We start from the raw sequence: 56,197 nt of genomic DNA, 5'->3' as shown, positions 1-56,197 counted from the left end.
GTACCCCCTGCTGGACGCGTCTGCATGTCCTGCACGACGGGCCATTCAACTCGACCGTGCCCGGCACCACACCGACTTCGGCGAAATCGATGCCACGGGAAATTCGCTTGTCGTCCCGGGGGCCGTTTTTTACGCTGGGGGTACACGAGAAGGGAGGTGGTTCGGGACATGATTTCAGTCCGGACGCGTGAGGTGACTGCGGGCTAGCGCCCGTCGTCGCGCACAGCGCAACGCCGGCTTCGCCGGCCAATCCCAAGCAGTCACCCGATCCGTGGGCCGCCGAGTCGTCCGCTCGGCACCGCCGCGCCGCCAGGCGCGGCGGTAACCGGCCCACGGATCGTCTGCGTTTGTCGTACCGCTACGGGCAGAGCCGCTCGACGCGCCAGCCCGGCCCCTCGGCGGCTCGCACATACCGGAGCCGGTCGTGCAGCCGGTTCTCCCGGCCCTGCCAGAACTCCACGGTCTCGGCCGTCACCCGGAAGCCGCCCCACCCCGTGGGCACCGGCACCGGCTCGCCCTCCGGGTAGCGCGCCGCCAGCCGCTCGTACACCTCGTCGATCTCGCCGCGCGAGGAGACCACCGTCGACTGCGCGCTGGCCAGGGCGCCGAGCTGCGAGCCGTGCGGACGGGAGCGGAAATAGGCGGCCGTCTCCTCGGGTCCGACCCGCTCGGCGGTGCCCGTGACGATGACCTGGCGGGCGACGGGATGCCAGGGGAAGAGCAGCGAGATGTTCGGGTTGGCCGCCAGTTCGACGGCCTTGCGGGAGCCGTAGTTGGTGTAGAAGACGAAGCCGCGCTCGTCGTAGCTCTTCATCAGCACGGTCCTCGAGCTGGGCCGCCCGGCGGCGTCCGCGGTGGAGACGACCATCGCGTTCGGCTCGTGCAGCCCGGCGGCGACCGTCTCCGCGAACCACCGCGCGAACTGCCCGTACGGACTGTCGGCGAGGTCCGTCTCCAGCAGACCGCCGAAACGGTACTGCGCGCGCATCGCGGCGGGGTCGAGATCATCGGCGTGGGACACGCGGACATCTTGCAACACGGGCCGCCCACAGGGATACGGCGCGCGGGGGCGGAAGACGCGACCGAAGCCGCTCATCCTCCCCCGTACCGGGGTTCCCTAACCCTGCGGCGGACGAAACCCGCACTGTGCCGGACATCACCCTTCCCCGCATCTGGGGAACCCACCAAAATCACTTCGCAGGAAGCTGTGGCGCCCACACACCACCGGCTATCGTGTCCGGCCTGAGCGGACCCCGGCTTCCCCTCGAAGCCCGGTGCGCCGGCCGGGCGGGTACCGGGCGAAGAACCGGGCGTCGAGCCGGGTGAAGAACAGCCGCACGGGGCATGACCGGGTTGACCGAAACGGACCGCGAGCCGCGCCGAGCAGCCGCGTAACCGCTTCGGGGCCGCCAACAGCAGCCGTAGAAGCAGTCACGGCCACCACCGTGGCCGGCAGCCGCTTGTCACACATCATGAGGAGCCGCCTGATGTCCGACTTCGTACCCGGACTCGAGGGAGTCGTCGCGTTCGAGACGGAGATCGCCGAACCCGACAAGGAAGGCGGCTCTCTCCGCTACCGAGGCGTCGACATCGAGGACTTGGTGGGCCAGGTCTCCTTCGGGAACGTCTGGGGCCTGCTGGTCGACGGCGCGTTCAACCCCGGGCTGCCGCCCGCCGAACCCTTCCCGATCCCCGTCCACTCCGGTGACATCCGGGTCGACGTCCAGTCGGCACTCGCGATGCTCGCGCCCGTCTGGGGCCTGAAGCCGCTCCTCGACATCGACGAGGCCACGGCGCGCGACAACCTCGCCCGGGCCGCGGTGATGGCGCTGTCGTACGTCGCCCAGTCGGCGCGCGGCCAGGGCCTGCCGATGGTGCCGCAGAAGGAGATCGACAAGGCGGAGACCGTCGTCGAGCGCTTCATGAAGCGCTGGCGCGGCGAGCCGGATCCCAAGCACGTCAAGGCCGTCGACGCCTACTGGACCTCCGCCGCGGAACACGGCATGAACGCCTCCACGTTCACCGCCCGCGTCATCGCCTCGACGGGCGCGGACGTGGCCGCGGCCCTGTCGGGCGCGGTCGGCGCGATGTCCGGCCCGCTGCACGGCGGCGCGCCGTCCCGTGTCCTCGGCATGATCGAGGAGATCGAACGCACGGGCGATGCCACGGCGTACGTCAAGCAGGCCCTGGACCGCGGCGAGCGCCTCATGGGCTTCGGCCATCGCGTCTACCGCGCAGAGGACCCCCGCGCCCGCGTCCTGCGCCGCACGGCCAAGGAGCTCGCCGCACCGCGCTTCGAGGTCGCGGAGGCCCTGGAGAAGGCCGCTCTGGAAGAGCTCCACAACCGCCGCCCCGACCGGGTCCTGGCCACGAACGTCGAATTCTGGGCGGCCATCGTCCTGGACTTCGCGGAGGTCCCGGCGCACATGTTCACGTCGATGTTCACCTGCGCCCGCACGGCGGGCTGGAGCGCCCACATCCTCGAACAGAAGCGCACGGGCCGCCTGGTCCGCCCGTCGGCCCGTTACGTGGGGCCGGGGACCCGGGACCCGCGCGAGGTCGCGGGCTACGAGGACATCAAGGGCTGACGCCCGACGGATTCGCTACGGCCCGCTCCCCGGCCCGGGGGCGGGCCATTCGCGTCAGCGCAGGACTCCGTCCAGGACCCGCGCCCACTGCTCCACCACCCGATCCCGCCGCGCCGAGTCGTCCGTCAGCAGATTGGCGAGCCCCAGTCCCCGCGCCATGTCCAGCAGGCCCTGCACCGTCTCGCGCACCCCCGGGCGGCCCTCGTCCGCCCCCAGCAGCTCCACCGCCATCCGGTGCGACTCCCGCCCGACGCGCGCCTCCAGATCCGTCACCCGGGGCCGCAACTGCTCCTCGTGCGCGGCCGCCGCCCACAGTTGCAGCGCCGCGCGGAACAACGGGCCGGTGTAGAGGCCCACCAGCGCGGTGACCACCGCCCGCGTACGGTCCGGGCCACGCGGCATCAGCGTCCGCAGCGCCGCCGAACGCTCCTCCGCGACGTACTCCACCGCCGCCGTGAACAGGTCCTCACGGGTGGGGAAATGATGCTGCGCCGCGCCCCGCGACACCCCGGCCCGCTCGGCGACCACCGCCACCGTCGACCCCGCCCAGCCGTACTCCGCCAGGCACGCGATGGCGGCCTCCAGCAGACGCTGCCGGGTGGCCCGGCTGCGGTCCTGCTTGGGCGTGCTCACCGTGCCCATTGGGGTTCCCGCCGCTCCAGGAACGCCGTCATGCCCTCCCGCGCCTCCGCCGACGCGAAGAGCCGCGCCGACTGCCCGGCCAGCGCCTGGGTATCGCGGTCGAAGGCCCGCAGCACCTCGGCCGTCACCAGCCGCTTGGACTCGGCGAGCCCCTGCGGCGAGGCCCGGCGCAGCCCGTCGAGCACCGGTACGAGCACCTCGTCCGGGTCCCCGGCCAGGGTGATCAGCCCGATCCGGGCCGCCTCCCCGGCATCGAACCGCTCGCCCGTCAGGTAGTACCGGGCGGCGGCCCGCGCGTCCAGGCGCGGCAGCAACGGCAGCGAGATGACGGCGGGCGCGAGCCCCAGCCGCGCTTCGGTGAACGCGAACGACGCACCCTCCCCCGCCACCGCGATGTCGCACGCCCCCAACAGCCCGAGCCCCCCGGCCCGCACATGTCCCGTGACCCGGGCGACGACCGGCTTCGGCAGCTCCACCACCGCACGCAACAGCCGCGCGAGCCCGAGCGGGGCCGTCGTGTCCGACCCGGCCTCGCTGAGGTCCGCGCCCGCGCAGAAGGTGTTGCCGGTGTGCGTCAGAAGCACGGCACGGGTGTCCGCGTCCTCGGCCGCCCACGCGAGACCCGCGTGCAGTTCGCCCACGAGCCGGGCCGAGAGAGCGTTCCGGTTGTGCGGGGAATCCAGCGTCAGGGTGGTGATGCCGTGCTCGTGCGAGCGGCGAACCAACATCCTCGAAACACCTTTCCTCAGTACGACTTGGGCAGGCCGAGCGTCTGATGCGAGACGTAGTTGAGAATCATCTCCCGGCTGACCGGTGCCACTCGCGCCACCCTCGCCGCGGTGATCAGCGAGGCCAGCCCGTACTCCGACGTCAGCCCGTTGCCCCCGAGGGTGTGCACCGCCTGGTCCACGGCGTGGACGGCGGCCTCCCCGGCGGCGTACTTCGCCATGTTGGCGGCCTCGCCCGCACCGGCGTCGTCACCCGCGTCGTACAACGAGGCGGCCTTCTGCGTCATCAACCGCGCCAGCTCCAACTCGATGTGCGCCTGCGCCAGCGGGTGCGCGATCGCCTGGTGTGCGCCGATCGGCCGGTCCCACACCTCACGGGTACGGGCGTAGTCGACGGCCCTCGCCACCGCGTACCGGCCCATCCCGATCGCGAACGCGGCCGTCATGACCCGCTCGGGATTGAGCCCGGCGAACAACTGCAACAGACCCGCGTCCTCGTCACCGACAAGCGCGTCGGCGGGCAGCCGCACATCGTCCAGCACCAGCTCGAACTGCTTCTCAGGAGCGGCGAGTTCCATGGATATCCGCCGCCGCGAGAACCCGGGCGCGTCACGCCCGACGATGAACAGACAAGGCTTGAGCCTGCCCGTCCGGGCGTCCTCGGTCCGCCCGACGACGAGGGTCGCATCAGCGATGTCCACACCGGAGACGAACACCTTACGACCGGTGAGAACCCAGTCGCGGCCGTCCCGACGGGCGGTCGTGGTCAGCCGGTGGGAGTTCGACCCGGCGTCCGGCTCGGTGATCCCGAAGGCCATCTTCGCCGTACCGGCCGCGAGCCCCGGCAGCCAGGCGCACTTCTGCGCGTCCGTACCGAACCGGGCGATCACCGTCCCGCAGATGGCGGGCGAGACGACCATCATCAACAACGGGCACCCGGCGGCACCCAGCTCCTCCAGCACGATGGCGAGTTCGGTGATGCCGCCGCCCCCACCCCCGTATTCCTCGGGCAGATTCACCCCGAGATAGCCGAGCTTGCCGGCCTCCGCCCAGAGCTCGTCGGTGTGTATGCCGTCGCGTACGACGGAGGCGAAGTACTCCCGCCCGTACCGCCCGCCCAGGGCGGCGACGGCGGCGCGCAGATCGCGGTGTTCCTCGGCCTCGACGGTGGCATGGCTCATGGCGTGGTCTCCTCGGTGGTGACGACGGCGAGCAGGGCTCCGACCTCGACCTGACGACCGGGGACGGCGTGCAGAGCGGTGAGCGTGCCATCGGCGGGCGAGACGACGCGATGCTCCATCTTCATCGCCTCCAACCACAGCAACGGCTGCCCGGCCTGTACGGGCTTCCCCACCGCGAGCCCGTCCGCGACCCGCACGACGGTGCCGGGCATGGGGGCGAGCAGTGACCCGGGTTGGGCACGCGCAGCGGTTTCGGGGAACCGGGGAAGGGCGGTGAGGGAATGCGATCCGAGGGAGGAATCAACATAGACGCTCCTCGGGGAGTAGGTGACCACCTCGAAGTCCCGCCGAACGCCATCCACTTCAAGAACGACACCATCAGTAGTGGCGGCCACCAGCCGAACCCCGTCAAACCCGTCCGCGACGAGGCCGTCGCGCCCCAGCCGATACCGGATCTCGACCTCGTCGTCACCGGCGCGATAGCGCTTGACCTGGGGCTGGGAGGGCACGTTGCGCCAGCCGCCGATGCGGTTCGGTACGGACGTCTCTCCCGCCCACCCGCCCTTGTTGTCCGGGGGTTGCACCCCCGGGCCCCCCGGACGCCGCGCGGCCGCGTCGGCAAGGGCAGCAGCCAGGGCGGCAAGCCGCACAGCGCCTCCCTCGTCGGCACAGGTCAGCTCGTCGAGATGCCGCTCGTAGAACCCGGTGTCCATCTCCCCCGCCAGGAACTCCGGGTGCCGGAGGGACCGTACGAGAAGGGAGCGGTTGGTCACCGGCCCATGGATGCGGGCCCGCTCAAGCTCGTAGGCGAGGCGCCGCACGGCCTCGTCCCGCGTCGGGGCCCAAGCGATGACCTTGGCGAGCATGGCGTCGTAATGAACACCGACAACATCACCGTCATCGACACCGGAATCGATGCGCAGCCCGGCAGCCGGGACACCACGGGAGGTGACGGGGTCGCAGGGGTGGGGGTCCGGGACGCTGACGTGTATTTGCGGGCCCAAGTTCGGGTTACCAGAAGGATGCTGGGTTCCGGGCCCGTAAATATACGGTCCCGGATCCCCGCCCCGGAGGCCCCGGCGCCGTACCCCGAACGCACCGGCCCCCGCCTCCGCACCCACCGACAGCCGGTGCACCACACCCGCCCATGGCCGCCACGACCGCGCCGGATCCTCCGCGTACAGCCGAGCAGACACCGCATGCCCCACCGGCGACGGCGGCGCGCCCAACGCCGCCCCCTCCGCCACCCGGATCTGGAGCGCCACCAGGTCCACCCCGTACACGCACTCCGTCACCGGGTGCTCCACCTGTAGCCGGGTGTTCATCTCCAGAAACCACGCACGCTCACCCGACACCAGAAACTCAACCGTCCCGGCCCCCCGGTAACCGACGGCCGAGGCCGCCGCGACAGCGGCCGACCGCAACGTCTCCCGCAACCCGACGGACAGCCCAGGCGCAGGCGCCTCCTCCACCACCTTCTGGTGCCGACGCTGAAGCGAACAGTCACGCGTCCCCAATGCCCACACCGTCCCGTACGCGTCGGCGAGGATCTGCACCTCCACATGCCGCCCGCCCTCGACGTACGGCTCGACGAACACAGAACCATCCCCGAAGGCAGCAGCAGCCTCGGCCCGAGCGGAGTCCAACTCCGCACGCAGAGCGCCGAGTTCACGAACGACCCGCATCCCCCGCCCACCCCCACCGGCGGCAGCCTTCACCATCACCGGCAGATCGGCGGCAGCGACCGAAGACGGATCCACGGACGTCAGCAAAGGCACCCCCGCCGCCGCCATCAGCTCCTTCGCCCGTGTCTTCGACGCCATCGCCGAGATCGCCGACGGCGACGGCCCGATCCACACCAACCCCGCGTCGGTCACCGCCGCCGCGAACCCCGCGTCCTCGGACAGGAAGCCGTACCCGGGGTGGACCGCGTCGGCCCCCGCCGCGAGCGCGGCCCGGATCACCAGCTCGCCCCGCAGATACGTATCGGCCGGCGCCGATCCCGGCAGCCGGACGGCGGCGTCCGCCTCACGGACGTGCGCCGCGGAGGCGTCGGCGTCGGCGTACACGGCCACCGTGCCGATGCCGAGCGTTCGGCAGGTACGGAAGACACGTCGGGCGATCTCGCCACGGTTGGCGACAAGCACAGAGCGGATCACGGGCACGAAACCTCACATCCGGAAGACGCCGAAGCCACCGCGCGCACCTTCGACGGGCGCCGTGTGGATCGCGGACAGACACAGCCCCAGCACGGTCCGCGTGTCACGCGGGTCGATGACCCCGTCGTCGTACAGCCGGCCGGACAGGAACATCGGCAGGGACTCCGACTCGATCTGCGCCTCGACCACGGCCCGCAGCCCCGCGTCGGCCTCCTCGTCGTACGGCTGCCCCTTCGCGGCGGCGGACGCGCGCGCGACGATCGACAGCACCCCGGCGAGCTGCTGGGGACCCATGACGGCGGACTTGGCGCTGGGCCACGCGAAGAGGAAGCGCGGGTCGTAGGCCCGCCCGCACATCCCGTAGTGCCCGGCCCCGTAGGAAGCGCCCATGAGGACGGACAGGTGCGGCACGCGCGAGTTCGACACCGCGTTGATCATCATCGCGCCGTGCTTGATGATGCCGCCCTGCTCGTAGTCGCGGCCGACCATGTAGCCGGTGGTGTTGTGAAGGAAGACCAGCGGAATGTCCCGCTGATTGGCGAGCTGGATGAACTGCGCGGCCTTCTGTGACTCCGCGCTGAAGATGACACCCTGGGCGTTGGCCAGCACGCCCACCGGGTAGCCGTGCAGCCGGGCCCACCCCGTCACCAGACTGGGCCCGTACAGAGGCTTGAACTCGTCGAAGTCCGAGCCGTCCACGATCCGGGCGACGACCGAGCGGGGATCGAAGGGGACCTTCAGATCACCGGACACGATCCCGAGAAGCTCGTCCTCGTCATACCTGGGAGGCTCAACAAAAGGGGCCGAATCGGGGTGGGCCTTACGCCAGTTCAGCCGCGCCACCACCCGCCGCGCCTGCCGCAGCGCGTCGGCTTCGTCGACGGCGAAGTAGTCGGCGAGGCCCGACACGCGCGCGTGCATGTCCGCGCCGCCGAGCGATTCGTCGTCGGACTCCTCGCCGGTCGCCATCTTCACCAGCGGCGGCCCGCCGAGGAAGACCTTCGCCCGGTCCTTGACCATGATCACGTGGTCGGACATCCCGGGGACGTACGCACCGCCCGCCGTCGAGTTCCCGAAGACCACCGCGACGGTCGGGATCCCGGCGGCGGACAGCCGCGTCAGGTCGCGGAACAGTGCGCCGCCGGGGATGAAGATCTCTTTCTGGCTGGGCAGGTCCGCGCCGCCGGACTCGACGAGGTTGACGCACGGGAGCCGGTTGGCGTAGGCGATCTCGTTGGCGCGCAGGGCCTTCTTCAGCGTCCAGGGGTTGCTGGCGCCGCCCCGCACGGTCGGGTCGTTGGCCGTGACGACGCACTCGACGCCTTCGATGACGCCGAGGCCGGTGACGAGGGACGCACCGACGGCGTAGTCACTGCCCCAGGCGGCGAGGGGGGACAGTTCCAGGAAGGGTGTGTCGGGGTCGAGGAGAAGCTCGATGCGTTCGCGTGCGAGGAGCTTGCCGCGCGCTCGGTGCCGGGCGATGTACTTCTCGCCGCCACCGGCGACGGCGCGGGCGTGCGCGGCGTCGAGCTCGGCCAGTTTGGCCAGCATCATCGCGCGGTTGGCCGTGTACTCGGGGCTCGACGGGTCGAGCCCGGACGCCAGCAGGGTCACAGCAGCACCTCCGGTATCTCCAGATGGCGGGAGCGCAGCCATTCGCCCACCGCTTTGGCCTGCGGGTCGAAGCGCGCCTGGGAGGCGACGCCGTCGCCGAGCAGCCCGTCGACGGTGAAGTTGAGCGCACGGAGGTTCGGCAGGAGATGCCGTTCGACGGCGAACCCACCCACCTCCGGCAGAAGTTCGACGAATCGCGCCACAGTCAGCTCGTGCGCGAGCCACCGCCAGGCCTCGTCGGTGCGCACCCACACCCCGACGTTCGCGCTGCCGCCCTTGTCCCCGCTGCGGGCCCCGGCGACGAGCCCGAGGGGGGCACGGCGGGTGGGGCCGACGGGAAGAGGAGGAGGAAGCGCCGGTTCAACCTGCACGGAACCAGGGGCCGCGCCCGGCGACGGCGGCAGAACGGGCACACACGTGCCGTCCGGGAGAACAGCGGTGTGCGGCACGTCGCCCGCGTCCACGTACGCCGCCTCGAAGACACCGTAGGGCGCCCCCTTGCCGGGCGGCGCGGTGACGTGGAAGCCGGGGTAGCCGGAGAGGGTCAGTTCCACGGCGGCGGCGCCGACGGTCCGGCCCACGGCCTCCTGATCCCGGTCGCGCACGACGAGCCGCAGCAGCGCGCTCGCCTCCTCCTGTACGGGCACGTCGGCCCGGTCCGTACGGGCGAGGGTCCACCGGACCTCGGCGGGCCGGGCCTTCGCGAAGACGGCCTCGAACTGGTCTTGCACCAACCGCGCCTTGGCTTCGATATCGAGGCCGGTCAGCACGAACACGACCTCGTTGCGGAAGCCGCCGATCCGGGTCAGCCCGGCCTTGAGCGTCGGCGGCGGGGCCTCGCCGCGCACCCCGGAGATCCGCACCCGGTCCGGGCCGTCGGGGGCCAGCCGGGCGGTGTCCAGCCGGGCCGTCACGTCGGGGCCGAGGTAGCGGGGGCCGGACGTCTCGTACAGCAGCTGCTCGGTGACCGTGCCGACCGTGACGGCACCGCCGGTGCCGGGGTGCTTGGTGATGACGGCCGAGCCGTCGGCGTGGATCTCGGCGAGGGGGAAGCCGGGGTGGCGGACGTCGTGCTCGCGGAAGAAGGAGTAGTTGCCGCCGGTGGCCTGCGCGCCGCACTCGAGCACGTGCCCGGCGACGACCGCGCCCGCGAGGGGGTCGAGGTCGGCGGCGGTCCACCCGAAGTGGGCGGTGGCGGGCCCGGTGACCAGTGCGGCGTCGGTGACCCGGCCGGTCACGACGACGTCGGCACCAGCGGTCAGACACGCGGCGATCCCGGCACCGCCCAGATAGGCGTTGGCGGTGAGCACGCCCGTTCCCCAGTCGCGCACCCCCAGCAGATCGTCACCGGTGACGTGCGCGACCCGCACGGGCACGCCGACGCGTTCCGCCAGCTCGCCGATCCGCCGGGCGAGGCCGGCGGGGTTGAGCCCGCCCGCGTTGGTGACGATCTTGACGCCCCGGTCGGCGGCCAGCCCGAGACCTTCCTCCAACTGCGCGAGGAAGGTCTTCGCGTACCCGAGGCCGGGGTCCTTCAGCCGGTCGCGGCCGAGGATGAGCATGGTGAGTTCGGCGAGGTAGTCACCGGTCAGCACATCGAGGGGGCCGCCGGTCAGCATCTCGCGCAGGGCGTCGAAGCGGTCGCCGTAGAAGCCGGAGGCATTGCCGACGAGGAGGGGGCGCGGCACGGTCATCGGCCGCCTCCCTCGGGCGCGCGGTCGGCGGGCGCGCGACCTCCGGGCTCGCCTCCCCCGGGCTCGCGGCCGAGGGCCTCGCGGCCCGCGCCCGGCGGGCCGGCGAAGGCCTGGGCGATGTCCAGCCACCGGTCCGCGTCGGGGCCGGTCACCCGGAGGGCGAGGTCGGCGCGGTGGGCGCGCTGGGTGGCCAGCAGACAGAAGTCCAGGGCGGGCCCGGTGACACGCTGGGCCGCGTCGTTCGGCCCGTACGTCCACAGGGTCCGCCCGTCGGGGGCGAGGAGTTCGACGCGGAACTCCTCCGTCGGCAGCGGGAGTCCGCGCACCGCGTACGCGTAGTCCCGGGCCCGCACCCCCATCCGCGCCACGTGCCGCAGCCGGTCCGTCGGGAGGCGCCGGGCGCCCAGCGCGTCGGCGACGTCCTGGCCGTGCGCCCACGTCTCCATCAGACGGCCGGTGGCCATGGAGGTGGTGCTCATGGCCGTCCCGTACCAGGGCAGCTTGGCCGCCGTCGGCATCGCCGCCAGTGTCCGGGCCAGCTCGGCGCGCCCGGCGCGCCACCGGGCCAGCAGCTCGCCGGGCGGTGCCGCTGCCCCGGCCCGCGCGGCCTCGTCGACGAAGGTCTCCGGCGCCGCGAGGGCCTTCTCGGCCTCCCGAGCGAAGCCCTTCGGGTCGGCGGCGGACTGTGCGGCTCGCTCATCGGTCCACGCCAGGTGGGCGATCTGGTGCGCGACGGTCCAACCGGGGGCGGGGGTCGCCCGCCGCCAGTCCTCGGCGGTCAGCCCGACCACCAGCGCGTCCAGCTCCTCGCCTTCCGCCCGCAGGTCCGCGAGTACGTCCGCGAGCACTTCCGCCTGGTCGACCACACCGTGCTCCCCTCGAAGGGTGATGTCCGTACGCTTGCCCTTACAAGCAGGGCGAGTTGGGGCTCGACGAACGGTCCGGCGCGCCCGGGCAGAGCGTGGCAGCGGCCGGAGAAACAAGCAAGCGTGCTTGCATTATTTTTGGCCAGGACCGGCGTGGCGCCCGGGGCCGCAGTCGTGGCCGCGAGCACCCTCGCAGTGGGGGCCGTCATCGCGGCCGGGGCGGCAGTCGCAGCCAGGGCCACCCTCGCGGCCCAGGCCGTCACCCTGCTCCTGAGCATCGCGCGCCCTCGCGGAGAGCGCCTCCGCGAGGACCTCCGCGAGATGCCGCCCGCGCCGTCCGGCGAGCTGTTCGAGCTGGGTCCGGCAGGAGAACCCGTCCGCCAGCACCTCCGCCCCTTCCGGCGCCTCCCGCACCGAAGGCAACAGCTGTTCCTCCGCGCACGCGACCGACACGTCGTAGTGCCCCCGCTCGAACCCGAAGTTCCCGGCCAGACCGCAGCAACCGCCGCTCAACTCACCGTTCAGGCCGACACGCTCCCGCAGCCGCCGCTCGGCCGCGTCACCCAGGACGGCGTGCTGATGGCAGTGCGTCTGCCCGACCACGGGCCGGTCGAGACGCGGGGGCTCCCAGTCGGGAGCGCGCTCCTCGAGGTACTCAGCGAAGGTGCGCACGGACGCGGCGAGTTCGGCGGCGCGCGGGTCGTCCGGGATCAGTTCCGGGAGGTCGGTGCGGAGGGTGGCCGCGCAGCTCGGTTCGAGGACGAGGAGAGGGAGCCCCAGGGCCGGTCCGAGGCGGTCCAGGGTTCGGCGCATGACCTTGCGGGCGTGGTCCAGCTGACCGGTGGATACCCAGGTCAGCCCACAGCACAGCCCCTTCTCGCCGGGCAGTACGACCTCTTTGCCCGCCGCCTCCAGCACACGGACGGCGGCCCGCCCCACGGACGGGGTGAGGTGGTTGGTGAAGGTGTCCGGCCACAGGACGGTCACCTGATCGCTGGAGCGGACCTGGGGCCGGTCGCCGTGCCGGGCCCGTACCCGCCTGGCCAGCCACTGGGCAAAGGTTTCCGGAGCGAGCTCCGGCAGCGCCCGTTCCGCCGCGATCCCCCCAATCCGCTTGGCGAGAGCAGCCACCGGGCCCACCCGAAAAGCCGCGTTGACCACGGGACCGAGCCGGGCGGCCCCCGCGACCCGCAGCCACACCGGCAGCCATCCCATGGCGTAGTGTCCGGCGGGCCGTAGCCGGCCCGCGTAGTGGTGGTGGAGGAACTCCGCCTTGTACGTGGCCATGTCCACCCCCACCGGGCAGTCGCTACGGCACCCCTTGCACGACAGGCACAGGTCCAGCGCCTCCCGCACCTCCTCCGAACGCCAGCCGTCCGTGACCACCCCGCCCCGCTCGCCCGCGAGCATTTCGTGCAGCAGGCGCGCGCGCCCGCGCGTGGAGTGCCGCTCCTCGCGCGTCACGCGGTACGACGGGCACATCACGCCCGTAGCGCCCGTCTTGTCACGGCACTTGGCCACCCCCACGCACCGCCGCACCGCCGCCGTGAAGTCCCCGCCGTCGTGCGGATAGCCGAACTCCACCGGCACCGGCCGCCTCGGCAGCACCGCGAAACGCAGGTTCTCGTCCAGACGGTGCGGGCGGGCGAGGATGCCGGGGTTCAGACCGCCCGCCGGGTCCCACAGGTCCTTGACGTGCTCGAAGAGGGCCACGAGCTCCGGCCCGTACATCCGGGGCAGCAGCTCCGCCCGCGCCTGGCCGTCCCCGTGCTCGCCCGAGAGCGAGCCTCCGTGCGCGAGCACCAGGTCGGCCAGGTCACCGGAGAACTCCCGGAAGCGGCGCACCCCCGCTTCGCCGAGCAGATCGAAATCGATGCGCACGTGCACACAGCCGTCACCGAAGTGCCCGTAGGGCGTACCCCGCAGCCCGTGGTGGGCCAACAGCGCCCGGAATTCCCGCAGATACGCCCCGAGCCGCGCCGGTGGTACCGCGCAGTCCTCCCAGCCCGGCCAGGCCTCGCTGCCGTCGGCCATCCGGGTCGCGATACCGGCCGCGTCCTCCCGTACCCGCCACAGGGCGCGCTGCCCGCGCGGATCCGTGACGACGGTGTGCCCGGCCGCGCCGTCCGCGACCGCCGCCCGGCTCAGTTCGGCGGCCCGGGCCGCCGCCTCGCCCGGCGTCGCCCCGCCGACCTCGACGAACAGCCACGCGCCGCCCTTCGGCAGCCCCGGGGCGTCGCCCACCAGATCGGCCGCCATGCCCTCGACGGTCAGCGGCCCGTACCGCAGCAGCAGGTGCGCCGCCTCCGCGGCGGCGCTCTCGTCGGCGTACCCGAGCACCGCCAGCGCGTGGGCGCCGGGCGTCTCCACGAGCCGGAGCGTCGCTTCCGTCAGCACCCCGAGCGTGCCCTCGCTGCCGGTGAACGCCCGCGCCACGTCGGTGCCCCGCTCGGGCAGCAGCGCGTCCAGCGCGTACCCCGAGATGCGGCGGGGCAGCGCGGGGAATCCGGTCCGCAACCGCGCCAACTCCCCCTCCACCAGCGCCCGCAGCCCCTCGGCGAGCCGCGGCGGCAGGCCGCCCCACCCCTGCCCGAGCCGGGCCCGTTCCCCGGCGTAGGTGAGCACGTCCAGCGCGCGCACGTTGTCGGCGGTGGTCCCCCACGCCACGGAATGGGCGCCGCACGCGTTGTTGCCGATCATGCCGCCGAGCGTGCAGCGCGCCTGCGTAGAGGGGTCGGGGCCGAACGTCAGCCCGTGCGCACCCGCCGCCGTCCGCAGCTCGTCGAGAACCACGCCGGGCTGTACGACGGCCGTACGGGCGTCCGGATCGATACGGACGATGGCGTTCATGTGCCGGGTGAAGTCCAGCACCACCCCCACGCCCGTGGCCTGCCCGGCGATCGACGTCCCGCCGCCGCGTGCCACGACCGGCACCCCGTGTTCCCGGCACACGGCGAGGGTGGCGGCGACGTCGTCGGCGTCCTTCGGGGCGACGACGCCGAGCGGGACGCGGCGGTAGTTCGAGGCGTCCATGGTGGTCAACGCGCGGGCGGTGGTGCCGAAGTCGACATCGCCACGGACGGTGGCGCGGAGCGCGGCCGACAGTCCTTCGCGATCATCCATGGGAGTCAGGGGATCAGCCATGGGCTCAGCCTGCCCGAGGGGAACGCCGGAACACGGGACCGGACGCCCCGCCCGCCTCTTCCACCTCCGCCGTTACCTGCGTCTCATCGGGCGGACAGCCTCCCGTGACCCGCGCCGCGACGGATTAGGCTGCCCCCGTGGCTGATATCCAGATCCCCGCTGACATCAAGCCCGCCGACGGTCGCTTCGGCGCGGGCCCGTCCAAGGTGCGTACGGAGGCGCTCAGCGCCCTGGCTGCCACCGGAACCTCTCTCCTCGGCACGTCCCACCGCCAGGCCCCGGTCAAGAACCTGGTCGGCAAGGTGCGCGACGGCGTCCGGGACCTCTTCTCCCTCCCCGAGGGCTACGAGGTGATCCTGGGCAACGGCGGCTCCACCGCCTTCTGGGACATCGCGACCCACGGCCTCATCGAGTCCAAGTCGCAGCACCTCACCTTCGGCGAGTTCTCGTCCAAATTCGCCAAGGCCGCGAAGCTCGCCCCGTGGCTGACCGAGCCGACCGTGATCTCCTCCGAGCCGGGCACGCACCCGGAGCCGGTGGCCGAGGCGGGGGTCGACGTCTACGCCTTCACCCACAACGAGACCTCCACCGGTGTCGCCGCGCCGATCAAGCGCGTCGCGGGCGCCGACGAGGGCGCGCTCGTCCTGGTCGACGCGACGTCCGGCGCGGGCGGTCTGCCCGTGGACATCACCGAGAGCGACGTCTACTACTTCGCTCCCCAGAAGTCCTTCGCCTCCGACGGCGGCCTGTGGCTGGCGGCCTTCTCCCCGGCGGCCCTGGAGCGCGCGGCCCGCGTCCACGCGTCCGGCCGGCACATCCCGGAGTTCTTCTCGCTGCCCACCGCGATCGACAACTCCCTCAAGAACCAGACGTACAACACCCCGGCCCTCTCGACACTCTTCCTGCTCAATGAGCAGCTCGAGTGGCTCAACGGCCAGGGCGGCCTGGACTTCGCGGTGCGCCGCACGGCGACGTCGGCGCGCACCCTCTACGGCTGGGCCGAGGCGTCCAAGCACGCGAACCCCTTCGTCACCGACCCGGCGAAGCGCTCGGCCGTCATCGGCACGATCGACTTCTCCGACGACGTCGACGCGGCGGCCATCGCCAAGGTGCTGCGCGCCAACGGCATCGTCGACACCGAGCCCTACCGCAAGCTGGGCCGCAACCAGCTGCGCGTGGCGATGTTCCCGGCGATCGACCCGGCGGACGTCGAGGCGCTGACGGCGTGCGTCGACTATGTGATCGAGCGCCTGTAGCAACTGTGTGAGACACGTTCGCCCGGGCCAGGCGGCCCGGGCGTTCGCGTTCCATTCGCGGCCTACCGCCGGCGGAACACCCGCCGCAAGGCCACGACCAGCAGCGTCGCGACCGCGAAGGTGCCGGCGCCGATGGCGAGGTTGCGGTTGCGGTCGTCACCTCCGCCGTCACCCAGACCGCTCTCGGTCCGGCCGTCGCCCTTGTCGTCGGCGGGCGCCTTCCCGGCGTGGTCGGGCAGCAGATCGCCCTCCAGCGGGACGGGCGACACCTGGCTGCGGACGCCCTCCGTGCCGTACATCAGCGTCCGGCCGTCCGGAGTGAACGTGACGGACTCGCCCTGCCGTTGCAACGGCACGTTCGGTCGCCCGATCTCCTTCGGACGGCCGTCCTCCCAGCGGTACTCGCGGACGTCGAAGTAGCTGCGCACCACGAGCCGCGTACCGTCCGGCGAGAACGCCCCGTCGGTCGCCCACAGTTTGATGTCGGCGACGCGCCGGAACACATTGGTCCCGGACGCGGAGAGCTTCTCGGGACCGGCGAAGAGCCCACCGCCCGAGCGGTGCTTGCTGGCGATGTAGACCCGCCCGGTCCTGGGGTGCACCATCAGCGATTCCGCGTCGCGCGGACCGCCCTCGTACTGGACCGCGTACCGCACCGGGGTGACGGTGACGTCCTTCAGTTCCTTCGGCTCGGCAAACCTGTAGATCCACACCTTGGGCCAACTGCCCCCGAGGTTGTCGCCGATGTCGCCCACGTAGACGTTCCCGTCGGGCCCGATCGAGATGGCCTCCACGTCACGGGGGTCGATCCCGCTGAGCGTGACGGTCGCAAGCGTGCGTCCCGTACGGCTGTCCACGGCGTATACGTACGGGCCGTCGTCGCTGTCGTTGTGCGTCCAGTACACGCCGGGGTGCGCGCGGCTCGCCGCGAGGCCGCTGGACTCCTTGATCCGCGGGTCCTGGACGGTGAACGCGGAGGGCGTCCCGCCGTCGGCCACGGCGGGCGTGGCGGCGGGCAGCACGGTGAGTGCGGCGAGCGCGGTCAGCGCGGCGATTGCGGGGGCACACAGGAGCGGACGCATGGCCCAAGCCTGCCATCGCGGGCGGCGAGCGTGGGAAGGGCGCCCGTCGGCGCGCGCGTCCCGTCTCCGAAAACCGGTCGCGCGGCCGTCGGTACGGGTGCTAGCGTCCCCGGCATGAAGCGCGCTGTTGCTATGAGCATGACGACGACGCCGGAGAGTGTCCCGGCGCGCTGACAGCTGTTTTTGTCCGAAGCCCCGGGGCGAGTGCCCCGGGGCTTCGCCATGTGGTCACTCGCCTCACCGCCCGTGAGGAGATCACGATGCCCGACCGCCTGCCTGACCCGATGCACGACCACCGCAAGCTCGGCCGCGAGCTGGACCTGTTCGACACCGATCCGCTGATGGGCGCGGGTCTGCCGTACTGGCTGCCCGACGGCGCGGCCGTCCGGCACGCCCTGGAGGAGTACATCCGCGACGCCGAGCGGCACGCGGGCTACCGCCACGTGTACTCGCCCGTCCTGGGCAAACGGGAGCTGTACGAGATCTCCGGCCACTGGGCGCACTACAGCGACGACATGTTCCCCCCGATGGACCTCGGCGGCGAACAGATCGTCCTCCGCCCGAGCCTGTGCCCCCACCACGCCCTGATCTACCGCTCCCGCGCCCACAGCTACCGCGAACTGCCCCTGCGCATGGCGGAGCTGGGCGGCATGTACCGCTCCGAACTCTCCGGCGTGCTCGGCGGGCTCACCCGCGTCCGGTCGATCCAGCTGAACGACGCGCACGTCTTCTGCACCCCCGACCAGGCCGCCGACGAGGCACGGGCTGCCCTGGAACTGATCCGCGAGGCCTACGCCACCCTCGGCATCCGCCCCACCCGCTACCGCCTCTCCCTCCCGGGCGCGGGCGGGAAGTACGTGGCCGACCCTGCCCTGTGGCGCCGGGCCACCGACCTGCTGACCGAGGTCCTCGACGCCTCCGGCGTGCCGTACGAGGCCGCCGAGGGGGAAGCCGCGTTCTACGGCCCCAAGATCGACGTCCAGATCACCGACGGCGCCGGCCGTGAGTTCACCCTGTCCACCGTCCAGATCGACTTCCACCAGCCCGAACAGTTCGACCTGCACTACATCGGCCCGGACGGCGCCAAGCACCGGCCGGTGATGGTCCACCGCAGCGTCATCGGCAGCGTGGAACGGGCCGTGGCCCACCTCATCGAACTGCACGGCGGCGCCTTCCCCGCCTGGCTGGCCCCGACCCAACTGGTGGCCGTCCCGATCTCCGAGGCGGAGGTCCCGCAGGCCGCCGCGCTCGTACAACGCTGCGTCGAGCAGGGCCTGCGCGCGGAACTCGCGGGCCCGGAACACGGCACCCTGGGCGCCCGCATCCGCGCCGCCCGGCTCGTCCCCTACCAGGCGGTGATCGGCGCCCGGGAGGCGGCGGACGACCAGATCGCGCTGCGCCTTCGCGACGGACGGCGCCTGGACGCGATGCCTGTGGCGGAGGCGCTGGCGCGGATCGGTGCGGCGGTCGACGCGCGCAGTGGGGAACTGTGGGAGGCAGGCGGGTGCGGGGCCGATGACTAGCCCGCCCCCAGCTGTACTAGGGGCGGTCCAACTAGTCACGGCTCGGTCCTCGCCCGTGATTTTTGCCGGTCCCGGGCGGGGGCCACTCCAACATTAGCTCTCGGCGCTCCCCCGCGTCAGCCCACAGGGGGTGGCGCTGAGTCGCTCGTGGATTGTCGGCGGTGAGGCGTCCGCCGGGCTACGTGCGGGGTTACTCCCCGGCGGGCCGGTAGTCGAGGATCAGGGCGCCGGAGGCGAACGTGTTCGTGCCGCCCAGCTTCCACGTCGACGTGGGGGCACCCTCCGGGAAGAGCCGCTTGCCCTTGCCGACGACGACCGGGTGCACCCACAGCTTCAGCTCGTCCACCAGGCCCTCGGTGATGAGCGAGCGGATCAGGGCGCCGCTGCCGTATATGAGGATGTCCCGCTCGTACTTCTCCTTGAGCGCGGTGACCTGCTCGCCCAGGTCGCCCTTGATGACCTCGGCGTTCCACTCGGCCGACTCCAGGGTGGCACTGGCGACGTGCTTGGGCATCGCGTTGATCCGGTCCGCGAACCCGTCCTCGTCGGTCATGCCCGGCCATGCCTGGGACATGCCCTCGTAGGTCTCCCGGCCCAGCAGCAGCGCATCGGCGGCGAAGAGCGCCTGGTGCGCGTACCGCCCGTGCTCCTCGTCGAAGTAGGGGGCCGTCCAGGCCGGGGCCTCCATGACGCCGTCCAGCGACAGATAGACCAGTGCGACGATCTTGCCCATAACAACCCCCATGACGTCTGTTTCCCTCAACACAACTCGGACGCGGGCACGGCGAGATGGCAGGAGCCGTGCCGTGAAGGCGCCCTACTGCTGATGAAGTTAGGGCACACCACTGACAACGGGGCTTCGGCCCCGCATCAGACCGGTGGCCAGGGCCCGAGTGGGCCCCGGCCACGCGCCGCAACGGCGTCCGCGCAGCTGGCGCAGCAGAACGAGGAGAAGGCGTGATCGAAAACCTTCAAGCGATGGCCACCGGGCGGTGTCTGTCCGTGCTCGATCTGGCTCAGGAACTGATCCGGCTGCCGAGTCGGGGCGGGATCGACGACTATGGGCCCGTCCTGGGAGTGCTGGAGGGCTGGCTGACGAGCCAGGGACTGTCGCACCGGCGCCTGCACGACGACACCGGTGCGCTGGTCGGCCTAGTAGTGGAAGTCGTGGGCGGCAGGCCGGGCCCCTGGTGGGCCCTGGACGCCTGCATGGACACCGCGCCGTTCGGGGACGAGAGAGCGTGGTCATTCCCACCGACGGCTGGGGACGTAGTTGACGGCTGGCTGCGCGGCCGCGGTGCGGCGGACTCCAAGCTCGCTGCTGCGATGTTCTGCCACATCGCCGCCGACCTGCAAGCTCGCGCCGCCGACCTGCACGGCGGCCTGGCTGTGCTCCTGGACGTGGACGAGCACACCGGCGGTTTCGGCGGCGCCCGCGCCTACCTCACCGACCCGCAGGCGGCCCGTCCAGCTGGGGTGATGATCGGCTACCCCGGGCTGGAGGACCTCGTAGTCGGTGGCCGCGGGCTGTGGCGGGCCGTCGTCTCGGTCCACGCGCCTTCGGGACACTCCGGATCGAGCCGCACCGTCGTGGGCGCCATTTCCCGCGCCGCCCACCTCGTGCGCCTCCTGGAAGCGGCCGAACTGCCGGGTGGGGGCGGGGATGGCGATCAGGGGTTCCCGCTCCCGCCGAAGCTGTCGGTGACTGCCTTCCACGGCGGTCAGGGCTTTTCGGTGACCCCAGATCTGTGCGAGTTGAATATCGATGTCCGCACCACGCCCGCCTTCGATGCCGACGATGCGGAGACGCTGGTGCGCAAGACAGTGGCCGAGCTCGACGCGGAGCTACCCGCCCCCCGGCCGACCGGGATCAACCCGGTGGCCAGCTGGCCACCGTTCCGGCTGGACACGCACGAGCAGCCGGCCGCCGCCCTGTTGAACGCCGCCGTTGCCGAGGGGTTGACGGTGCGGGCGAAGACAGCGGGCCCGTCGAACATCGGCAACCTCCTGGCAGGCAAAGGCATCCCGGCCACCGCCGGGTTCGGCCTGGCCTACGAGGGACTGCACGGTATCGACGAACGGGCACGGCTCGCCGAACTGCCGCAGGTCTACGCCGTCTACCACCGGGCCGTCCTCGACCTCCTGCAAGCGCTCTGATACCTCCCAGCCCTGTTCCATGAACGCCCCAGATCCACTCCCAGCAAGTCCGCCCGGACGCACCGGCACGGCCGTCGAGCTGGACGCCGGCACCTGGCGCCGACAACTGATCGTCGACACCCGGGCGCTCCATGCACTGGAGGCCGTGGACACAGCCCGGAACGACGGCCTGTCGTGGGGGACACAGAAGCTCCGAGCCGGGGACCTCCTTCACCGCACGACCTACCTCTCCGTCGGGCCGGCCTGGGAGGCACCGAAGCCGGTCCCGCGGACGTAGCGGCCCCCTGTCAGCGCCAGGCAGCGGACGGATACACGTACACGGCTTTCGCCTCGGTCGGTGCTCGTTGGTCGGAGCACGTGACCAGGCGAAGGCCGTCTTTCCGTCACGACGGGGCTCGGGGCGCCTTCCCGCAAGCGGGTCAGCTCTGCACGGCAGCTCACTCAAACGACATGGTGCTGCCAACACAGCTTCGGCTTGTCGCCGATCCAGTACGTGTGAGCCTTCTCGGTGATGTGAAGCTGTACTGCGGTGATATCGGGACTTCCCTCGTCCTGCCACGCGATGAGGGCCCTCTCGATGCTGTCCCACAGGGCCACGGGTCCGCCCTGCCGGACGGTCCAGTCGTCACCGCTGGCGATGAACTCGGCGAAGGACTCGCGCTCAGGATCGAAGAGGTACAGGAGCTGGACCCCATCGCTCCTCGCAGCGCGGACGAACTGTGCGCCGGGGGCAGCGAGCTGGGCGAGGAAGGCCGGCATCCACTCCTCCAGGAGAAGGGGCGGCACCTTCGCCTCCCGCTCACTGTCGGCGTACGCGGTGCGTGCGGACAGGTCACCAGTCACCGGCACCACGGCCTGGGAGCGCGCCTGCATGAACGAGGACCGCCCGATGATCCGGCCTTCGGCCGTGCCCCCCTCGCCCACGGTGACCTTCGCGAGGCCAGTGCCGTAGGACCACGCGCCGCCGACGGTGGCCAGGATTGTTCCGCCCGGCTTGGTCTGCCTGACCCAGGTGTAGGGGATACGGCGGACGGCGCACGTGGCGATCACTCGGTCATACGGAGCACGACGCGGGTGTCCGAGCAGTCCGTCCCCGGTGACGGTCCATGTCGAGAACCCGGCAGCTTCCAGCGCGGCATCCGCGCGGGCTGCCACCGCCGGGTCCACCTCGACGGTCGTCACGTTGTCTTCGCCGAGGCGATGGCACATCAACGCCGCGGAGTAGCCGGTGCCCGTGGCGATCTCCAGGACCCGATGCCCCTCCTCCAAGTCGAGCTGCTCGATCATGTCAACGACGGTGACCGGGGTGGTGGACGAGGAGGTGGGCACACCCGTCACGAGATCGCTGGTCTGGTCGGCGGTCAGGTGTCCGTCGAGCTGAGTAATCAGGGACTGGTCGCTGTAGGCGACCCGAGTCCACTCAGCCGGGTCGGCTCCTACTGGGGTGGACGGCCGCCATCGGCCGCCGTCGACGGGCAGGAAGACACCGGGGTTCAGAAACAGCTCACGCGGCACAGCCTCCACCGCAGCCCGCCACTGAGGTGTTTTGAGAACACCGGCTTCCTGCAGCCGGTCGGCGAGGGCACGCCTCTCGGGGACGGTATCGGTCATGGGCCATCTCCTCGTGTCAGCAGGTCGGCGAATGCGGCGGCCATCTTCAGCCCGGTCTTCTCCTCCAGCCACCCCCATTGGCCGTTCGGGTTGAGCTCCAGCCACCAATAGTCCCCAGCCCGGTCCACCGCGAGGTCGAAGCTCCCGGACGCCAGCCCGAAGTGGTCCAGGTAGGTAAGGAGCGTCCCGCCCAGGCGATCGGGCAGATCTACCACGGTGTAGGAGAGGGCGGAGTAGTCCTTGCGCCAGTCCAGCAAGCCGGAGTCGATCCGTACGGCGAACACCTGCCGGCCGACCACCAGCACCCGCACGTCGGCGACCTTGTCCACGCGTGCCTGGAACAGGTGCGGCGCAACGCGCACACTGTCATCGATCTCGGCGATCGTGACCGGCTCCGCCCACCCGGTCACCGGAACTCCGTCTCGCTCGTACGGGGTCCACCGCAGCGTCTTGTAAATCACCTGACCACGGTCGGCGATGAACCCCCGTGCCTCGTCCGGATCATTGGTCACGAGCGTCGGCGGCACAGTGAGGCCGAGCTTGTGCGCGATAGCGAGTTGAGCAGGCTTGTAGTCGGCGGCAGCATTGCGGAGCGGGTGGTTGACCCACAGCGCACTGTCGAGGGCGTAGAGCGTTCCTCCGAACCCGTAGCGGACCTGCGCTGCAGCGAACCGCGCATCATCGTCGCCCAAGTGCTGGAAGGTGGGCCAAACGGGGCGGCGCCAGTACACCGCCCGCAATCGGGCCAAGTCGGTGATCCTTGAAGGGGTACGGACCTGCCCGGTCACGGGGGCCGGGCAGGTACCGAACCGAGCCGAGACCGTCAGATCCACGCCGATGTCGGCGGGGTTGAGCCTGACCACCGGCACACTTCGCCGGTTGAGTTCGGTGATCACCATGTCGGCGGTGATGTCATCCGCCTCGGTGGCCACCAGGACCGGCCTCCTCTCGGCTGCGGTCATCAGTCCTGCTGACTGTCCTGGTCATGGCCCTGGTCGGGCGCGGAGTCAGAGTTCGTGGTTGTTTTGGTCTCGGTGCCGGAGCTGGTGCCGTGCTTGCCCATTTCGAGCACCTGGCCGAGACGATCGCGGTACACGCCGGTCTGCGTAACGGGATCGATGGTGATGGTGGCGTGTGGACGACGAATGGTGGTGGGGTAAGGCGCGAGTCGATCCGCACCCCACGGGCGTGCAGTGATGAGCTGTGCGGCGGAGGTTGTCACGACATCTCCTCTGAGTGAGATTCGGGTAGACGGGTGGCGCTCGGTGGTGGCCGGCATCGTGCGCCCTTTCCTTTGAGACCACCGGGTGAACCGGGCGGTGCGGGACGGCTGGTGGCCGCCATAAGCCGTAGGCGTCGTGGCGGCATGGCTCATAGCTAACGGCTGGAGGAAGCCGATGGGAAGGAACTTTTGCTGAACTTACCTGCGGTCTAGAGGTAGTTCGCGGGCTGGCAAGGTGACACCTGCGAGAGACTGTGGAGCATGATGGAACTCAACGGGCACCCTGTAGGCGCCGACGCCCTGAAGAGCCTCGCGCTCACCGGATATGGGCACTTCACCTCGATGCGGGTCGATGACCAGCACATTCGTGGGCTCTCCCTCCATATGGAGCGCCTCGCCCGCGATAGTCGAACACTGTTCGATGCGGAGCTCGACCTTGACCAGGTACGCGCCTTCGCGCGGCGCGCCGTCGAGGGCATAAGCGGTGCGCTCATCGTGCGAATCACCGTCTTCGACCCCGATTTCGATATGGGGCATCCGGCCACCGCAGGGGCTCCCCAGATCCTCGTGAGCAGCAGGCCGGCCGGACCTCAACCAATGCCACCACTGCGCGCGAAAATGACCACTTATGTGCGTGATGTCCCAGCGGTCAAGCACGTCGGCCTGCTGGGCACACTGCACGCGCGCCGATCCGCTCAGCTCGCCGGGTTCGACGATGCGCTCTTCAGCGGTCCTGACGGCCTCATCTCCGAGGGCGGGACATGGAACGTGGGCTTCATCGACTATGACGGTACCGTCGTTTGGCCGAAGGCCGAGGTTCTCTCAGGCGTGACTATGGCACTGCTCCAAGCAGACCACGAGCACGCCATTATGCCGATCACCGTGGACGCCGCACACAGGATGCAAGCGGCATTCGCCACCAACACCACTATTGGAGTTCGGGCGATCAGTGCTATCGATGGCACCCAGTTCCCCACGGAGCACCCGACGCTCGCCAAGTTGCGCGACGTATACCTCAGCCGCCCCGGCGAAACCCTCTGATGGAGCGACCATGAGCGTGAAGCGCTGGACGGGCAAGGAGTCGCAACTCCTTCGCCTGGCCATGCGTAAGACCGTTCGGCAATTTGCTTCAGACATCGGGGTGAGCGGTCGAATGGTCTCAAGGTGGGAAGCGGGTGGCATCAAGGTCGTACCGAGACCATCGAACCAACTAGCGTTGGACACCATGCTCAGCTGCGCTGGCCCTGAAGTGCAGGAGCGGTTCGCGACCTCACTCACTGAACAGGCCGCGATCGACGCAGATCCGCGCACGGAAACTCTTCTTGCCCAGGAAGCCGTGTACCACCGACACCCGGTCGACGGCAGGCTGATGGCGCTCGTAGGAGAGGGGATGTACCTAACGGGCGAGACGGGCGAGGCGCAATGGCTTGACGCGTTCTACATCGACGTATTCCCGACCACGAATGCTGAATACGGCCGGTTCGTCGCAGTCACAGGTCGGTCGGCACCCAAGCATTGGGGTGTCACCGGCCGATGCCCAGATGACCTCTTTGATCACCCAGTTGTCTGGGTCACCTGGCACGACGCCCAAGCGTATGCGGAGTGGGCCGGCAAGGCCCTTCCCACCAGCCAGCAGTGGGAGAAGGCGGCCCGAGGCTCCAAGGGAAACATCTACCCCTGGGGAGACAGGGCAACCGCAGCCAAGTGCAACGTGCGTGACTCAGGAATCGGCCACACAACACCCGTGAGTCGATATCGGAGCGGAGCCAGCCCGTACAACGTCTACGACCTGTGCGGTAACACCTGGGAGTGGTGCGCTACCCGATCCCTACCCGGGCGGTACGAACTCAAGGGGAGCGCGTACACGAGTCCATTCGAGCGCGCCGCACCTTCGTCATTCAATGACGCCAATGCGGAGATGTGCGATGACGATACGAGCTTCCGCTGTGTGGCCGAACACCTCTGGAGCCCCATGAACGTGAAGCCGTAGTCCAGGCGCCACCCTGGGGTCGCCGTAACCGCCGATGCACTCGGCGGGAGCCCGCCTGCGTGCCGCTCGCGCATGTGAGGCGGGCACTCGGAGGCGGCGAGTCAGGACCGAGGCGCGACGAACGAACCCATGCCGTGCGTGGTGACGATCAGTCCCTCTTCGCGCAGCTTGGCAGTCACCTTGCGCACAGTTACTCGCGCGACGCCGAACTCCTGCTCCAGCTTCGTCTCCGAGATCAGGTGGTTCACCGGGTACTCGCCGCTGGCGATGCGCCGCCGAATCACGTCGGCGATCTGGGTCCACTTGGGGAGCGTCGGGTCGAAATCCATCACGGCGGTGACTGTAGGTATTGACACCCACTCGAACATAGTAGCTGGCGTCAGCATACGCCTATAGACATCTGCAGCAGACCCGCTCTAATGTGGCGCTCAGCACAAGACCCCCGCGACCGTGCGACCGGTCCGGGGGCATGGCCACCAGCCACTCAGGAGCTGATGACGTGAAGGACTCTATCTCCCGCCTCTTCGCATGGACGAGGGCACTTTTCTCGTCCAGCCGCCCCACACCACACGCTCCCACCGCCCCCGCCCCGACGCCGCCGGAACCAAGAAGCCCGCACCCCCTCGACGGCTCTCTCACCGGCGACACCGCCGCCCTATGGGTCACCCCACACGGCATCGACATCAGGCCCCGGCCTGCCACCCGCCGCCCCCAAGTGACCGAAGCGTTCGACATCGCGCCGGGAACCATGGTGGTCGACACCGTCACCGGCGGCATGGGGCGGGTAAGAAGCGTGGCTTCCAGCGGAATGATCAGCGTCGAGCACCCGAACGGATACGCCTGGAAGGCCTGCACCGTCCGACCTGCCAACTCCATCGAACGGCTCAACCTCCTCGCTGCGGACGCCGCCCAAGCCAGTCGGTCCCATCGTCAGGCGGACACACCCGCCCCCTGACGGCCGCCGTGGGTGGGGGCCGATCGGCGCCCCCGCCCACCCGGTCGGACGAACCAACCGGTTCGCAGCCCGGTTTTCGCGCCCCGAGCAAGAAAACTCGTACCGCGAACGACCGACCGACAGCGGCACGAGCGACGGGAATCCGAACATGTTCACGAACACCAGGGCGTTCAGCAGCTTCGCGGTGGACGACATGCAGAAGGCCAAGGGCTTCTACGGTCAGACGCTCGGCCTGCGCCTCACCGAGGAGTACGGAATGCTCACGCTCCACATCGAGGGGGGCGGCGAGATCCTCATCTACCCCAAGGCCGACCACGTTCCGGCGTCCTTCACCGTGCTCAACTTTCCCGTGGACGACATCGACAAGGCCGTGGACGAGCTCGTGCAGCGCGGGATCACCTTTGAGCGGTATCCCGAGTTCACCCAGGACGAGAAGGGCATCATGCGCCAGGAGGGCCCGTACATCGCCTGGTTCACGGACCCGGCCGGCAACACGCTGTCCGTGCTCCAGGAGCGATAGGAACCGCCCGACGCGCCGTTCAGCGTCGGGACCCTTGCTTCGAGCGCGCTCCAGGGCCTTTGCTACGGGCATGGAGTACACGCAGCTCGGACGCACGGGACTCAAGGTCAGCCGGATCGTTCTCGGGACGATGAACTTCGGGCCTCGGACGGACGAGGCCGACAGTCACACCATCATGGACGTCGCGCTCGACGCGGGCGTCAACTTCTTCGACACCGCCAATGTCTACGGCTGGGGCGAGAACAAGGGCCGCACCGAGGAGATCATCGGTAGCTGGTTCGCCAAGGGCGGCGACCGGCGCGACAAGGTCGTCCTCGCCACCAAGGTGTTCGGCAACATGGGCAGCGACGGCGCCGACTGGCCCAACCAGGACCGGCTGTCCGCCCTCAACATCCGGCGCGCCGTCGACGCCAGCCTCCGGCGGCTCCAGACGGACCACATCGATCTGTACCAGTTCCACCACGTCGACCGGACGACGCCGTGGGACGAGATCTGGCAGGCCGTCGACGTCCTCGTCCAGCAGGGCAAGATCCTCTACGCAGGCTCGTCCAACCACGCCGGCTGGCACATCGCCCAGGCCAATGAGGCCGCGCGCCGCCGGGGCTCGTACGGGCTCGTCAGCGAGCAGTGTCTGTACAACCTCGCCGAGCGGCGCGCCGAGATGGAGGTCATTCCGGCGGCCGAGGCGTACGGGCTCGGGGTGATCCCCTGGTCGCCGCTGCAGGGCGGGCTGCTCGGCGGGGCGATCCGCAAGGAGCGCGAGGGCACGTCGGGGCGGTCGGTGGAGTCGCTCGCGAACACGAAGGTCCGCGAGCAGGTCCAGGCGTACGAGGACCTGCTCGACAAGCACGGTCTCGCACCCGGCGAGGTCGCGCTGGCCTGGCTGCTGACCCGGCCCGGGGTGACCGGGCCGATCGTCGGACCGCGCACCGCCGACCAGCTCGGATCCGCGCTCCGCGCCGTCGAGCTGAAGCTGTCCGACGAGGTGCTGGCCGGGCTCGAAGGGATCTTCCCCGGGCCGGGGCCGTCCCCCGAGGCGTTCGCCTGGTAGGCCGACGGGCCCACGCGTCAGGACGTCACTTCACCGCCGCGACGACAGCGATGACGACGAGCATGACGGCGAGCACACCGGACACGATCCGGTTTCTGGTCTTGGGGTCCACCCTTCGAGCGTAACCGGCCCCGAGGAGTGCGGACGCGACCGGATCAGTGGCCGAGGCCCCACGACCGGAGCACCTCGTACCGGGGGCGCTCCCCGGGGACGCCGGAGACCGGCGGGTGGCTGCGCATGAGCGCCAGCCGGTCCACCGTCCACGCCGTGCCGCGGAAGTCCGCGAGGGCCGCCGCGTACGGCTTGAGGTCCACCCCGCCCGTCCCCCGCGCGAGGGTGAGGTGGGCGTGGAAGGTGTGCGTACCGTCCACGTCCACCCCGGCCCTGCGGGCCCCGGCCGCCGTCGAGCGGGCGAGGTCACGCAGCGTCGTACGGTCGCCGTCGGCGCCCACCCACAGGATGCGGTCGCCGAAGCGTCCGCCGCCCGCGAGTCGCAGTTCGTGCGGCGGGTGACGGCGCGCGGCCCGCGCCAGCCGTTCGGACAGTTCGGGCAGCAGGTCCTCGTCGACCTCGCCGAGGAAGGCGAGGGTGAAGTGCCACCCCGCGTGCTCGGTCCAGCGGAGCAGGTCGGAACCCGGCAGGGGACGCAGGGCGCCGACCACGGCCGTGAGTTCGGCGAGGGCGGCTTCCGGCGGAATGATCGCGGCGAACAGGCGCATATGGCTAGTCTCACCCGGATGGAGACCAGCCGGTTGGAGATCAGGAAGGGCGGGGAGGACGACGTCCCCGCGATACTCGCCATGCTCGACGGCGCCGTCGAGTGGCTCGTCGCGCACGGGCGCACGGGACAGTGGGGCACCGAGCCGTGGTCGGCCCGGCCCAAGGCCGTCGAGCGGGTCGGGGAGATCGTCCGCTCGGGCACCCCGTGGCTCGCGATGGTCGACGGCGTCGTGGCGGGCGCGGTGACGCTGACGCCGGACCCCGCGCCGTATGTCGCGCGGGCCGACGAACCCGAGGTGTACGTCCACCTGCTGGTCACCGACCGCCGCTTCGCGGGCCGGGGCGTGGGCGCGGCCCTGCTGGCCCACGCGGTCGAGGAGACCCGACGGCAGGGCATCGCCCTGCTGCGCGTCGACTGCTACGCGGGCAGCGAGGGGCGGCTGGTGGACTACTACCGCCGTAACGGCTTCACGCCGACGGAAACGTTTCTGGCGGGGCCGGAGGGTGACTGGCCGGGGCAGGTGTTGGCACGGCGGGTCTGACACCCGCCCGGCCGTGTCCGGCGGATCGCCGCCCGGCTGCCGCCCGCCGCCTGCGGCGGGAGCGCCCTGCGGGCGCGTCCTCAAACGCCGGACGGGCTTGATCGGCGCGGCGCGCCACCCTGGCGGACGACGGCGGAGGCCCCGGCCCGCCGGCCTCAAGCCGTCGCCGCCAGCTCTTCCTTCCTCGTCGCAGACTCACGCGGAACGAACGCCACATGCCGCTGCCCGCGCCGCAGGTCTATCCGTAGGCGCAGGCCACCCACCCGGGCCAGCGTGAAGCCGATCGCCGACGCGGCGAGCAGCGACACCGCACCACCGGCGAGGAAGCCGACTCTCGCGCCGTAGACGTCCGTGACCCAGCCCACCAGCGGAGCGCCCAGCGGCGTGCCGCCCATGAAGACCATCATGAACAGGCTCATGACCCGGCCACGCATCGCCTGGTCCGTCGCCAGCTGCACACTCGAGTTGGCGGTCACATTGATCGTCAGGCCGAACATGCCGATCGGCACCAGCAGCGCCGCGAACACCCAGAACGTCGGGGCCAGCGCCGCCGTGATCTCCAGCACGCCGAACAGCGCGGCCGCGCCGACCAGCAGCCGCAGCCGGGATGTGCCCCGGCGGGCGGCGAGCAGGGCGCCGATCAGGGAACCGGCCGCCATCAGGGTGTTGAGCAGGCCGTACGTACCGGCGCCGGCGTGGAAGACGTCATTGACGAAGGCCGTCAGCCAGATGGGGAAGTTGAAGCCGAACGTGCCGATGAAGCCGACCAGCACGATCGGCCAGATCAGGTCCGGCCGCCCGGCCACATAGCGCAGGCCCTCGCGCAACTGGCCCTTGCCGCGCGGCGCCTGGTCGACCTTGTGCAGCTCACTCGTGCGCATCATCAACAGCCCCGCGAGCGGGGCCGCGTAGGAGAGGCCGTTGAGCAGGAACGCCCAGCCGCTGCCCACGGCAGTGATCAGCACGCCCGCGATGGCGGGGCCGACGAGCCGGGCGGACTGGAAGTTGGCGGAGTTGAGGCTGACGGCGTTGCGCAGGTCGGCCGGGCCGACCATCTCGACGACGAACGCCTGGCGGACGGGGTTGTCCACGACCGTGACGAGGCCGAGGGCGAAGGCGGTGAGGTAGACGTGCCAGACCTGGACGTGCCCGGAGAGGGTGAGGACGGCGAGCGCCAGGCCGGTGAGGCCCATGGCGATCTGGGTGATCAGGAGCAGCCGCCGCTTGGGGTAGCGGTCGGCGATGACGCCGCCGTACAGCCCGAAGAACAGCATGGGCAGGAACTGCAGCGCCGTCGTGATGCCGACGGCGGCGGAGGAGCCGGTCAGGCTGAGGACCAGCCAGTCCTGGGCGATGCGCTGCATCCAGGTGCCGGTGTTGGACACCACCTGTCCGGTGGCGAAGAGCCGGTAATTACGGACCTTCAGTGAGCTGAAGGTGCCTCCCTTGGGCTTCAGGGAGGTGGTGCGTGCGTCGTCGTGGGTGTTCGGTGCGGGTGCGGAGTCTGCTCCGGGTCCCGAACTCAAAGTGCGTTCGCCTCCTTCTGGGCGGGCTCAGGCCGTCCTTTTGGCACCCATGGGCGACTGCGTACGCGCGTACGCCTACAGGTGCGCGAGTTTCTCCAGTACGGGCGCGGCGGCGCGGAGCGTCGCCCACTCGTCCTCGTCGAGCTGTCCGACCAGCTCGGCGAGCCAGACATTGCGCTTGCGCCGGCTCTCCTCGAGCATGGCCTCGGCCCGCTCGGTCTGGGTGACCACCTTCTGGCGGCGGTCCTCCGGATGCGGCTCCAGCCGGACGAGGCCCTTGGCCTCCAACAGCGCGACGATGCGGGTCATCGACGGCGGCTGCACATGCTCCTTGCGAGCCAGCTCGCCGGGGGTGGCGGAGCCGCAGCGGGCGAGGGTGCCGAGCACCGACATCTCGGTCGGGCTGAGCGACTCGTCGACCCGCTGGTGCTTGAGCCGCCGTGACAGACGCATCACGCCGGACCGCAGAGAGTTCACGGCGGCTGTGTTGTCCGGGGTTTCCAGCATGTTAGTTAGTTTATCTTATTACCCGGGCTAAATAAAGTGGACGCCCGAGGCGCCCGCGCCACCCCTGCCGCTATGCCCGTTGCCTGACAGAAGTCATGCTCAGCCGCTGATCCCCGGCCCTGCCACCCACCCCGCACCGACCGCGAAGCTGTACGTACCGAGCACGGATACCGGGCGCGGAAGCGACACGAGAGGGGCCCGATCATGAGCAGCACCACCATCACCGGCACACCGACGACGGAGGCGCCGTCCACCGACAGCCGCGGGCAGGCGCTGCTGCGGAGCCTGTCTCCGCTGATCGTGGACGCCCTCGTCCCGATGGCCCTGTACTACGCGCTCAGCAAGGGCTTCGGCATGGGCACCGTGCCCGCACTGGCCTGGAGCAGCGTGGTGCCCGCCGCCCGTACCGTCTGGAGCCTGGTCGCGGACCGCCGGCTCAACGGCCTCGCCGCACTGATCCTGGTCGTCAATATCGCGGGGCTGGCGTTCAGCACCATGTCCGGGGACGCCCGGCTGATGCTCGCCAAGGACAGCGGCGTGAGCAGCGTGATCGGCATCGCGGTGCTGATCTCCGCCTACGCCGGGCGGCCGCTGATGTCGACGGGACTCAAGGCGTGGGTGACCAAGGGGCAGCCGGCGCGGGTCGCCGCCTGGGAGCGGCTGTCCGCCTCCTCCGAGCCGTTCCGCCGGGCGGAGGTCACATACTCCGCCGTCTGGGGCGGGGCGCTGCTGGCCGAGTGCGTCGCCCGGGTCATCGGGGCGTACGCCCTGCCGGTGGACACGATGGTGTGGCTGGGCAACGTGATCCTGGGGGTCGCGATCGTCTTCGCGATGCTGGTGGCGGGCGCCCTGGCCGCCCACCCGATGGAGAACATGGTCGACGCCGACGTCAAGGCGCGCGCGTCCCGGAACGACGAAACCGCCCACGCCGGGATGGCATGAGCGGCTCGCCGAAGGAACCAGGCCGTACTACTTCACACCCAGCGCCTGCTCGATCGGGTCGAGCAGGAAGTAGACGAGGAAGCACAGCCCGACCACGTTGAGCAGCCAGGGGATCTCCCGGCCCCGCTTGTCCGCGACGCGCAGCAGGATGAACGCGAGCACGCCGATGCCGATGCCGTTGGTGATGCTGTAGGTGAACGGCATCGAGACGATCGTCAGGAACGCCGGGATCGCGATCGTGAAGTCGCTCCAGTCGATCTCCTTGACGTTGGCCGCCATGATCAGGAAGCCGACGACGAGCAGGGCGGGGGTGGCCGCCTGCGAGGGGACGATCTTCGCGAGCGGGGTGAAGACGAGGGCCAGCAGGAAGAGGCCGCCGGTCATCAGGTTCGCGAGGCCCGTGCGGGCGCCCTCGCCGACACCGGCCGTGGACTCCACGAAGCAGGTGTTCGCGGAGGCCGAGCCGACGCCGCCCGCCGCGACGGCCACGCCGTCGACCATCAGGATCCGGCCCATGTTGGGCAGCTGGCCCTTGTCGTCCGTCAGCCCGGCCTCCTCGCCGACGCCGATGATCGTGCCCATCGCGTCGAAGAAGCCGGAGAGCAGCACGGTGAAGACGAAGAGGCAGCCGGTCAGCAGGCCGACCTCGTGGAAGCCGCCGAAGAGGCTGATGTCGCCGACGAGGCCGAAGTCGGGCGAGCCGACGACGCTGTCGGGCACCTGCGGGACGCTGAGGCCCCAGTTCGCGTCGGGGATGTCGGCGAGCGAGTTGATGAGGATCGCGACGAAGGTCATCACGACGATGCCGATGAGGATCGCGCCGCGCGTCTTGCGTACGAGCAGGATGAAGGTGAGCGCGAGGCCGATCACGAAGACCAGCACCGGCCAGCCCTGGAGCTGACCGCCCTGGCCGAGGCCGAGCGGGACGGTGGTGTGCGCGGCGTCGGGGTTGCGGGTGACGAAGCCGGAGTCGACCAGGCCGATCAGCGAGATGAACAGGCCGATGCCGATCGCGATGGCCCGGCGCAGTCCGCTCGGGATCGCGTCCATCACGCGCTGCCGCAGACCGGAGGCGACCAGCAGCATCAGCACCAGACCGGCGAGGACGACCATGCCCATCGCGTCCGGCCAGCTCATCTTGGGGGCGAGCTGGAGCGAGACGACGGCGTTGATGCCGAGGCCGGCGGCGCAGGCGATCGGCACATTGCCGATGACGCCCATGAGGACGGTGCTGAGGCCCGCCATCAGGGCGGTGGCCGTGACCAGCTGGGCGTTGTCCAGCTGGTGACCGAACTTGTCCTGGCCTGCGCCGAGGATGATCGGGTTCAGCACGATGATGTAGGCCATCGCAAAGAAGGTGGCCAGACCACCGCGCATCTCGCGGGAGACGGACGAGCCCCGCTCGGAGATCCGGAAGAACCGGTCGAGGGCGTTGCCGGGGGGCGGCGTGGGGGACGGCTGCTGGGCGTCGACCGGGGAGGTGGCCGAGGAGGGCATGCGGGACCTCAGTCGTACGGGCCTGCGGGAGGCGAGCGGGGGGTGCGGGGACGCTGCCCGCGAGGGGTTGTGCGGGTGATCGACGGTGATCGGCACACCTGGGACGCGGACGAACGGATCATGAATGGTGCATCGCTTTTAGATGATCAGACGAAACATCGCAGTCAGAACCGGTCGGTTTCAGTATGAATAAACAAGAGGTGAATTGCTATCTCCGCGCGTAGACCCTTATGGGACAAGGCCCTGACCGGGAAGGCCCCATGGGCTCGGGGTGGCTGAGCTCAGCCACGACCAGCCCGTCGGCGCCCGCCCGACGTGCTCCGCCGGACAGGCCCTAGGCTTACGACCATGACGAAGTGGACACCCAGACACGAGGCACCGGAGCCCCTGGAAGGCCCCGTCGTCGCCACCATCACCGGCGGCACGATCCTCTGGTTCGTCCTCTTCCTCGCGCAGCTCCCCTTCTACGGCTGGTTCGAGGACCACGGCCACGCGTGGTGGGTGTGGACCTGCCTGGCCGGGGCCGGTCTCGGTCTGATCGGTATCTGGTACGTCCGTGGGCGCGAAGCGGCCATCCGACGTCACGCGGCGAACGCGAGCAAGCGCGAAAGCGTCATTTCGGAAGGTGAACCGGGCTGACCGCCCGTACCGTCGGAGGCATGAGCGATCCGGCGCAGACCGCAGTCGAGGAGCCCGTACCGTCGGCCGCGCACCCCGGCCTCACCGCCCGCGAGGTCGCCGAGCGGGTGGCCCGCGGCGACGTCAACGACGTGCCCGCACGGTCCTCGCGCTCCACGGCGGAAATCGTCCAGGCCAACGTCTTCACCCGCTTCAACGCCATCATCGGCGTGCTGTTCCTCATCATCCTGGCCGTCGGACCCGTGCAGGACGGCCTCTTCGGCTTCGTCATCGTCGCCAACACGGCGATCGGCATCATCCAGGAACTGCGCGCCAAGAAGACCCTCGACTCCCTCGCCGTCATCGGCGAGGCCAAGCCGAACGTCCGGCGCGACGGCGTCTCCACCGCCCTCGCCACCGGCGAGATCGTCCTCGACGACGTCATCGAGCTCGGCCCCGGCGACAAATGCGTCGTCGACGGCGAGGTCCTGGAGGCCGACGGGCTGGAGATCGACGAATCGCTGCTCACCGGCGAGGCCGACCCCGTACTCAAACAGCCCGGCGACCCCGTCATGTCCGGCTCCTTCGTCGTCGCCGGCGGCGGCGCCTTCGCCGCGACCAAGGTGGGCCGCGAGGCCTACGCCGCCCAGCTCGCCGAGGAGGCGTCCCGCTTCACGCTCGTCCACTCCGAGCTGCGCAGCGGCATCAGCCAGATCCTCAAGTACGTGACCTGGATGATGATCCCGACCGCCCTCGGCCTGATCATCAGCCAGCTCGTCGTCGAGAAGGACGACTGGAAGGAAGCGGTCCGGCGGATGGTCGCCGGCATCGTCCCGATGGTGCCCGAAGGCCTGGTGCTGCTCACCTCCGTCGCCTTCGCCATCGGCGTCATCCGGCTCGGCCGCAAGCAGTGCCTCGTCCAGGAACTGCCCGCGATCGAGGGCCTGGCCCGCGTCGACGTGGTCTGTCTCGACAAGACCGGCACCCTCACCGAGGGCGGCATGGACGTCAAGGAACTGCGACTGCTGAACAGCGCGGACGAAAGCTACGTACGCCAGGTGCTCGGCGCCCTCGGCGAATCCGACCCCCGGCCCAACGCCAGCCTCCAGGCCGTCATCGCCGCCTACCCCGACAGCGCCGACTGGCGCTGCACGGAGTCGCTGCCCTTTTCCTCCGCCCGCAAATACAGCGGCGCCGCCCTCAACGGCCCCGACGCCGAGAGCAGCCGCTGGCTGCTGGGCGCCCCCGATGTGCTGCTGGCCGAGGGCGACGCGGCGCTCGCCGAGGTCGAGGACCTCAACACCCAGGGCCTGCGCGTCCTGCTCCTCGCCGGCGCCGACCGCGAGCTGGACGACCCGCGCGTCACGGACGGCGTCCGCCCCACGGCCCTCGTCGTCCTGGAACAGCGGCTGCGGGCGGATGCCGGTGACACCCTGCGCTACTTCGCCGAACAGAACGTCGCCGCGAAGGTCATCTCCGGCGACAACGCCGTCTCCGTCGGCGCGGTCGCCGGGAAACTCGGCCTGCCCGGCGCGGACGCCCCCGTCGACTCCCGCCGGCTGCCCACCGAGCGGGACGCGATGGCCGAGGCCCTCGACCGCGGCGCGGTCTTCGGGCGGGTCACCCCGCAGCAGAAGCGGGACATGGTCGGCGCGCTCCAGTCACGCGGCCACACCGTCGCGATGACCGGCGACGGCGTCAACGACGTCCTGGCCCTGAAGGACGCCGACATCGGCGTCTCCATGGGCTCCGGCTCCGAGGCCACCCGGGCCGTCGCCCAGATCGTGCTCCTGGACAACAGCTTCGCGTCGCTGCCGTCGGTCGTCGCGGAGGGCCGCCGCGTCATCGGCAACATCACGCGCGTCGCCACCCTGTTCCTGACGAAGACCGTCTACTCCGTCCTGCTCGCCGTCCTCGTCGTGTGCTCCCGGGTGCCGTATCCGTTCCTGCCCCGCCATCTGACGCTGCTGTCGACCCTGACGATCGGCGTCCCCGCCTTCTTCCTCGCCCTGGCACCGAACAAGGAACGCGCCCGTCCGCACTTCGTGCGCCGCGTCATGCGGTACGCCGTCCCGGCGGGGGTCATCGCGGGCCTCGCCACGTTCGCCGCGTATCTGCTGGCCCGGCAGCACTACACCGGGGCGGGCGCGCTCGCCGCGGAGACGAGCGCGGCGACGCTGACCCTGTTCCTGATCTCCATGTGGGTGCTCGCGATCACCGCCCGCCCGTACACGTGGTGGCGGATCGCCCTCGTGCTCGCGATGGCACTGGGCTTCGTGATCGTGCTGGTCATCCCCTGGCTCCAGCACTTCTTCGCCCTGAAACTCGTCGGGACGACGATGCCGTGGGCTGCCGTCGGCATCGCGGCGGCGGCCTCGGCCGCGCTGGAGCTGCTGTGGCGCTGGGTGGGCCGTCGGTTCCCTGCGTGACCCTTGGCCGGGGGCTGCTCAGGCGTTGGACTTCTCGTCCTCGAGGGTCTCGCGGATCTGCTCCCGCAGCGCCGGGCTGTCCTGGTGCTGGTGGACGGAGACGGCGTGCTCGGCGGCGGCGCGGATGACTTCGTCCTCTTCACCGGTGATGGTCAGGGAGCAGTCGGTTTCGCTGGGGAACCGGCGGCAGTCGGCGACTTTCCTGGTCATGACGGCCTCCTCACTCCCAGAATAAAACGGCCGGTTCCTCGCCGGGGGCTCCTACGACGGCCCCGGCCGGTAGGCACCGGCCTCAGGCACAAGGCGGCACCCCACACGGCAACGGAAGCGCGGCAGCGGCCCGTCTGGCGAAGAGCTAGTCGAACCAGCGGGCTCGCGCCAGCTCACCCGTGCGGGAGGGGTCCTCCAGGAGGGCCGCCGCCTCGAAGCGGCGGGACCAGTGGCCCGCCGCCCAGGCGAGGCCCGCCGCGACGCCCTCCAGCGTCGTCGCGTGCAGCACGCCGTCCGGCCCGTAGCGCCAGTCCAGCTCGATGCCGCCGACCACGAGCTCGCCGTGCTCGACGTACGACGACGGCGCCCCCGGCAGCAGCACCCGCACACCGTCCGGGACCTGCCGCACCTCGCCGTCACCGGCGGGCACGACCACCGGGAAGACCTCGCTGACCCGGCGGACCTGCAACAACTCCGCCAGCTCCGCCGCCCGCGCCGGCCGGACGGGCAGCACCGGGTGCCCCTCGGCCAGCGGCATCAGGTCCGGCGCGTCGGCGACGAGCGCCTCCGCCGCGTCCACGACCGTCACCTCGCCGTCGAGGACGGCACGCAGCTCGTCCGGGAGAGTGACCTGTTCCGGATCGAGGTCCGCCAGGGCGCCGTACAGGGCGTGCAGTTGCGCCTCGCCCACCGGCAGCCGGTCGTCGGCCAGCCGCGCGAGCAGCTCCGCCGCGCCGCCCGGCTCGTCCAGCAGGGCGGCCACGGACGTCCGTACGCCCAGCGCCCGCAGCACCTGCTCGTCCGCGAGCCCGGCCGCGTCGGCCGCCTCGTACAGGCCCGCCAGCAGCGGGTCCCCGCCCGCGGCGCGCAGCCCGGCGGGGCGGCGGCCGCCCAGGACGGGGTGGCCGCGCAGCCACCAGGCGGTGTAGGGGCGCACCGACTCCGTCGTGCCGTCCGGCAGCAGGATCCGTACGGGCGCGGTCAGCGCGTCGCGCAGCGGCGGGCGGGACAGCAGGGCGAGCGCCTGCGGCCAGGCGTCGTCGTCGACGAGGTCCAGGTCCCGTACGGCCACGATCTCGGTCGCGACCGGCGGCACGGGGGTGTCGGGCAGCTGGTCCAGCACGTCCTCGCACCACACGTCGACGGCGTCGAGCAGGCCGACGTCGTCGGGCTCGGCGTAGTCGCCCTCGCGCGGGTCGAGCTCCTCGGGGTCGAGGACGACGTCCGTGGCGCGGACGAGGGCGAAGTCGGCGAGGACACCGCAGGCGGTGAGGGGCTGCTCGCCCCAGTGGTCGGCGAGCGCGGCGTCGCAGGCGGCGAGTTCACCGGGGCGGATGACGCGCTCGAAGGGGCTGCCGGGCAGCACGAGTTCACCGGCGGGGGCGAGTTCGCCGTCCTCGTCGGGCAGCGCGAGCGCGCCGAGCCAGGGCTCGTCACCGGGCACCAGGCCGGCGTCCCGGACGAGCGTGAGGACGGTCTCGGCCAGGGCGTCCGCGTCGAGGGCGTCCTCGTCCCAGACGTCCTCGGCGTCGAGGGAGTTCGCGACGGCGGCCCGCACCTGGGGGGTCGTCAGGACGGCGCGGGGCGAGGCCGGGGTGGCTCCGAGCTTCTCCAGCAGGGGGTGGGCGGCGTCGGGGTGGGCCACCTTCAGCCCGAGGCGGGAGAGCCGCTCGGTCTGCTCGGGGTCCGTGCCGTCCGGCGACGGCAGCAGCACCTGCCGGGGGCCGATGGCCGTGCGCCCGTCCGCGAGCGGCACGGGCAGTCCGCTCAGCCGGTCCGGGTCGACGCCGGCGAGGCTGTCGTAGAGGCGGTGCCACCACGCGGCGGCCCGCTCGACGCCCGCCAGACGGTCGATGGCCTCGCCCAGCGACACGCGGGCCACGCCGAGCGCGCGCAGCTCCTGGCGGCGCTCCAGCCCGGCGGGCAGCAGGCTGGGGAACAGCTCGCCCAGCACGGCGACGGTCTCCGCGCCCGCGCCCTCCACGATCTCGGCCTCGACGGGCCGCAGGGCGTACGCCTCGCCGCCCGGGGCGGTCGCGAAGGCGTCGTCCCAGGTGTCGGCGGGGGCGCGAACGGTGGTCGGGGCGGGCTGCGGGGTCTGCGTGGAGGCGTCGGGGCCCTGGGTCCAGGGGATGCCCTCCACGCCACCACCGGTCGGCGGGGCCTCCTGGCCGTCACCGTGGTTCGAGGCCGCGGACGGGAGGAAGGGGACGCGGGGCAGCCGGTCGAGGACCAGCCGGCGGAGCTCCGCGTCCAGGGCGCCCTGCGCCAGCGGGGCCGGGACCAGGTCGAGGGTGCCCGTGCCGACGGGGTGCCAGTCGCGCAGCAGCGCGGTGTACGTCTCGGCCGCGCGCTCGACGAGGAAGTCCGTGAGGGGGCCGGGCGCGGCGTGCCGACGGGTGGGTTCCAGCGGGAACGTGGCGATGAGCAGGGCCGGCAGGCCCAGCGGCTCGTCGGTGGGGGTCGGGGCGTGCACGACCGGCGCGGTCCGGGGCCGCTCGGGCGCGCCGTCCGTACCCACCGGCACCGCCCACGTCACCGCCCACGCCGGGCGCAGCCGCTCCTCCACGGGCCGGTCGGCGAGCAGCGCGGCGTCCAGCCGGCCGCCCGCCCGCTCGACGCGCCAGCGGGTGGCCGCCTGGCGCGCGGAGTCGTCGATGAGGACGTACGGGCCTTCCTGGCGGCGCGTCAGGGTCCGTACGGTGCCGTCCGCCGTCTCGACGACGACCTCCGTCAGACCCGGCAGGGTCAGCAGCAACGCGTCGTCGATCGCGGCCAGCAGACGGGCGGTCAGGTCCTCGGCGGCGCCGTCGCGCAGCGGCAGCACGACGACGGTGTCGTAGCCGTCGGGTGCGCTGCCCTCGGCGGGCAGCGGGAGCCGCAGCAGCGGCACATGGCCCTCGCGGCGGCGGATCTCCTCGCCGAGGGCGGGGGTGCCTGCCGCCGCCTCTTCCGCGAGCGTCCGCGCCTCGGCGAGCGACCACCGGACGCCGCCGGTGCGGGCGATGACGGCGGGCTCGTCGCTCACCGCCAGCACGGCCGAGAAGCCGACGCCGAACCGGCCGACGGCACCGTCCGCGCCGCCCCCGCCGTCCGGGCCCGGCCGCGGCTCGTCGTCGCGCTTGGCGGAGGCACGCAGGGTGGCCAGGGACTCGACGCCCGCGGCGTCGAGCGGGGCGCCGGTGTTGGCGGCGGCCAGCACGGCGGGCTCACCGGCCCGCGCGGGGTGCAGGGCCAGCCGCAGCCGGCCGGGGACACCGGCGCGCGCGGCGGCGTCGGCGGCGTTCTGGGCCAGCTCGACGACGAGACGGTCGCGGTAGCCGCCGAGCGCGAGGTCCTCCTCGGCGTTGGCGTCCTCCCGGAACCGGGCGGGCGACGCCGCCCAGGCGTCCAGCACACCACGCCGCAACCGCGCGGTCCCGAACGGATCCGCCCCGTCGGCCGTGCCCCGCACCATTGCCGTGCCGCTCACGTGTGTCTCCCTGCGCTTTCGCTGACCGCGGTGGCTCGGCCGAACCGCTGCCGTCGCCTGTGGGCCGAACGTACCCCCCTGCGGGGGCGCGCCGTGCCAGGGGGTGTCCGCCGCCTTCCGCCGTGGGCGCCACATTGCCGCCTGCGGCGGCGAGCGCCCTGCGGGCGCGTCCGGGGTCGCCGGACGGGCTGGAATGAGCTGAGCTCAGCCCGGACACGACCCCGAAGGGTCAGGCGTGCCCGAGGTCCTCCGAGGACTCGTCCTCCGAGCCCGCCTCATGCCGCAGCGGCCACGGATCCACCAGCGTCTCGTCGACCACCGGCTCGGACGGCCGTGGCGGCTTCGGCATGACCGCGGCCTCGGAGTGGCCTCCGCAGCCGTAGGCGAGGGAGACGACGTGGCCGTCCGCCGGGCCGAATTCGTTGGCGCAGACGCCGAACGCCTGGCCCAGGGAGCCACCGATACGGGCCAGGAAGCCGCAGCTCTCGCAGGACGCGGGGGCCGCCTGGGCCATGGGGGTCTTGGCGCCGTGGGTCTCGTCCCAGCGGTCGGCCGCGGTGTGCAGGCCGTAGCGGGAGAGGACGCGGGCGCGGCGCAGGCCGAGCTCCTCGGCGACCGCCGCGATCGTGCCGCGCAGGGGCGTGGTGGGCTGCGCGGAGGGCGGGCCGGCCGTGATGTCGGCGTCCTCCGCCTCGGCGAGCTCGGCCATCTCCGCGGAGACGGCGGAGTTCGGCGGCGGGACGTCCTCACCGGTCCAGCCCGGCTCCAGGCGCAGATCGTCGGCCTCGGTGGGCAGCAGATCGCCGGGGCCCATGTCGCCGGGGCGCAGCCGCTCGCTCCAGGGCACCCATTCGGGTGCCAGGAGGGCGTCGGGACCCGGCAGCAGCACCGACTCGTCGAGGGTGACGACCTTGGCGCGGGAGGCCCGGGTGACGGTGACGGCCCAGCGCCAGCCGCGGTACGCGGGGTCCTCGCAGGCGAAGTAGTGGGTGACGACGCGGTCCCCGTCGACGGCGACCTCGATGTGCTCGCCGACCATCCCGGGCAGCGCGGCCTCTTCGGCCGCCGTACGGGCGAGTTCGACCGCCTCGGCGCACAGGCGGTCCGGGGTACGGCTTCGCATCGCAGCACTCACAAGAATCTTGTCTCTCTTCCACGCCGTCTCACGAGTGCGCCAGCCGAACGGCCGGGTCGGCGGACGGAGCGGACCGCAGGACCGCGTCGACGTCCGCGCCCGAACGGCCTCGGGCGCACCTAGTCACTCCCATTCTGCGGGATCGAGACTCGGGGCGCGGCCAAGAACGACCGCCGGTGGCGCGCTACGCACGCTACCCCGCGCGGCCGTGCGGGGGATAGCCGGGCTGCGGCGAGCCTCGTCGCGGTCTGCCCGGAGGCCGGGCCGCCGCGGCCCGGAGCCGAGCCGCCGATGCGCCGAAAGTGCCATCGTCGGTGTGAGTTGGGGCAGTATGGCGTGGTGGGAGCCATCCGGTCAGCCGAAGGCGGCCCGCTCCGCCGTGCCGGCCGGGGCGTCGGCCGGGTTCTGCGCAGCCCTTTCACGGGAGCGGCCCGGGGGGTCCGTAAAGCCACGCACGCGCACGGCGCGGGCGAGTCCGGGCTCGGCAAACTGATCGAGCTGCACGCGGTGAACTCCGCCGGCGACATGATGATCACGATCGCGCTGGCGTCCACGGTCTTCTTCTCCGTCCCCACCGACCAGGCGCGCGGGCGGGTGGCGCTGTACCTGGCGGTCACCATGGCACCGTTCGCGCTGCTCGCCCCGGTGATCGGGCCGCTGCTGGACCGCATCCCGCACGGCCGCCGGGCGGCGATGGCGGGCGCGATGCTGACCCGGGCGCTGCTCGCGCTGACTATGTCGGGCGCGGTGGCGACGGGCGGCCTGGAGCTGTATCCGGCGGCCCTCGGCGTGCTGGTGGCCTCGAAGGCGTACGGGGTGGTGCGCTCCGCCGTGGTGCCCCGGCTGCTGCCACCGCGCATTTCGCTGGTCAAGGCGAATTCCCGGGTGACGCTCGGGGGCCTGCTGGCCACGGGACTGGCGGCCCCGCTGGGCGCGGGGCTGCATCAGCTGGGGCCGGAGTATCCGCTGTACGGGGCGTGCGCGGTGTTCGCGCTCGGCACCTTCCTGTCCTTCTCGCTGCCGCACAAGGTCGACTCGGCGAAGGGGGAGGCCCGGGCGCGCCTGGTGTCGGGCGAGCACCGGCCGATCTCGATCCGCCACCCGCGGGCCGGGAAGCCCGAGAGGAACGGGAAGCCGGAGAAGAACGGGAAACAGGGGAACCAGACGAGGAAGGAGAGGAAACCCGGGCTGCGGACGGTGGGCAGCTCGGTGCTGCACGGCCTCCAGGCGAACAGCGCGATGCGCATGCTGTCGGGCTTCCTCACCTTCTTCCTGGCCTTCATGCTCCGGGTTCACCCGCTCGGGGGGCTGAGCCCGGCCATGTCGCTGGGTGTCGTCGCGGTCGCGGCGGGCGGCGGGAACGCGCTGGGCACGGCCATCGGCGCGCTGCTGCGCTCGCGCGGGCCGGAGGCGATGATCGCGCTGGTGCTGTCCGTGTCCCTGGCGATGGTGGTCACCGCGGCCGTCCTCTACAGCCCGGTCGCGATCGGTGCCGTGGCGGCCGTCGCGGGCATCTCGCAGGCGCTCGGCAAGCAGTCGCTGGACTCGCTGATCCAGCGGGACGTGCCGGAGGAGGTGCGGACGTCGGCGTTCGCCCGTTCCGAGACGCTGCTGCAGATGTCCTGGGTGGTCGGCGGGGCGATCGGCATCCTGCTGCCGCTCAACGGCACGCTGGGCATGTCGGTCGCGGCGGGGTTCCTCGCGCTCGGCGTGGCGACCGCCGTGCGGGGCCTGCTGACGGCCGCCCGGCGCGCCTCGCCGCACCCGCGCGTGGCGTGAGCGGACGGGCCCGATAGCCTGCCCGTATGACCGCTGCGTTTATCCGAGGCAAGCGCCGCCGTGCCGCTGCCGCCGTCGGTGCCGTGACCTTCGGGCTCGTCGCCCTCTCCGCCTGCGACAAGCCGACGCCGCTGGCGACCGTGACCGTGGGTACGAACACGGTGACCACCGAGGCCGTCTGCCTCGACGAGGGCACCAAGCTCGACGAGGCCGCGCTGACCAAGTGCCTGGCGAGCAAGGCACCCAAGACCATCAAGGTGAAGCCGGGCGACAAGGTGCGCGTCGGCGTCGAGCCGAAGATCGCCGACGAGGGCTGGATCGTGGCCACGGGCGGCCAGCAGAAGACCGCCCAGACGAAGCAGACCTACACGTCCCTGGACGGCCAGTCGCTCTTCGTCAACCGGCAGGCCCAGCGCATGGAGGAGACCACCGTCCTCTCCGTGGTCACGAGCGACGGCGTGTGGAACGTCAAGCTCGAACTCGACAGCGACTGAAGTCGCCGGGGCCCGCTGATGCGCGTACTCGTGGTGACGGCCGTACCCGCCGAGCGTGACGCGGTGACGGCCGCTTCGCCGCGCCACACCGAGGTCCCGCTGCCGGGCGGTGCGACGTTGCACCGCACGGCGCGCTTCGACGTGCTGGCCGCCGGTGTCGGCCCCGCCGCCGCGGCGGCGGGGGCCGCGACCGCGCTGACCGCCGCCGAGCTGGCCGGGGAGCGCTACGACCTGGTGGTCTCCGCGGGCATCGCGGGCGGTTTCCAGCCCGGCGCGCCCCTGGCCTCCCTCGTCGTGTCCGAGGCGATCGTCGCAGCCGATCTGGGCGCGCAGACGGCCGACGGCTTCCGGTCGACCGCCGAGCTGGGTTTCGGGGCTACCGGCCACCGGTCCCCCGACGCGCTCGTACGGGCCGTGGCCGAGGCGACCGGGGCGGCACGCGGTGAGGTGCTGACCGTCTCCACGGCGACGGGGACCGCCGAGCGGGCCGCGGAGCTGACGGCACGCCACCCTCAGGCGCTCGCCGAGGCCATGGAGGGGTTCGGGGTCGCCGAGGCCGCCGCCGCGCACGGGGTGCCGGCGCTGGAGCTGCGTGCCGTCTCCAACGCGGTCGGGCCGCGTGACCGGGCCGCCTGGCGGATCGGTGACGCGCTGGCCGCGCTCACGGACGCGTTCCGGCGGATCCCGTCCGCGCTGATCGTGCCACCCGCCGAGAAAGCCGAGGTCACCCGATGAGCGAGCCGCTGAAGATCGCGTATTCGCCCTGCCCGAACGACACCTTCGTCTTCGACGCCTGGGCGCACGGCCGGGTGCCGGGCGCGCCCGCCCTGGACGTCACGTTCGCGGACATCGACATCACCAACGGCATGGCCGAGCGCGGCGAGTTCGACGTCCTGAAGGTGTCGTACGCGGTGCTGCCGTGGGTGCTGGAGGAGTACGCGCTGCTGCCGTGCGGCGGTGCGCTCGGCCGGGGCTGCGGGCCGCTGGTGCTGACCACCGGCGGTGGCAGCGCCGCCGACCTGGCCGGGAAGACGGTCGCCGTGCCGAGCGAGCGCTCGACCGCGTATCTGCTCTTCCGACTGTGGGCCGCCACCGAGGTGCCCGGCGGCGTCGGCGAGGTCGTCGTGCTGCCGTTCCACGAGATCATGCCCGCGGTCCGGGACGGCAAGGTGGACGCGGGTCTGGTGATCCACGAGGCGCGGTTCACGTATCAGGACTACGGGCTGACCTGCCTCGCCGACATGGGTGAGCACTGGGAGTCCACCACCGGGCTGCCCATCCCGCTCGGCGCGATCATCGCCAAGCGCTCGCTGGGTGCCGCGCGACTGCGCGAACTGGCCGAGGCGGCGCGGACGTCGGTGCGCATGGCCTGGGACGACCCGCTGGCCTCACGGCCGTATGTGCTGGAGCACGCGCAGGAGATGGACCCGGCGGTCGCGGACCAGCACATCGGGCTGTACGTCAACGAATTCACCGCCGGCCTCGGCGAGGCCGGCTACGCGGCGGTGCGCGGCCTGCTCACGCGTGCCGCGGCCGAGGGGCTCGTACCGCCCCTCGGCCGTGACGCGCTCGCTTTTCCGTAGGCCGCCTTCCGTGCCGCTCAGACGTCCATCTGGTCGGCGACCGCGCGCAGCATGCCCGCGATCTTGGCGCCGTGCGCCTTGTCCGGGTAACGGCCGCGCTCCAGCTGCTGGGTGACGTTCTCCAGGAGTGTGGTGAGGTCCTGGACGATCGAGGCCAGTTCGTCGGGCTTGCGGCGCTGCGCGGCCGCTACCGACGGGGCGGGGTCGAGGAGCGTCACCGTGAGCGCCTGGTCGCCGCGCTGGCCGGCCACGACACCGAACTCCACCCGCTGGCCGGGCTTGAGGGTGTCGACCCCGGCCGGAAGCACCGAGGAGTGGACGAAGACGTCCTCGCCGTCGTCACGGGAGAGAAAGCCGAAGCCCTTCTCACTGTTGAACCACTTGACCTTGCCGGTAGGCACGTCTGTCCTCGTCCTCGTATCTCGTCGGGAAACGCCGGAAACTGCAAAAAACAACGGCAAAACAGCTCTGGATAGCACGACAGCGGGTCGCAAGACCCGCTACCCCCAAGGCTAATGGTCCCGGGCCCGGTGACAAGACGTCCCCGGGTGGTACCTCTGCGCATCTGGCGTCTGTCCGGTCGTACGGCGATGGAGTCCACGCCGACCGGTAGGGATCTACCCTGGTCGGGTGAGCAACGAAACGCCCCGAGCCGGGGATCTGCTGGTACGCGTCGGCGCCATCGTCTTCCTCGTGGGCGCGGTCGCCACCCTGGCGACGGTCGCGCCGCTCTTCCTGGGCGTCGATCCGCTGCCCCCGGCCGCGTACTTCGTGTGCATGCTGATGGGCGTCGGCTTCCTCGTCGCGGGGGCCGGGGTGCTGCGGTCGATCGCGGAGCAGCGCCGTCAGGCGCGGGAGGCCGCCGGGTCCGTCGCCGCCCGGTAGTCGCGCAGCCAGGCCGGGAAGGCCGTGAGGTCGGCGAGCAGCACATCGGCACCCGCCGCGCGCAGTTCGTCCACGTCGCACGGCCCGGTCGCGACCGCCACGGACAGCGCACCGGCCGTACGCGCGCCGCGCACATCGCCGACGTGGTCGCCGACGTAGACGCTCGCGCCGTGCTCGCGCAGCGCCAGCGCCTTGTCCTCGGCCCACAGGTCGCCGATGAGGACGTCGGGCGCGAGGCCGAGGTGGTCGAGGTGGAGACGGGCGTTGACCGGGTACTTGGCGGTGACGACGATCGTCCGCCCGCCCAGCTCCTGGACCGCGGCGATGGCCTCACGGGCGCCGGGCATGGCAGGTGACGGGGCGATCCCGAGCTTCGGGTACGCGGCCCGGTAGATGTCGGCGGCCCAGTCGACCTTCTCCGCGGGGAACCAGTTGAGCAGCTCGTGCTCGAGCGGCGGGCCGAGCCGGCCGCAGACGAGGTCGATGTCGATGGGCGTCCCGGTGGTGGCGACCAGGGACTCGTACGCGGCTCTGATGCCGGGCTTGGAGTCGACCAGCGTGAGATCGAGGTCGAAGCCGACCGTGAACCGGTGCGTGCGCGGGAGCGAGGTCATGCCCCACATTCTGCCGCCGGCCCCACCCGTAGACTAAGCCTCGCCTAAGTTGGGGCCTCGGTCCGCCCGCCCTCAGCGTTCTCGGCATGTACGACCGCGAATTTTTCGAGCGCGAAGTGGAAGCGATGTCAGCCGCCGTCCCGATCAGCAGCCCCGGGTCCCCCGTGATCCGCCGCCGCGTCGGCTGGACGGCGGCCGCGGCCGTCGCCCTGCTGGTCGCGGTGGCGCTCAGTCTCGCCGTGGGCGCCCGCCCGACCCCGCCGTCCGAGCTTTTCGACGCGCTGCTGCACGGCGGCACGGACACCACGGCCACCGTCGTGCGGGAGATGCGGCTGCCCCGCACCCTCATCGGCCTGATGGTCGGCGCCGCGCTGGCCGTGGCGGGCACGGCCATGCAGGGCCTCACCCGCAATCCGATCGCCGACCCCGGCATCCTCGGCATCAGCCAGGGTGCCTCGGTGGGTGTCGTCCTGGCCCTCTCCGTCGCCGGGGTGCACTCCCTGACGGGCTTCGTGTGGTGGGCCTTCGCGGGCGCGGGGATCGCGGGCGTCGCGGTGTACGCCATCGCCTCCCGTGGCCGCGGCGGCGCCTCGCCGGTCAAGCTCGCGCTCGCGGGCGCCGCGATCAACGCGCTGCTGGTCTCGGTCATCCACGCGATCCTCACCACCCACGCGCGCGTGCTGGACGATTTCCGCTTCTGGCAGGTCGGCTCGCTCGCCGGCCGTAAACCCGAGATCGTCGAGCAGATCTGGCCATTCCTGCTGGTGGGCATGGTGATGGTGGTGTCCGTGGCACGCGGGCTCGACGCCCTCGCGCTCGGCGAGGACGTCGCCAAGGGCCTCGGGCAGAACGTCGCGACCGTCCGGATCGTCGGCGGTCTCGGCGCCACCGTCCTCACCGGCGTGGGCGTCGCCGCCGCCGGGCCGATCGCCTTCATCGGACTCGCCGTGCCGCACATCGCCCGCGCGATCGTCGGTTCCGACCACCGCTGGGTGCTGCCCATGGCCGCGCTCATCGGCCCCGTCATGCTGCTCGTCGCCGACATCATCGGCCGCGTCCTCTTCCCGCCGAGCGAGGTCCCCTCGGGGGTCATGACGGCCCTGATCGGCGTGCCCTTCCTCGTCACGCTGGTGCGCCGCAAGGCGGTGGCGGCATGACGTACGCCGTCTCCCCGGCAGCGGCTCCGGCGAAGGCGCGGCAGCGGCCCGCCGGCTATCTGCTCGTGCGGGCCGGTCGTGGCTCGTTCCTCGTCCACCGGCGGGCCGCGGCCGTCGCGCTCGCTCTCGTGGCGCTGCTCGCCGCCGTGTGCGTCGCGTACCTCTGCGTCGGCAAGACCTTCGTCACGCCCTCCGAGGCCGTGAAGGTCGTCCTCGGGCTGCCGTCGTCCGACGAGCTGGTCGTGGGCACGCTGCGGCTGCCCCGGATGACCGTGGGGCTGCTGATCGGTGCGGCCTTCGGCGTCGCCGGGGCACTGATCCAGACCGTCTCCCGCAACCCCCTGGCCAGCCCCGACATCATCGGCGTCACCCAGGGCGCGAGCGCCCTGACCGTCGGCGCGATGACCTTCGGCGTCACCTCGTACGCCTTCCTGCCGTACCTGTCCGTCATCGGCGGACTGCTCGCCGCCGCCCTCGTCTACGCCTTCGCGTGGCGGCGCGGGCTGCACGCCGCGCGCTTCGTGCTCATCGGCATCGGCTTCGCGGTCGCGCTGCGCTCGGTCACCCATCTGTTCATGACCAAGGGCGACTACCTCGTCGCCCAGCAGGCCCAGGTGTGGATGACCGGTTCGCTCAACGGGCGCGGCTGGGACGAGGCGACACCGGTGTTCTGGGCGCTGCTCGCGCTCGCCCCCTTCGTCCTGTGGGCGGCGCGGGCGCAGCGCACGGTGGCCATGGACGACGACACGGCCACCGCCCTGGGCGTGCGGCTGGGCCGGGTGCGGTTCGGGCTGGTCCTGCTGGGCGTGGTGCTCGCCTCGATCGCCACGGGCGCGGCCGGTCCCGTGGACTTCGTGGCGCTGCTCGCCCCGCAGATCGCCCGCCGGATGACCCGAACCGCGCAGATCCCGCTGCTGTGCTCGGCGCTGCTGGGCGCGGTCATCGTGGTCCTCGCGGACCTGCTGGCCCGCAAGCTCTTCGAGCCCACCGAACTGCCCGTGGGCGTGCTGACCGCCGCCGTCGGCGCCCCGTATCTGATCTGGCTGATCATTCGCAGCCGCACCGGAGGCAAAGCGTGACCGAGAGCAGGAGCGTGACCGAGAGCAGGCTCACCGCCCGAGCCCTGACCCTTGCCTACGAGGACCGCACGGTCGTGGACGCCCTCGACCTCGACGTCCCCGACGGCGAGGTGACGGTGGTCGTCGGCCCCAACGCGTGCGGGAAGTCGACGCTCCTGCGGGCGCTCGGCCGGCTGCTGAAGCCGAAGGGCGGGGCGGTGCTGCTGGACGGCGAGGAGCTGGCCCGCATCCCCACCCGGCGGATCGCCCAGTCGCTCGGGCTGCTGCCGCAGACGCCCGTGGCCCCCGAGGCCATCACCGTCGCGGACCTCGTCGCACGCGGCCGGCAGCCGCACCAGCGCTGGTGGCAGCAGTGGTCGGAGACGGACGAGCGCGCGGTCACCGACGCCATGGCCCGCACGGATGTGTCGGCCCTCGCCGAGCGGGCCGTCGACGAGCTGTCGGGCGGCCAGCGGCAGCGGGTGTGGATCGCGATGGCCCTGGCACAGGAGACGGACCTGCTGCTGCTGGACGAGCCGACGACGTACCTCGACATCGCCCACCAGGTGGAGGTGCTGGACCTGGTCCGCCAGCTCAACCACGAACGCGGGCGCACGGTCGTCGCGGTGCTGCACGACCTGAACCAGGCGGCGCGCTACGCCGACCATCTGGTGGCGATGAAGGCGGGCCGCGTGATCGCGCGGGGCCGCCCGTCGGAGATCGTCACGGCGGAGCTGGTGCGGGAGGTCTTCGGCCTGGACTCGGTGGTCGTACCGGACCCGGTGACGGGCAGTCCGCTGGTGATACCGGGCACTCCGTGGGTTCCTGGGGGAGGCGAGCGCCCTGCGGGCGCGTCCTCAATCGCCGGACGGGCTTGACTTGGCTGGGCTCAGCCAATGCCAGCCCGTCCGGCGCTTGAGGACACCGCCGCGCAGCGGAGGTGCACCGCCACGGCCCGCGCAGCGGGGTGCGCACCCCGGCCGGAGGCCGTCACGCGGAGCGTCTGGCCCGCCACACCACGAACAGCGCCGAGGCGACGGCGGCGACGCGGACGACCACGGGCCAGGTGGCGGAGAGGGCGGTGCCCAGCTCGCCCGCCGGTATCGGGTCGCCCCAGCGGCCGTTGGCACGGCCCCAGAGCCAGGCGATGCCACCGGCGACGGTGAGGCCGGGGACGACCATGACGGCCATCTGCGACTCGGTGTGCGAGAGCCGACGGGTGACGTAGGCGAGCGCCCAGCCCGCGGCGAGCACCAGCCAGTTGCCGAGCACGGCGCCGACGAGCAGCAGCGCGGCGACGAGCATCAGGAACGGGCTCATGGGCGTGCCGCCCCCCGAGCGCCACAGCCCGGGGCGGCCCGTACCGGGCCCCTCGCCCCCGTCCCCGTCCCGCCCGACGCCTTCCGCGTCCTGTTCGGACCGCTCGACCGCCGGCCGGGCGGCGGCTTCGCGCCGCGCCAGTTCGGCCGGGGTCGGCGGCGGCCGCAGCATTTCGGGGATCTCGATGCCGCCGACGAAGCCGTGCACCCGGTCCCCGGCCGTGAAGGGCCCGGGCCCCGCCTGCTGCCAGCCGTCCACCTGGTCACCACCGGCGCTCCGGCCCAGCTCCTCCTCGGTCGCCAGGTGCGGGGGCGCCGCGGCAGGGAACCGGACGGGCTCGCCCTCGCGGCGCGGCATCGGGACCCGGCCCTTGTCACCGGCCCCGCCGCCGCCCGGGGCCTCCGCGTCGGCGACGGCCTCGTCCGGCGAGCCCAGGTCGTCGAGGATCCGGCGCACGGCGGCCGGGGAGTCGGCCCCCTCGGCGGATCTGCGCCGCTCGATCTCCGTGCGCAGCCGGGAGACCAGGCGCATGCGCTCGCCGGAGGTGAGCGGTCTGCGCTGAGCGAGGTCCCCGACCTGGCTCAAGTAGTCGTAAACAAGCTGATCACTCTCGATCCCCACCGAATCCCCTAAAACACCCAGCCAAGACCCACCAGCCGTTACCCCCCGAAGGTACCGGTTCCGCACCGGGCCGACGGAGGGAACGCGACGAGGCACCCGCGCGCGCCACGACCGACGGCGGAGCCCGGGGCCCACCCCTCGGAACCCGGTACCGTAAACAGAATGACCACTGCGCGGCGGGAGACAGGGAAGACGGGCAAAGCGCCCCGCGGAGGCGGCTCGCCCCGTAAGGGCGAAGCCGGCCGCGGAGCCCCCCGTACGCTCGCCGACGAGCTGCGCACCCGCCCCGACGCCGAGCTCGCCGCGCTGCTGCGTGCCCGCCCCGACCTGCTCAACCCGGTGCCCGGCGACCTCACCCAGCTCGCCACCCGGGCCGGCACCCGCGCCTCCGTGGTGCGGACGCTGGAGCGGTTGGACCGCTTCGCCCTCCAGGTCGCCGAGGCGCTCGCCGTGGCGCCCGACCCGTGCCCGTACGACACGCTCCGCGCCCTGATGACCGGCGACGCGGACGACGACCCGCGCATCGGGCGCGAGCTGCCGCGCGCGGTGGCGACGCTGCGCGAGCGGGCCCTCGTCTGGGGCGGCGAGGACCGGCTGCGGCTGGTGCGCACGGTCCGCGAGGTGCTGGCGCCCAGTGCCGCCCACCCCTCCCCCACCGGTCTGGGGCCGACGGTCGCCGAAGCAACCGCCGGGATGTCGCCGGGCCGTATCCAGCAGATCGTCGCCGCCGCGGGGCTGCCCGCCACCCACGACCCGGTGACGGCCGTCACCGCGCTCAGCGCGCTGTTCAACGACCGCAAGCGGATGGCGGCGCTGCTCGCCCAGGCGCCCTCCGAGGCCACTGCCGTGCTCGGCAAGCTGCTCTGGGGCCCGCCGCACGGCACCGTGACCGCCGACCCCGCCTCCCATCTGCGCTGGCTGCTCGACCGCGGGCTGCTGCTGTCCACCGGCCCCGGCGGGGTGGTGCTGCCCCGCGAGGTGGCCCTGCACCTGCGCGCCGGGCGCGCCCACCGCGCGCCGGAGCCCGTCGCCCCGGAGCTGGCGCCCGTGACCGAGCACTCCCCGCGGGTGGTGGACGCGACGGCCGCCGGGCAGGCGTACACGGCGCTGACGGTCGTCGAGGACCTCCTCAAGGAGTGGGAGAGCGGCAGTCCGCTGGTCCTGCGGGCGGGCGGGCTGAGCGTCCGCGACCTCAAGCGCACCGCGGCCGCCCTGGACACCACCGAGTCCGCCACCGCGTTCTGGGTCGAGCTGGCCTACGCGGCCGGGCTGCTGGCCTCCGACGGCGAGGTCGACGAGCGGTACGCCCCGACCCCCGCGTACGACGACTGGCTCCGGCTGCCCGCCGAGGAGCGCTGGACGCGGCTGGCCACGGCCTGGCTCGCGGCCACCCGCACCCCGGGTCTCGTCGGGGAGCGGGACGCCAAGGCCCGTACCCTCGCGGCCCTCGGCCCCGACCTGGACCGCGGCCCGGCCCCCGAGGTGCGCCGCCGGGTGCTCGCCCTGCTCGCCACCCTGCCCCCGGGCGCCTCCGTCACCCCCGCGACACTCCTGGACCGGCTGCACTGGGAACGCCCCCCGCGCACCTCCGCCGACCCGGGCACCGAGGACCTCCGCACCCGGCTCGCCCGCTGGACCCTGGCCGAGGCGGATCTGCTGGGCGTCACCAGCCGCGGCGCCCTCGCCGCCCACGGCCGCGCCCTGGCCGGCGCGGTACCGGACGCCGCCACGCCCGTCGAGACGGCCGCGGCCGCGCTCCTCGCGCCGCTGCTGCCCGAGCCGCTCGACCACGTGCTGCTCCAGGCCGACCTGACCGCCGTCGCACCCGGCCCGCTGGAGCGGCCTCTGGCGCAGACGCTGGGGGTGCTCGCGGACATCGAGTCCAAGGGCGGGGCGACCGTCTACCGCTTCACGCCCGGTTCGGTGCGCCGCGCGCTGGACGCCGGACAGACGGCGACGGACCTCAAGGCGTTCCTCACCACCCACTCGCGTACGCCCGTGCCGCAGCCGTTGGCGTATCTGATCGACGACGTGGCCCGCCGCCACGGCCATCTGCGGGTCGGCGCGGCCTCCTCCTACCTGCGCTGCGACGACGAGGCGGTCCTCGCGGAGATCCTCGCCGACCGCCGTTCCGCCCCCTTGCGGCTGCGCCGCCTCGCCCCGACGGTCCTGGCGGCGCAGATCGCCCCGGACGCCCTCCTCGACGGCCTGCGCGGCATGGGGTACGCGCCCGCCGCGGAGTCCGCCGAGGGCGATGTCGTCGTCACCCGCGCCGACGCCCGCCGCACCCCGCCCCGCACCGCCCCGGCCCCCGTCCAGGACGGCCCGCCCGCCCCCGGCCCCACGCTGCTGGACGCCGCGGTCCGGGCCATCCGCGCGGGCGACATGGCCGCCACGGCCGAGCGCAAGCCCGCCGCCGCCCCGGCCCCCGCCGACGGCGGTCTGCCGCGCACCTCCTCCGCCGACACCCTCGCCACCGTCCAGGCCGCCGTCATGACCGGCGCCGCCGTCTGGATCGGCTACGTCAACGCCGAAGGTGCCGCGAGCCAGCGGGTCATCGCCCCGATCCGGGTGGAGGGCGGCTTCGTCACGGCGTACGACCACACCGCCGACGAGGTCCGCACCTATCCCCTGCACCGCATCACCGGCGTGGCCGAACTCGTGGACGACTCGGTCTGATTCCTCACCCCTGCGGGTGATAAAGCGCATTGTCACGGCGCGACAGGGGCAGCTATCCGGCGCTTCGTTACGTCGCGCTGTCGGACAGCAACCAAAAGTAGGGGGCACATGCGTCGTCCCGCCACCGTCCTCTTCACCACCGTCGCCCTTCGCACCGCCGCCCTGGCGGCCCCGGCCGCCGCCCTCGGCATCGGTCTCGGCGGCGGCATCACCCTCTAGCCGCCCTCGGGCGGTCGGGGTCGGGCCGGTACCAGCCGCACCGGCCCGCCCCCGACCGCCGACCCGGTCGGCCCCCGCCCGCATTTCGCCGGATGCGGCACACTGGAGGTTTGGCCGTGCGGTTCCGACCGGACCCGCACCGGCCGACCGCTAGCGAAAGGGCCCAGCGCGTGACCGGACCTCTGATCGTCCAGAGCGACAAGACACTCCTGCTCGAGGTGGACCACGAGCAGGCGGACGCCTGCCGCCGCGCCATCGCCCCCTTCGCGGAGCTGGAGCGGGCTCCCGAGCACATCCACACCTACCGCATCACCCCCCTCGGCCTGTGGAACGCCCGGGCCGCGGGCCACGACGCCGAGCAGGTCGTCGACGCACTCGTCGCCCACTCCCGCTACCCCGTGCCGCACGCCCTGCTTGTCGACATCGCCGAGACCATGGCCCGCTACGGGCGGCTCAAGCTCGTCAAGCACCCCATCCACGGCCTCGTCCTGGAGAGCACCGACCGGCCGGTGCTGGAGGAGATCCTGCGGTCGAAGAAGGTGCAGCCGCTGGTCGGCGCCCGGCTCGACCCCGACACCGTCGCCGTCCACCCCTCCGAGCGCGGTCAGATCAAGCAGACCCTCCTCAAGCTCGGCTGGCCCGCCGAGGACCTCGCGGGCTACGTCGACGGCGAGGCGCACCCCATCGAGCTGGACGAGAGCGGCTGGTCGCTGCGGCCGTACCAGCGGCAGGCCGTCGAGGGCTTCTGGCACGGCGGCTCCGGCGTCGTGGTCCTGCCCTGCGGCGCGGGCAAGACCCTCGTCGGCGCGGGCGCCATGGCCGAGGCCAAGGCCACCACGCTGATCCTGGTGACCAACACCGTCTCGGCCCGCCAGTGGAAGCACGAGCTGGTCAAGCGCACCTCGCTCACCGAGGACGAGATCGGCGAGTACTCCGGCACCCGCAAGGAGATCCGGCCGGTCACCATCGCCACGTACCAGGTCCTGACGACGAAGCGGAAGGGCATCTACCCGCACCTGGAGCTGTTCGACTCCCGGGACTGGGGTCTGGTCGTCTACGACGAGGTACACCTGCTGCCCGCGCCGGTCTTCAAGTTCACCGCCGACCTCCAGGCCCGCCGCCGCCTCGGCCTGACCGCGACGCTCGTCCGCGAGGACGGCCGCGAGTCCGACGTCTTCTCCCTGATCGGGCCGAAGCGGTTCGACGCGCCGTGGAAGGAGATCGAGGCACAGGGCTATATCGCGCCCGCCGACTGTGTCGAGGTCCGCGTCAATCTGACCGACGCGGAGCGGCTCGCCTACGCGACGGCCGAGACGGAGGAGAAGTACCGCTACTGCGCGACGACCGCCACCAAGCGGAAGGTCACGGAGGCGCTGGTCGCCAAGCACCAGGGCGAGCAGACCCTGGTCATCGGCCAGTACATCGACCAGCTCGACGAGCTGGGCGAGCACCTCAACGCGCCCGTCATCAAGGGCGAGACGACCAACGCGCAGCGCGAGAAGCTCTTCGACGCGTTCCGCCAGGGCGAGATCTCGGTGCTGGTCGTCTCGAAGGTGGCGAACTTCTCCATCGACCTCCCCGAGGCCACGGTCGCCATCCAGGTCTCGGGCACGTTCGGCTCGCGCCAGGAGGAGGCCCAGCGTCTCGGCCGGGTCCTGCGCCCGAAGGCCGACGGCCACGAGGCGCGCTTCTACTCCGTCGTCGCGCGCGACACGGTCGACCAGGACTTCGCGGCACACCGCCAGCGGTTCCTGGCGGAGCAGGGGTACGCGTACCGGATCGTCGACGCGGACGCGCTGCTCACGGGCGAGGACGCGTAGGGGAAGCCCACGGCCCCGGCGGTGTCACCGCCTGCCGTTGTGCTCCCCGAGGAGGACGACGCTGACGGCCGCCCCCGCGAAGACCTTGATCGCGCGGATCGTGCTGCCCAGCGGATGACGCGGGTGGCCGGGCTCGGAGTGGGGGGCGGTGGCGCCAGGTCGGGCGCCCTCGGCGGTGGGGGTGAAGGTCGCGGTGGTCATGTGTCCATGATGGTTTTCCCGACCGGCCCGGACATCGTTCTGCCGGTGTAAACGCCCCTGCCCACGCGTAGGACTCCAGGCCCATGCCGTCCCCTAGACGAGTCATTCCGATGTGATCAGTGGTCATAAGCGATCAAGGAGCGTATGACGGGCTGGCCGGTCTTGTGGTTGTGCCAGATCGCGGCG

The 56,197-nt window shown here is 72.0% G+C and carries 50 protein-coding genes; 24 read left to right on the top strand and 26 right to left on the bottom strand.

All coding sequences use genetic code 11. The features are described 5' to 3' along the window. Positions 1-358: 358 nt before the first annotated feature. Positions 359-988 (bottom strand): pyridoxamine 5'-phosphate oxidase, encoded by a 630-nt coding sequence (gene pdxH / locus ACZ53N_RS16485; protein ID WP_469141620.1) that lies wholly within the window; start codon positions 986-988, stop codon positions 359-361. Between the two features lie 499 nt (positions 989-1,487). Here pdxH and ACZ53N_RS16480 point away from each other — a divergent pair, with 499 nt between their 5' ends. Continuing rightward, a complete protein-coding gene (locus tag ACZ53N_RS16480) occupies positions 1,488-2,588 on the top strand; it encodes a citrate synthase 2 (protein WP_469141539.1) in 1,101 nt (366 codons plus the stop codon). Between the two features lie 54 nt (positions 2,589-2,642). On the opposite strand, the gene ACZ53N_RS16475 is transcribed toward ACZ53N_RS16480, so the two are convergent. From ACZ53N_RS16475 to ACZ53N_RS16440, 8 genes are all read right to left on the bottom strand, one after another. Then, the gene (locus ACZ53N_RS16475; RefSeq protein WP_469141538.1) at positions 2,643-3,230 is read right to left on the bottom strand and encodes a TetR/AcrR family transcriptional regulator; all 588 of its coding nucleotides are present in this window, start codon (positions 3,228-3,230) and stop codon (positions 2,643-2,645) included. Next, the gene (locus ACZ53N_RS16470) at positions 3,218-3,958 is read right to left on the bottom strand and encodes an enoyl-CoA hydratase family protein (protein ID WP_469141537.1); all 741 of its coding nucleotides are present in this window, start codon (positions 3,956-3,958) and stop codon (positions 3,218-3,220) included. Before ACZ53N_RS16470 ends, ACZ53N_RS16475 begins: the two co-directional genes overlap by 13 nt. Positions 3,959-3,975: 17 nt before the next feature. Next, positions 3,976-5,139, bottom strand: coding sequence for an acyl-CoA dehydrogenase family protein (locus ACZ53N_RS16465; RefSeq protein WP_469141536.1), 1,164 nt, complete (start codon positions 5,137-5,139; stop codon positions 3,976-3,978). Continuing rightward, entirely contained in the window at positions 5,136-7,298 is a 2,163-nt protein-coding gene (locus ACZ53N_RS16460) for an ATP-binding protein (protein WP_469141535.1), read from the bottom strand. Before ACZ53N_RS16460 ends, ACZ53N_RS16465 begins: the two co-directional genes overlap by 4 nt. Positions 7,299-7,310: 12 nt before the next feature. Then, entirely contained in the window at positions 7,311-8,912 is a 1,602-nt protein-coding gene (locus tag ACZ53N_RS16455) for an acyl-CoA carboxylase subunit beta (RefSeq protein ID WP_469141534.1), read from the bottom strand. Beyond that, a complete protein-coding gene (locus ACZ53N_RS16450; RefSeq protein ID WP_469141533.1) occupies positions 8,909-10,606 on the bottom strand; it encodes an acyclic terpene utilization AtuA family protein in 1,698 nt (565 codons plus the stop codon). The genes ACZ53N_RS16455 and ACZ53N_RS16450 overlap by 4 nt, the downstream gene beginning before the upstream one ends. Further along, positions 10,603-11,472: a TIGR03084 family metal-binding protein gene (locus ACZ53N_RS16445; protein ID WP_469141532.1), complete on the bottom strand. Its 870-nt coding sequence runs from the start codon at positions 11,470-11,472 to the stop codon at positions 10,603-10,605. The genes ACZ53N_RS16450 and ACZ53N_RS16445 overlap by 4 nt, the downstream gene beginning before the upstream one ends. Positions 11,473-11,604: 132 nt before the next feature. Further along, entirely contained in the window at positions 11,605-14,595 is a 2,991-nt protein-coding gene (locus ACZ53N_RS16440) for an FAD-binding and (Fe-S)-binding domain-containing protein (RefSeq protein WP_469141531.1), read from the bottom strand. A 158-nt stretch (positions 14,596-14,753) separates the two neighbouring features. Here ACZ53N_RS16440 and serC point away from each other — a divergent pair, with 158 nt between their 5' ends. Continuing rightward, a complete protein-coding gene (gene serC / locus ACZ53N_RS16435) occupies positions 14,754-15,872 on the top strand; it encodes a phosphoserine transaminase (protein ID WP_469141530.1) in 1,119 nt (372 codons plus the stop codon). Positions 15,873-15,934: 62 nt separating this feature from the next. Here the strand turns inward: serC and ACZ53N_RS16430 are convergent, their stop codons facing one another. Then, positions 15,935-16,954 carry a hypothetical protein gene (locus ACZ53N_RS16430; protein ID WP_469141529.1) on the bottom strand — a complete coding sequence of 340 codons (1,020 nt, stop codon included), beginning with the start codon at positions 16,952-16,954 and terminating at the stop codon, positions 15,935-15,937. A 284-nt stretch (positions 16,955-17,238) separates the two neighbouring features. On the opposite strand from ACZ53N_RS16430, the gene thrS reads away from it, so the two are divergent. Then, positions 17,239-18,477, top strand: a complete 1,239-nt coding sequence (gene thrS / locus ACZ53N_RS16425) for a threonine--tRNA ligase (protein ID WP_469141619.1) — start codon at positions 17,239-17,241, stop codon at positions 18,475-18,477. Positions 18,478-18,667: 190 nt separating this feature from the next. On the opposite strand, the gene ACZ53N_RS16420 is transcribed toward thrS, so the two are convergent. Further along, entirely contained in the window at positions 18,668-19,222 is a 555-nt protein-coding gene (locus ACZ53N_RS16420) for a dihydrofolate reductase family protein (RefSeq protein WP_469141528.1), read from the bottom strand. A gap of 233 nt (positions 19,223-19,455) precedes the next feature. Between ACZ53N_RS16420 and ACZ53N_RS16415 the strand changes: the two genes are divergently transcribed. Beyond that, positions 19,456-20,634 carry a M20 family metallopeptidase gene (locus ACZ53N_RS16415; protein ID WP_469141618.1) on the top strand — a complete coding sequence of 393 codons (1,179 nt, stop codon included), beginning with the start codon at positions 19,456-19,458 and terminating at the stop codon, positions 20,632-20,634. Between the two features lie 19 nt (positions 20,635-20,653). Next, complete coding sequence (locus tag ACZ53N_RS16410) at positions 20,654-20,911, top strand: hypothetical protein (protein ID WP_469141527.1); 258 nt, start codon at positions 20,654-20,656, stop codon at positions 20,909-20,911. Positions 20,912-21,075: 164 nt separating this feature from the next. Here the strand turns inward: ACZ53N_RS16410 and tgmC are convergent, their stop codons facing one another. The 3 genes from tgmC to tgmA are packed head-to-tail and all read right to left on the bottom strand — an operon-like array spanning position 21,076 to position 23,467. Then, positions 21,076-22,245: an ATP-grasp peptide maturase system methyltransferase gene (gene tgmC, locus ACZ53N_RS16405; protein ID WP_469141526.1), complete on the bottom strand. Its 1,170-nt coding sequence runs from the start codon at positions 22,243-22,245 to the stop codon at positions 21,076-21,078. Further along, entirely contained in the window at positions 22,242-23,207 is a 966-nt protein-coding gene (gene tgmB, locus ACZ53N_RS16400; RefSeq protein WP_469141525.1) for an ATP-grasp ribosomal peptide maturase, read from the bottom strand. The genes tgmC and tgmB overlap by 4 nt, the downstream gene beginning before the upstream one ends. After that, a complete protein-coding gene (gene tgmA, locus ACZ53N_RS16395; protein WP_469141524.1) occupies positions 23,207-23,467 on the bottom strand; it encodes a putative ATP-grasp-modified RiPP in 261 nt (86 codons plus the stop codon). The genes tgmB and tgmA overlap by 1 nt, the downstream gene beginning before the upstream one ends. 261 nt (positions 23,468-23,728) lie before the next feature. Here tgmA and ACZ53N_RS16390 point away from each other — a divergent pair, with 261 nt between their 5' ends. Continuing rightward, positions 23,729-24,508 (top strand): aminotransferase class IV family protein, encoded by a 780-nt coding sequence (locus tag ACZ53N_RS16390; RefSeq protein ID WP_469141523.1) that lies wholly within the window; start codon positions 23,729-23,731, stop codon positions 24,506-24,508. A 10-nt stretch (positions 24,509-24,518) separates the two neighbouring features. Then, entirely contained in the window at positions 24,519-25,457 is a 939-nt protein-coding gene (locus ACZ53N_RS16385) for an SUMF1/EgtB/PvdO family nonheme iron enzyme (protein WP_469141522.1), read from the top strand. Between the two features lie 101 nt (positions 25,458-25,558). Here the strand turns inward: ACZ53N_RS16385 and ACZ53N_RS16380 are convergent, their stop codons facing one another. Further along, on the bottom strand, positions 25,559-25,786 hold the full coding sequence (locus tag ACZ53N_RS16380; protein ID WP_469141617.1) for a GntR family transcriptional regulator: 228 nt from the start codon (positions 25,784-25,786) through the stop codon (positions 25,559-25,561). A gap of 170 nt (positions 25,787-25,956) precedes the next feature. Here ACZ53N_RS16380 and ACZ53N_RS16375 point away from each other — a divergent pair, with 170 nt between their 5' ends. From ACZ53N_RS16375 to ACZ53N_RS16365, 3 genes are all read left to right on the top strand, one after another. After that, positions 25,957-26,412, top strand: coding sequence for a hypothetical protein (locus ACZ53N_RS16375; RefSeq protein ID WP_469141521.1), 456 nt, complete (start codon positions 25,957-25,959; stop codon positions 26,410-26,412). 148 nt (positions 26,413-26,560) lie between these two features. Then, complete coding sequence (locus ACZ53N_RS16370) at positions 26,561-26,932, top strand: VOC family protein (RefSeq protein ID WP_469141520.1); 372 nt, start codon at positions 26,561-26,563, stop codon at positions 26,930-26,932. Positions 26,933-27,002: 70 nt separating this feature from the next. Next, positions 27,003-27,983, top strand: coding sequence for an aldo/keto reductase (locus ACZ53N_RS16365; protein ID WP_469141519.1), 981 nt, complete (start codon positions 27,003-27,005; stop codon positions 27,981-27,983). 155 nt (positions 27,984-28,138) lie between these two features. On the opposite strand, the gene thpR is transcribed toward ACZ53N_RS16365, so the two are convergent. Continuing rightward, positions 28,139-28,702: an RNA 2',3'-cyclic phosphodiesterase gene (gene thpR / locus ACZ53N_RS16360; protein WP_469141518.1), complete on the bottom strand. Its 564-nt coding sequence runs from the start codon at positions 28,700-28,702 to the stop codon at positions 28,139-28,141. Between the two features lie 18 nt (positions 28,703-28,720). Between thpR and ACZ53N_RS16355 the strand changes: the two genes are divergently transcribed. Next, positions 28,721-29,245: a GNAT family N-acetyltransferase gene (locus ACZ53N_RS16355; protein WP_469141517.1), complete on the top strand. Its 525-nt coding sequence runs from the start codon at positions 28,721-28,723 to the stop codon at positions 29,243-29,245. Between the two features lie 155 nt (positions 29,246-29,400). On the opposite strand, the gene ACZ53N_RS16350 is transcribed toward ACZ53N_RS16355, so the two are convergent. Beyond that, the gene (locus tag ACZ53N_RS16350) at positions 29,401-30,771 is read right to left on the bottom strand and encodes an MFS transporter (RefSeq protein WP_469141516.1); all 1,371 of its coding nucleotides are present in this window, start codon (positions 30,769-30,771) and stop codon (positions 29,401-29,403) included. A 75-nt stretch (positions 30,772-30,846) separates the two neighbouring features. Beyond that, positions 30,847-31,278 carry a MarR family winged helix-turn-helix transcriptional regulator gene (locus ACZ53N_RS16345; RefSeq protein WP_469141515.1) on the bottom strand — a complete coding sequence of 144 codons (432 nt, stop codon included), beginning with the start codon at positions 31,276-31,278 and terminating at the stop codon, positions 30,847-30,849. A gap of 204 nt (positions 31,279-31,482) precedes the next feature. On the opposite strand from ACZ53N_RS16345, the gene ACZ53N_RS16340 reads away from it, so the two are divergent. After that, complete coding sequence (locus ACZ53N_RS16340) at positions 31,483-32,220, top strand: VC0807 family protein (protein WP_469141514.1); 738 nt, start codon at positions 31,483-31,485, stop codon at positions 32,218-32,220. Between the two features lie 27 nt (positions 32,221-32,247). Here ACZ53N_RS16340 and ACZ53N_RS16335 read toward each other — a convergent pair whose 3' ends face one another. Next, positions 32,248-33,717, bottom strand: a complete 1,470-nt coding sequence (locus tag ACZ53N_RS16335; protein ID WP_469141513.1) for an NCS2 family permease — start codon at positions 33,715-33,717, stop codon at positions 32,248-32,250. Positions 33,718-34,065: 348 nt separating this feature from the next. On the opposite strand from ACZ53N_RS16335, the gene ACZ53N_RS16330 reads away from it, so the two are divergent. Together ACZ53N_RS16330 and ACZ53N_RS16325 are read left to right on the top strand one after the other, a co-directional pair. After that, a complete protein-coding gene (locus ACZ53N_RS16330; RefSeq protein ID WP_469141512.1) occupies positions 34,066-34,356 on the top strand; it encodes a DUF2530 domain-containing protein in 291 nt (96 codons plus the stop codon). 20 nt (positions 34,357-34,376) lie between these two features. Beyond that, positions 34,377-36,764 carry an HAD-IC family P-type ATPase gene (locus tag ACZ53N_RS16325; RefSeq protein WP_469141511.1) on the top strand — a complete coding sequence of 796 codons (2,388 nt, stop codon included), beginning with the start codon at positions 34,377-34,379 and terminating at the stop codon, positions 36,762-36,764. A gap of 18 nt (positions 36,765-36,782) precedes the next feature. Here ACZ53N_RS16325 and ACZ53N_RS16320 read toward each other — a convergent pair whose 3' ends face one another. The 3 genes from ACZ53N_RS16320 to ACZ53N_RS16310 form a co-directional block, all read right to left on the bottom strand. Next, positions 36,783-36,974, bottom strand: coding sequence for a DUF1059 domain-containing protein (locus tag ACZ53N_RS16320; RefSeq protein ID WP_356449479.1), 192 nt, complete (start codon positions 36,972-36,974; stop codon positions 36,783-36,785). Between the two features lie 145 nt (positions 36,975-37,119). Further along, entirely contained in the window at positions 37,120-40,431 is a 3,312-nt protein-coding gene (locus ACZ53N_RS16315; RefSeq protein ID WP_469141616.1) for a sacsin N-terminal ATP-binding-like domain-containing protein, read from the bottom strand. A gap of 244 nt (positions 40,432-40,675) precedes the next feature. Further along, on the bottom strand, positions 40,676-41,569 hold the full coding sequence (locus ACZ53N_RS16310) for a DUF3027 domain-containing protein (protein ID WP_469141510.1): 894 nt from the start codon (positions 41,567-41,569) through the stop codon (positions 40,676-40,678). A 351-nt stretch (positions 41,570-41,920) separates the two neighbouring features. On the opposite strand from ACZ53N_RS16310, the gene ACZ53N_RS16305 reads away from it, so the two are divergent. From ACZ53N_RS16305 to ACZ53N_RS16290, 4 genes are read left to right on the top strand one after another with little or no spacing between them, the layout of a single operon-like run. Next, positions 41,921-43,360 carry an MFS transporter gene (locus ACZ53N_RS16305; protein ID WP_469141509.1) on the top strand — a complete coding sequence of 480 codons (1,440 nt, stop codon included), beginning with the start codon at positions 41,921-41,923 and terminating at the stop codon, positions 43,358-43,360. Positions 43,361-43,386: 26 nt separating this feature from the next. Then, the gene (locus tag ACZ53N_RS16300) at positions 43,387-43,854 is read left to right on the top strand and encodes a DUF2771 family protein (RefSeq protein ID WP_469141508.1); all 468 of its coding nucleotides are present in this window, start codon (positions 43,387-43,389) and stop codon (positions 43,852-43,854) included. Positions 43,855-43,872: 18 nt separating this feature from the next. Next, complete coding sequence (locus tag ACZ53N_RS16295) at positions 43,873-44,589, top strand: futalosine hydrolase (RefSeq protein WP_469141507.1); 717 nt, start codon at positions 43,873-43,875, stop codon at positions 44,587-44,589. Further along, positions 44,586-45,437, top strand: coding sequence for a 1,4-dihydroxy-6-naphthoate synthase (locus ACZ53N_RS16290; RefSeq protein WP_469141506.1), 852 nt, complete (start codon positions 44,586-44,588; stop codon positions 45,435-45,437). The genes ACZ53N_RS16295 and ACZ53N_RS16290 overlap by 4 nt, the downstream gene beginning before the upstream one ends. Before the next feature lie 17 nt (positions 45,438-45,454). On the opposite strand, the gene ACZ53N_RS16285 is transcribed toward ACZ53N_RS16290, so the two are convergent. Continuing rightward, entirely contained in the window at positions 45,455-45,838 is a 384-nt protein-coding gene (locus ACZ53N_RS16285; protein WP_130879373.1) for a cold-shock protein, read from the bottom strand. A 229-nt stretch (positions 45,839-46,067) separates the two neighbouring features. Between ACZ53N_RS16285 and ACZ53N_RS16280 the strand changes: the two genes are divergently transcribed. Continuing rightward, the gene (locus ACZ53N_RS16280; protein WP_356449491.1) at positions 46,068-46,322 is read left to right on the top strand and encodes a hypothetical protein; all 255 of its coding nucleotides are present in this window, start codon (positions 46,068-46,070) and stop codon (positions 46,320-46,322) included. Here the strand turns inward: ACZ53N_RS16280 and ACZ53N_RS16275 are convergent. Then, positions 46,283-46,936, bottom strand: a complete 654-nt coding sequence (locus ACZ53N_RS16275) for an HAD family hydrolase (protein ID WP_469141505.1) — start codon at positions 46,934-46,936, stop codon at positions 46,283-46,285. The two genes, ACZ53N_RS16280 and ACZ53N_RS16275, sit on opposite strands and share 40 nt — an antisense overlap. 125 nt (positions 46,937-47,061) lie before the next feature. On the opposite strand from ACZ53N_RS16275, the gene ACZ53N_RS16270 reads away from it, so the two are divergent. The 3 genes from ACZ53N_RS16270 to ACZ53N_RS16260 are packed head-to-tail and all read left to right on the top strand — an operon-like array spanning position 47,062 to position 50,029. Then, complete coding sequence (locus ACZ53N_RS16270; RefSeq protein WP_469141615.1) at positions 47,062-48,093, top strand: FecCD family ABC transporter permease; 1,032 nt, start codon at positions 47,062-47,064, stop codon at positions 48,091-48,093. After that, positions 48,090-49,172: a FecCD family ABC transporter permease gene (locus ACZ53N_RS16265; RefSeq protein ID WP_469141504.1), complete on the top strand. Its 1,083-nt coding sequence runs from the start codon at positions 48,090-48,092 to the stop codon at positions 49,170-49,172. The genes ACZ53N_RS16270 and ACZ53N_RS16265 overlap by 4 nt, the downstream gene beginning before the upstream one ends. Beyond that, positions 49,169-50,029, top strand: a complete 861-nt coding sequence (locus tag ACZ53N_RS16260) for an ABC transporter ATP-binding protein (RefSeq protein ID WP_469141503.1) — start codon at positions 49,169-49,171, stop codon at positions 50,027-50,029. Before ACZ53N_RS16265 ends, ACZ53N_RS16260 begins: the two co-directional genes overlap by 4 nt. 112 nt (positions 50,030-50,141) lie before the next feature. Here the strand turns inward: ACZ53N_RS16260 and ACZ53N_RS16255 are convergent, their stop codons facing one another. Beyond that, the gene (locus ACZ53N_RS16255; RefSeq protein ID WP_469141502.1) at positions 50,142-51,092 is read right to left on the bottom strand and encodes a hypothetical protein; all 951 of its coding nucleotides are present in this window, start codon (positions 51,090-51,092) and stop codon (positions 50,142-50,144) included. A 162-nt stretch (positions 51,093-51,254) separates the two neighbouring features. On the opposite strand from ACZ53N_RS16255, the gene ACZ53N_RS16250 reads away from it, so the two are divergent. After that, positions 51,255-53,771 carry a helicase-associated domain-containing protein gene (locus tag ACZ53N_RS16250; RefSeq protein WP_469141501.1) on the top strand — a complete coding sequence of 839 codons (2,517 nt, stop codon included), beginning with the start codon at positions 51,255-51,257 and terminating at the stop codon, positions 53,769-53,771. A 389-nt stretch (positions 53,772-54,160) separates the two neighbouring features. Next, positions 54,161-55,810 carry a DNA repair helicase XPB gene (locus tag ACZ53N_RS16245; RefSeq protein WP_469141500.1) on the top strand — a complete coding sequence of 550 codons (1,650 nt, stop codon included), beginning with the start codon at positions 54,161-54,163 and terminating at the stop codon, positions 55,808-55,810. Positions 55,811-55,834: 24 nt separating this feature from the next. Here the strand turns inward: ACZ53N_RS16245 and ACZ53N_RS16240 are convergent, their stop codons facing one another. Beyond that, on the bottom strand, positions 55,835-56,011 hold the full coding sequence (locus ACZ53N_RS16240; protein WP_469141499.1) for a hypothetical protein: 177 nt from the start codon (positions 56,009-56,011) through the stop codon (positions 55,835-55,837). Positions 56,012-56,197 lie beyond the last annotated feature (186 nt).

This window comes from Streptomyces sp. NPDC033229, assembly GCF_055576875.1.
Note: the sequence above shows the minus strand (reverse complement) of the source record. Positions and strands in the feature narration are given on the sequence as shown.

Coding starts and splice junctions, on each gene's coding strand:
- ACZ53N_RS16300 (WP_469141508.1), top strand. CDS start 43,387: ATGACCGCTGCGTTTATCCGAGGCAAGCGCCGCCGTGCCGCTGCCGCC.
- ACZ53N_RS16290 (WP_469141506.1), top strand. CDS start 44,586: ATGAGCGAGCCGCTGAAGATCGCGTATTCGCCCTGCCCGAACGACACC.
- ACZ53N_RS16345 (WP_469141515.1), bottom strand. CDS start 31,278: ATGCTGGAAACCCCGGACAACACAGCCGCCGTGAACTCTCTGCGGTCC.
- ACZ53N_RS16325 (WP_469141511.1), top strand. CDS start 34,377: ATGAGCGATCCGGCGCAGACCGCAGTCGAGGAGCCCGTACCGTCGGCC.
- ACZ53N_RS16385 (WP_469141522.1), top strand. CDS start 24,519: ATGAGCGTGAAGCGCTGGACGGGCAAGGAGTCGCAACTCCTTCGCCTG.
- ACZ53N_RS16365 (WP_469141519.1), top strand. CDS start 27,003: ATGGAGTACACGCAGCTCGGACGCACGGGACTCAAGGTCAGCCGGATC.
- ACZ53N_RS16295 (WP_469141507.1), top strand. CDS start 43,873: ATGCGCGTACTCGTGGTGACGGCCGTACCCGCCGAGCGTGACGCGGTG.
- ACZ53N_RS16310 (WP_469141510.1), bottom strand. CDS start 41,569: ATGCGAAGCCGTACCCCGGACCGCCTGTGCGCCGAGGCGGTCGAACTC.
- ACZ53N_RS16270 (WP_469141615.1), top strand. CDS start 47,062: ATGTCAGCCGCCGTCCCGATCAGCAGCCCCGGGTCCCCCGTGATCCGC.
- ACZ53N_RS16430 (WP_469141529.1), bottom strand. CDS start 16,954: ATGCGTCCGCTCCTGTGTGCCCCCGCAATCGCCGCGCTGACCGCGCTC.
- ACZ53N_RS16250 (WP_469141501.1), top strand. CDS start 51,255: ATGACCACTGCGCGGCGGGAGACAGGGAAGACGGGCAAAGCGCCCCGC.
- ACZ53N_RS16340 (WP_469141514.1), top strand. CDS start 31,483: ATGAGCAGCACCACCATCACCGGCACACCGACGACGGAGGCGCCGTCC.
- ACZ53N_RS16330 (WP_469141512.1), top strand. CDS start 34,066: ATGACGAAGTGGACACCCAGACACGAGGCACCGGAGCCCCTGGAAGGC.
- tgmB (WP_469141525.1), bottom strand. CDS start 23,207: ATGACCGCAGCCGAGAGGAGGCCGGTCCTGGTGGCCACCGAGGCGGAT.
- ACZ53N_RS16380 (WP_469141617.1), bottom strand. CDS start 25,786: ATGGATTTCGACCCGACGCTCCCCAAGTGGACCCAGATCGCCGACGTG.
- ACZ53N_RS16480 (WP_469141539.1), top strand. CDS start 1,488: ATGTCCGACTTCGTACCCGGACTCGAGGGAGTCGTCGCGTTCGAGACG.
- ACZ53N_RS16370 (WP_469141520.1), top strand. CDS start 26,561: ATGTTCACGAACACCAGGGCGTTCAGCAGCTTCGCGGTGGACGACATG.
- ACZ53N_RS16335 (WP_469141513.1), bottom strand. CDS start 33,717: ATGCCCTCCTCGGCCACCTCCCCGGTCGACGCCCAGCAGCCGTCCCCC.
- tgmC (WP_469141526.1), bottom strand. CDS start 22,245: ATGACCGATACCGTCCCCGAGAGGCGTGCCCTCGCCGACCGGCTGCAG.
- ACZ53N_RS16420 (WP_469141528.1), bottom strand. CDS start 19,222: ATGGGGGTTGTTATGGGCAAGATCGTCGCACTGGTCTATCTGTCGCTG.
- ACZ53N_RS16265 (WP_469141504.1), top strand. CDS start 48,090: ATGACGTACGCCGTCTCCCCGGCAGCGGCTCCGGCGAAGGCGCGGCAG.
- ACZ53N_RS16275 (WP_469141505.1), bottom strand. CDS start 46,936: ATGACCTCGCTCCCGCGCACGCACCGGTTCACGGTCGGCTTCGACCTC.
- ACZ53N_RS16440 (WP_469141531.1), bottom strand. CDS start 14,595: ATGGATGATCGCGAAGGACTGTCGGCCGCGCTCCGCGCCACCGTCCGT.
- thrS (WP_469141619.1), top strand. CDS start 17,239: ATGCACGACCACCGCAAGCTCGGCCGCGAGCTGGACCTGTTCGACACC.
- ACZ53N_RS16315 (WP_469141616.1), bottom strand. CDS start 40,431: ATGGTGCGGGGCACGGCCGACGGGGCGGATCCGTTCGGGACCGCGCGG.
- ACZ53N_RS16320 (WP_356449479.1), bottom strand. CDS start 36,974: ATGACCAGGAAAGTCGCCGACTGCCGCCGGTTCCCCAGCGAAACCGAC.
- ACZ53N_RS16470 (WP_469141537.1), bottom strand. CDS start 3,958: ATGTTGGTTCGCCGCTCGCACGAGCACGGCATCACCACCCTGACGCTG.
- ACZ53N_RS16450 (WP_469141533.1), bottom strand. CDS start 10,606: ATGACCGTGCCGCGCCCCCTCCTCGTCGGCAATGCCTCCGGCTTCTAC.
- ACZ53N_RS16415 (WP_469141618.1), top strand. CDS start 19,456: ATGGCCACCGGGCGGTGTCTGTCCGTGCTCGATCTGGCTCAGGAACTG.
- ACZ53N_RS16475 (WP_469141538.1), bottom strand. CDS start 3,230: ATGGGCACGGTGAGCACGCCCAAGCAGGACCGCAGCCGGGCCACCCGG.
- ACZ53N_RS16240 (WP_469141499.1), bottom strand. CDS start 56,011: ATGACCACCGCGACCTTCACCCCCACCGCCGAGGGCGCCCGACCTGGC.
- ACZ53N_RS16390 (WP_469141523.1), top strand. CDS start 23,729: ATGATGGAACTCAACGGGCACCCTGTAGGCGCCGACGCCCTGAAGAGC.
- ACZ53N_RS16410 (WP_469141527.1), top strand. CDS start 20,654: ATGAACGCCCCAGATCCACTCCCAGCAAGTCCGCCCGGACGCACCGGC.
- thpR (WP_469141518.1), bottom strand. CDS start 28,702: ATGCGCCTGTTCGCCGCGATCATTCCGCCGGAAGCCGCCCTCGCCGAA.
- pdxH (WP_469141620.1), bottom strand. CDS start 988: ATGCGCGCGCAGTACCGTTTCGGCGGTCTGCTGGAGACGGACCTCGCC.
- ACZ53N_RS16465 (WP_469141536.1), bottom strand. CDS start 5,139: ATGAGCCATGCCACCGTCGAGGCCGAGGAACACCGCGATCTGCGCGCC.
- ACZ53N_RS16355 (WP_469141517.1), top strand. CDS start 28,721: ATGGAGACCAGCCGGTTGGAGATCAGGAAGGGCGGGGAGGACGACGTC.